Genomic DNA, 57,671 nt, shown 5'->3' on the forward strand with positions numbered 1-57,671 from the left:
TCTAATACCGCATATACATATTTATACAGCGAATCCTAATTTTAAAAATCAAAAGTTTTGGGCATACTGGTAAAGGGCAAATACATATTGATTGATTATTGTACTTATTTAACAACTCGGACGCGTGAGCATTTTTGTTACTAAACTTCCAAGAACATGATAAAATGCAAAACATACTAGGGATTTGGAATGCTTAACTAGAGGTGTGCCTAGTTTTTTTCAATTAAGATTGGGTACCGCTATGTACTAGAGTTGGAAGAGTATTTAAAGGGGTGAACGTACATGTTTAAATTTAATGATGAAAAAGGACAGTTGAAATGTTCTTTTTGCGGAAAAACACAAGAACAAGTCCGTAAACTGGTTGCTGGTCCAGGTGTATATATTTGTGACGAGTGTATCGAGCTTTGTACGGAAATCGTCGAGGAAGAACTTGGTACTGATGAAGAAGTGGAATTCAGAGATGTACCTAAACCTATGGAAATCCGGGAAATTCTTGATGAATACGTGATTGGACAAGAACAGGCGAAGAAATCTTTGGCTGTTGCGGTTTACAATCATTATAAGCGTATCAATTCCAATAGCAAAGTCGACGATGTCGAGCTTTCGAAAAGTAACATTGCCCTAATCGGACCGACAGGAAGCGGGAAAACCCTTCTTGCACAAACGCTGGCACGTCTATTGAATGTTCCTTTTGCCATTGCTGATGCGACTTCATTGACGGAAGCTGGATACGTAGGGGAAGATGTGGAAAATATCCTCCTTAAATTGATTCAAGCAGCCGATTATGACGTTGAAAAAGCGGAAAAAGGCATCATATATATTGATGAAATCGATAAAGTTGCCCGTAAATCGGAAAATCCTTCGATTACGCGTGACGTATCTGGAGAAGGCGTGCAACAAGCTTTATTGAAAATTCTTGAAGGAACGGTTGCAAGCGTGCCGCCTCAAGGTGGACGTAAACATCCGCATCAAGAATTCATTCAAATCGATACGACCAATATCCTGTTCATTTGTGGCGGTGCATTCGATGGCATCGAACCGATCATCAAACGCCGTCTTGGCCAAAAGGTCATTGGATTTGGCTCTGATGTGAAAAAGGATGATATTGCGGAAAAAGAATTGCTTTCCAAAGTACTTCCTGAAGACTTGCTTCGTTTCGGATTGATCCCGGAATTCATCGGACGACTGCCAGTAATTGCGACTCTTGAGCAATTGGATGAAGCCGCTTTGATTGAAATCCTGACTCAACCGAAAAATGCTCTTGTTAAACAATATCAAAAATTACTTGAGCTTGATGATGTCGAATTGGAATTCGAACCGGAAGCCTTAAGTGAAATTGCCAAAAAAGCGATTGAGCGTAAAACGGGTGCCCGTGGATTGCGTTCCATCATTGAAGGCATCATTCTAGAAGTGATGTTCGATCTGCCTTCACGTGATGATGTTGCAAAATGTGTGATCACAGGCAACACGATTTCCAAAAACGAATCTCCAAAGCTTGTCCTTAAAGATGGCACGACCATCAAGGGTCAAGAAAAGAAAACATCCGCTTAATGAATGTGAAAAGTAAGACGCCAGTACAACCTGGCTGTCTTCATGTATAGAAAAAGGGTTTCGGAGTGATTTCATTCCGAAACCCTTTTTTTTTTGCAAATTGCACGCTTGATCTTATCCTCTTGTCCGATGTTTCGGTGGCTAGGCGCGGTAGAAGAACTGTTTAAACAAGTCAAGACCCAAAATGTAGCTCACCCTTTTCCCGACCTCCTCTGGATAAGCGAGTGCCTGAAAAGTAAAGCAACGGTCAATGTCCATGTCCTCCAAACCTGTGATTAGGCAGGATTCGAAATACATTTTCACGTAAAGTGGAATGAAACGGAAGGTGGCGGCACTCCTGTGGGAATTGCGCGTCTACGTGAGACCCGCAGGCTGAAAGCTGAGGTGGCTCAAGGACCGGCCCGCGGAAAGGGAGCGCCTGCAGTGCAATGAAACGGTCCAAGTACAGATTCCCCCATACTGTGGGCAATGGAGATTTCCACTTCTTGTTCACACAAAGAGGAATGAAACGGAAGGCGGCGAGACTCCTGCGGGAATTGCGCGTCCACTTGAGACCAGCAGGCTGAAAGCCGAGGTGGCTCAAGGACCGGCCCGCGGAAAGGGAGCGCCTGCAGTGCAATGAAACGGTCCAAGTACAGATTCCCCCATACTGTGGGCAATGGAGATTTCCACTTCTTGTTCACATAAAGGGGAATGAAACGGAAGGCGGCGAGACTCCTGCGGGAAATGCGTGTCTTCGTGAGACACCGCAGGCGCACAAGCGCCGAGGAGGCTCAAGGACCGCCCGTGGAAAGGGGAGCGCCTGCAGTGCAATGAAACGGTCATTGTATAAACTCACCAAAACTTTAGACGATGAAAGTCTAACCTCAACCTGAACGGGAAAACGGGATTTTCCCCGCCAAAACCCCAAAAATTTACAACGTTGATTTCTTGGATAATTTCGCCCTTCCCAAGGAGATACTAACAGAAATGACAAACTAGGAGAGTGCAGGAGGGAATAGAATGAATTGGACAGGATTGGCGTTGTTTATTCAGCTGTTTTTTGGGATTATTATTGGATTGTATTTTTTGAACTTATTGAAAGGCCAGCGGACCCAAAAGGTTTCGATTGACCGAGATTCACGAAAGGAAATGGACCAATTAAGGAAGATGAGATCCATTTCATTAACGGAACCATTGGCGGAGAAGGTAAGGCCAAGCACATTCACCGAAATCATCGGGCAGGAAGATGGGATTAAATCATTAAAAGCTGCATTATGTGGACCGAATCCCCAGCATGTGATCGTTTACGGCCCTCCGGGGGTTGGGAAAACGGCAGCAGCCAGACTTGTTCTTGAAGAAGCTAAGAAAAATGGCAAGTCACCTTTTAAGAATTCAGCCGTTTTCGTTGAATTGGATGCGACTACAGCCAGATTCGACGAGCGGGGGATTGCCGATCCGCTGATTGGTTCGGTTCACGACCCGATCTATCAAGGGGCCGGGGCCATGGGACAGGCTGGCATTCCGCAGCCAAAGCAAGGCGCTGTCAGCAATGCTCATGGCGGGGTGTTGTTCATAGATGAAATAGGGGAGCTTCATCCCATCCAGATGAATAAACTTTTAAAGGTTTTGGAGGATCGGAAGGTCTTTCTGGAAAGTGCCTATTACCAAGAGGAAAATCAAAATATTCCCACTCATATCCATGATATTTTCAAGAATGGGCTTCCTGCCGACTTTCGCCTGATTGGAGCGACAACGAGGACGCCGAATGAAATTGCACCCGCGATCCGTTCAAGATGCATAGAGGTTTTTTTCCGCGAGCTGGACCGGGAAGAAATAATGAAAGTAGCCAAGAATGCCTCCGATAAAGTGGGGATCACGATAAGTGAAAAGGGATTGCAGTCGATTTCCGATTATGCCCGTAATGGCAGGGAAGCGGTCAATATGATCCAGACTCTTGCCGGAATCTCGATTAATGAAAACAGGAGCTTCATAAGAGAAGAAGATATTGATTGGATGGCGCATAGCAGTCAATTGACCCAACGCATGGACCGGAAAATAGAAACGAATTCAAAAATAGGTCTAGTCAACGGTCTTGCAGTATATGGTCCCAACTCAGGGGCATTACTGGAAATCGAAGTTACCGTCATGGCTGCATCGAATGAGAAAGGCTCGATAAATATCACCGGCATCGTGGAAGAAGAGAGCATTGGCGGCGGAAATGGCAAGTCGATCCGCCGCAAGAGCATGGCGAAAGGTTCGATCGAAAACGTGATCACGGTTCTCCGGTCGATGGGGGTGCCTGCCGATCAATTCGATATCCATGTGAACTTCCCAGGCGGAAGTCCCGTCGACGGACCTTCTGCAGGGATTGCTATGGCAACGGGCATATACTCGGCCATTTATAAAATCCCTGTTGACCACACAATAGCAATGACTGGGGAAATCAGCATCCATGGCGGAGTCAAGCCGATTGGCGGAGTCATACCGAAAATCAAGGCCGCGAAGCTAGCGGGGGCAAAGAAAGTGATCATCCCGGCCGATAACATGCAGCCGCTGCTATTGGAAATCAAGGATATCGAAATCATCCCCGTTACACATGTAAAAGAAGTGCTGGATCACGCACTGAAAAAGGAAATGATGTCAGAACAAATCCTTACGTCCTTGGACCTATCAAAAAAAGAAAGCGTATAAAGGAAATGCCCCGGCTTAATAGAACCGGGGCATTATAATGAAGTCCATTTGGGAAAAATAATCGCAAGTTCAGGCGTGCTTTTTTAATTAATATTGGAGATAATAAGAGCAGTAGAAACGTGTCAAGGTAAACGAATAGACACTTCTATATAAATAGGATAGAATTGTTAAAAGGTCGAGAACATGGGTAAATAGTTTACAACGACGATACTAAAAAGATGGAGGTGTCAGGAAATGACTGATAAAGAAATCATCGTCCCCCTCCTGCCGCTTAGAGGATTGCTTGTATATCCAACGATGGTACTTCATTTAGATGTAGGCCGAGACAAATCGGTACAAGCCCTTGAGAAAGCAATGGTGGAAGACCATCTTATATTTTTGACGACACAACAAGATGTTTCGTTGGACGAACCAGGTGAAGAAGATTTATTTAAAATGGGAACTTTAACAAAAGTAAAACAGATGCTGAAGCTTCCGAACGGGACAATCCGGGTATTGGTGGAAGGGTTGAACCGGGCAGAGGTCGTTGAATTTTACGATTATGAGACACATTATGGTGCCAAAATAAAAATATATGAAGACAGTGATGAAAAGGATGCGGAACATCAAGCATTGATGCGCACTCTTCTGGATTATTTTGAACAATACATAAAAATGTCCAAGAAAATAACCGGTGAAACATTCACATCCACTTCCGATATTGAAGAGCCAGGGAGATTGGCCGATATCATTGCCTCGCATCTGCCTCTGAAGTTGAAGGAGAAGCAGGAAGTGCTAGAGACCATCGATATGAAAAAGCGATTGAGCCGTGTAATCGAAATCATCAATAATGAAAAAGAGGTTCTTTTTCTCGAGAAAAAGATCGGCCAGCGCGTCAAGCGTTCAATGGAACGGACTCAAAAGGAATATTATCTGCGTGAACAAATGAAAGCCATACAAAAAGAATTGGGCGATAAAGAAGGAAAGACTGGCGAGATTGAAGTCCTTAACGAAAAGATTGAAGAAGCGGACATGCCTGAGCACATAAAGGCAGCGGCCTTAAAGGAATTGGACCGATATGAAAAAGTGCCTTCAAGCTCTGCTGAGAGCTCTGTCATCCGCAACTATATTGAATGGCTCATTTCGCTTCCTTGGTCGAATGCGACGAAAGATGATTTGAATATCCATAAAGCTGAAAGAATCCTGAATAGGGATCATCATGGTTTGGAAAAGGTGAAAGAGCGGGTGCTGGAGTATTTGGCGGTCCAGCAATTGACCAATTCCTTGAAGGGGCCGATCCTTTGCTTGGTTGGTCCTCCTGGTGTCGGGAAAACCAGTTTGGCTAAATCAATCGCAACATCCATGAATAGGAACTTTGTCCGGATCTCACTTGGTGGAGTGCGTGATGAATCAGAGATCCGCGGCCATCGCCGCACATACGTAGGGGCAATGCCAGGACGGATCATCCAGGGCATGAAAAAAGCGGGAACGATCAATCCCGTCTTTTTGCTGGACGAAGTGGATAAGATGTCCAATGACTTTAGGGGCGATCCATCCGCGGCGATGCTTGAGGTGCTCGATCCAGAGCAAAACCATAATTTCAGTGACCATTATATTGAAGAAACGTATGACCTATCCAAAGTCATGTTCATAGCGACGGCGAACAATTTGGGCTCCATTCCTGGCCCGCTTCGTGATCGTATGGAAATCATTTCGATTGCAGGTTATACTGAAATAGAGAAACTTCATATAGCCAAGGATCACCTTCTGCCTAGACAGTTGGAAAGCCATGGTTTATTGAAGACACAATTGCAAATCCGTGAGGAAGCTCTAACCAAAATCATTCGTTATTATACCCGGGAAGCCGGTGTCCGGAGTCTGGAGAGACAGCTTGCTGGCATCTGCCGGAAGACTGCGAAAATCATCGTGTCCGGGGAGAAAAAGCGGGTCGTCATTTCTGATAAGAATGTCGAGGAGTTTCTGGGGAAAACGATGTTCCACTATGGACAGGCAGAAGTCGAGAACCAAGTCGGAGTAGCCAATGGCTTGGCTTACACTTCGGTTGGCGGCGATACGCTGCAAATCGAGGTTTCCTTATCACCAGGTAAAGGAAAGCTTATATTGACTGGCAAGCTTGGCGATGTAATGAAAGAGTCTGCACAGGCGGCTTTCAGCTATGTCCGTTCAAAAACCGAGAAACTTCATATTGATGCGAACTTCCATGAAAAATATGATATTCATATTCATGTCCCGGAAGGTGCTGTCCCTAAGGATGGTCCTTCTGCAGGCATCACGATTGCAACAGCGTTAATATCGGCCCTTACCAACAGGCCGATCAGAAAAGAGGTAGGCATGACAGGCGAAATTACATTACGCGGACGGGTTCTTCCAATCGGCGGCCTTAAAGAAAAATCTTTAGCGGCTCACCGGGCAGGACTTACGAAAATCATCATCCCGCAAAATAACGAAAAGGATATTGATGATATCCCGGAGAGTGTCCGTAAAGCATTAACATTTGTTCCAGTTTCACACGTAGATGAAGTCCTTGAACATGCATTGGTAGGTGTGGACGAATGAAAGTGACAAGTTCAGATATTGTCATCAGTGCCGTAAAGCCTGATCAATATCCCAATACTCCAATCCCGGAGTTTGCCTTGGCTGGCCGCTCCAATGTAGGGAAATCGAGTTTCATCAACAAAATGATCAACCGGAAAAACCTGGCGAGAACATCGTCCAAACCGGGCAAGACGCAGACTTTGAATTTTTACATCATTAATGAAGCACTCCATTTTGTCGATGTTCCAGGCTATGGCTATGCAAAGGTATCCAAAACCGAACGTGATGCGTGGGGAAGAATGATCGAAACGTATTTCACTTCCCGTGATCAGCTCCGTGCTGCGCTTCTGATCGTCGATTTGCGTCATCCGCCGACAAAGGATGATATCGCGATGTATGAATTCCTGAAGCATTATGACCTTCCAAGGATCGTCATCGCCACAAAAGCGGATAAAATTCCGAAAGGCAAATGGCAGAAGCACTTGAAAGTCACACGCCAAACGTTAAATATGGAAAAAGAAGATGAATTGCTTCTTTTCTCTGGTGAAACGGGCGAAGGGAAAGAACAGGCTTGGGGTGTCCTCAAGAAATATATGTAAATGAAAAGGGTATTCCGCATCCGGAATACCCTTTTTCAATATGAATTTTGCCCCGATCACTTTTTACGAACTAAAAAATAGATGCCGATTGCCATCAAGGCAAATGGCCAAAACCTTTCGATATTCGCCGTGCTCGTTTCAACCAGCCCGAAAGAGGTTGTGATCTTATCATAGAATAAAAATAGAATCGAAATGATCAGCAGTATCAACCCATGAAACATTCCAGTATTTGTTTTGCGGGCCCGCAGTATAAAACCCAGTGAGATGATTAAAATAAAGATACCTATATTATCCGGCCAAATTTCCAGGTTTTTTACGATGTGAAAATGAGCACCGAAACCAAGCAAAATCACGCCTGGCAGGATCGACTCATACTCATTGCCGCCATAGGCCTGAATCAAGAAGGCTGCGCCCACTATACATAATAGGGTCGGCCAGCTATAAAAACCTGGGAAGATTTCCATGTGGGAATGCTCAAGAAAAAAATATAGGCCGAAACCAATTAAAACGATTCCAGGGAAAATGCGTTGCGTTTTCATGTGATCCTCCTATCCAATTCGATTACTTGAAGTTTTTTGCCATTTTTGATATGGTACTTTTGTACACTATGTCGAAATATGTATGTAACTTATAAATCCCGCCTAGACACCTTTTGGAGCAATCCTGGCGTTTTAGCCGTCTTTTCATGGTAGCATATGTTTTCATAAACTGTTCATATTATTTGCGTGAATCAATTTTTGTACATGGTATAATAAATTTACACGAAAAATTTTGGGGGTGCAAAACAAAAGGATGCATATTCTAGCGGTTGGTATTAATTACAAAACTGCCCCTGTTGAAATTCGGGAAAAACTATCGTTTAACGAAGCCGAACTTGCCGAGGCAATGAAAGCTCTTAAAAATAAAAAAAGCATCTTGGAAAATATCATTATTTCAACATGTAACAGAACGGAAATATATGTGGTCGGTGACCAGCTTCATACAAGCCGGTATTACATTAAGGAATTTCTTTCGGAATGGTTCCATATCGATAAAGAGGAATTTTCTAAATACCTGTTCATCTATGAAGGTGATGGGGCCGTCGAGCATTTATTTTCCGTTACGTGCGGCTTGAATTCCATGATACTTGGGGAAACTCAGATTTTGGGACAAGTACGCTCCAGCTATATGCTGGGACAGAAAGAAGATACGATTGGGACCGTTTTTAACCATCTCTTCAAGCAAGCCCTTACATTGGCGAAGAAAGCTCATTCAGAAACGGAAATCAACACGAATGCCGTTTCTGTCAGTTATGCTGCCGTCGAACTTGCCAAAAAAATCTTCGGCGGTCTGAACGGCAAGAACGTCTTGATTCTTGGTGCGGGTAAAATGGGAGAGTTGGCCATTCAAAACCTTCACAGCAATGGTGCAGACAGCGTTACGGTCATTAACCGCACTTTTCAGAAAGCGGTCGATTTGGCCGGCAGGTTCAATGGTAAGGCAAAACAGCTTCAGGAGCTGCAGTGCGCTTTAGTGGAAGCGGATATCCTGATTACTTCGACTGGGTCGAAAGATCTTCTCGTAACAAAAGAGATGATGACATTCGTAAATAAGCTTCGCAAGGGCCGTCCTATTTTCATGGTCGATATCGCCGTTCCGCGTGACCTCGACCCAACGCTGGCCGAGCTGGAAAATGTCTTCTTGTATGACATTGACGACCTTGAAGGGATCGTGCAAGCGAATATCGAAGAGCGCAGAAAAGCCGCCGAGAAAATAGAAATGATGATTGAATCCGAAATCGTCGACTTCAATCAGTGGATTAATTTGCTTGGCGTGGTTCCTGTCATTTCTTCCTTGCGGGAAAAATCGCTTTCGATTCAGAAGGAAACGATGGAAAGCATCGAAAGAAAGCTTCCGCATTTAAGCGAGCGTGACAAAAAGGTATTGAACAAGCATACGAAGAGCATCATCAACCAAATGTTAAAAGATCCGATCCTTTATGCAAAAGAGCTGGCGGATGAGCCGAATGCAAAAGAGCAATTGAATAACTTCGTGAAAATCTTCCATTTGGAGGAACTGATAGAAGACCACCTGGTAGCGGAGGATGATGAAAAAGAACGGAACGGCTCCAAGGCATCCCTGCTAAACCCAGTTCCTGTCCAGTAATGAGGTAGATATGGAATTACTAATGACAAGATTGCATGAAGTCACAGTATTGTTGTATGCCATCAGTATGCTTTTATATTTTATGGACTTCCTTAATAATGACCAGAAGGCGAACAAGGTCGCTTTCTGGTTGCTTTCTATTGTTTGGGTACTGCAAACAATTTTTTTGTTTCTGTATGTATGGAAAACGGGAAGGTTCCCGGTTTTGACGATTTTTGAAGGCTTATACTTTTATGCATGGGTCCTCGTATCTTTATCATTAATCATCAATCGATTGCTAAGAGTCGATTTTACGGTCTTTTTTACGAATGTCTTAGGCTTCATGGTCATGGCCATCCATACCTTTGCACCTGTACAGATAGAATCGCAAGTTCTTGCACAGCGTCTCGTTTCGGAACTGTTGCTCATACATATCACCTTCGCGATCCTTTCTTACGGGGCATTTACGCTTTCTTTCGTATTTTCCCTCCTCTACTTGATTCAATATGATTTATTGAAACGGAAGAAATGGGGCAAAAGGCTGCTTCGACTCGGCGATTTAACAAAGCTTGAGCATATGTCTTATGTCCTTGCGGCAATAGGAGTTCCCTTATTGGTGGTCTCGCTTATCCTGGGCATCCAATGGGCCTATATAAAAGTTCCGGGTGTATCGTGGCTGGATATGAAAATCATCGGTTCGTTTATATTGCTCATCGGCTACAGTGTGTTCTTATACTTAAAAATCCGGAAACAAATGTATGGAAGGACATTGGCCTTTCTGAATATTGGATCCTTCATGATCGTGTTAATCAACTTTTTCCTTTTCGGAAGCCTTTCAACATTCCACTTTTGGAATACTTAGGAGGAAATTATGAGAAAAATTATTGTCGGTTCTAGACGAAGTAAATTAGCGATCACCCAAACGAATTGGGTGATTGCCCAACTTAAAGAACTTGGGGCTCCATATGAGTTCGAGGTGAAGGAGATTGTGACAAAGGGTGACCAAATCCTCGATGTCACACTTTCCAAGGTAGGCGGTAAAGGCTTGTTCGTCAAAGAGATCGAACAAGCGATGCTCGATAAAGAAATCGATATGGCCGTACATAGCATGAAGGATATGCCGGCAGTGCTTCCCGAAGGCTTGACGATCGGGTGCATACCCCCACGTGAGGATCACCGGGATGCCTTGATATCAAAAAATCATGAAACCTTATCCGAATTGAAGCCAGGCTCCATCATCGGCACTAGCAGTCTGCGCCGTGGCGCCCAGATTTTAGCAAGAAGGCCGGACCTTGAAATCAAATGGATTCGCGGCAATATCGATACCCGCTTGAACAAGCTGAAAACGGAAGATTATGATGCCATCATCTTAGCGGCAGCCGGACTTTCAAGAATGGGCTGGGAGCGGGAGATCGTTACCGAATTTTTGGATGAAGATATTTGCATTCCAGCAGTCGGTCAAGGAGCGCTTTCAATTGAATGCCGTGAAGATGATAAAGAGTTGCTCGATGAACTTGCTAAATTAACATGTCAAAAAACGAAAAAGACCGTCGAAGCGGAGCGTGCCTATTTGGATAAAATGGAAGGCGGATGTCAGGTACCGATTGCCGGCTTCGCGGTGGCAAAGGATAATGGCTCCGTCGCCTTGACGGCATTGGTCGCTTCCCCGGATGGAAAGGTGATTTACAAGGAAATGGTCGAGGGTGAAGATCCCGAGGCAGTCGGACATGAAGCTGCCAAAAAAATAAGTGCAATGGGCGGTAAAGGATTGATCGATCGCGTAAAAGCGGAGCTCGATCAGTAATGTCTCCCTTTCAGCCTCTTAAGGATTATCAGGTATTGATCACCAGGGGGAAAGGACAGGCTGATGGCTTAAAGGCATCTATCGAGGAAAATGGCGGAACGCCGCTTCTTGTGCCATTGCTGGAGTTCACCCTGCCTGATCGTTTGGAGGAGGTCCGTCAATGCTTAGCGGCGATTCATACCTATGACTGGATCATCTTGACCAGTCAAAATGGGGTGGATTACTTCTTTCAGCTTCTTGGTAAACGGCCAAGGACTCTTCCGAAGATAGCGGTGATCGGTTCCAAAACGGAAGTCGCCCTGAAACGGTACGGATATGAGGCGGATTTCGTCCCCTCCGAATTTGTTGCCGAAGGGTTCGTTTCGGAGTTCATTACCATATTGGAACCTGGAACCCGTGTGCTGCTGGCGAAAGGGAATCTAGCCAGGTCCGTCATTGCGGAGGCAATCAATGAAGGTGGAGCATCATGTGATGAAGTGATCATCTATCGCACCGTACTTCCAGCAAGTAGCGAACAAGAACTCGTTCATCTTATAAAGAATCATGCCATTGACATCATAACCTTTACGAGTTCTTCGACGGTCAATCATTTCCTGCAGATCATGGAGCGCCATGAATTGGGTACATACATAGACCGGATCGTCATCGCATGCATCGGTCCCATCGCCGCCAAGACGGCTGTTAAACATGGATTATCAGTAGACGTGTGTCCTGATGTCTATACGACGGACGCCATGGTTGCCGATATCATTCACTTCATCATGAAACGAAATACTAAGGGAGGAACTTTACAATGAAAAATATTCCATTCAATCGCCACCGCCGTTTGCGTGCAAGTGCAGGCATGAGGGCTTTGGTCCGTGAAACACAATTGCATAAAGACGATTTGATTTATCCCATCTTCATCATTGATGGTGAACAGGTAAAAAATGAAATTAACTCTATGCCGGGTATCTATCAGCTATCCATGGATAACTTGGAGGCGGAAATGGATGAAGTGGTAAGTCTAGGGATTAAATCGGTCATTTTATTCGGTGTACCCTTTGATCATGATAAAGACGAACACGGCACCGGGGCGTTTCACCATAACGGACTTGTGCAGGAAGCAACCCGCCTAATAAAAAAACAATATCCAGAAGTCATCGTCATTGCTGACACCTGCCTTTGTGAGTATACAAGCCATGGCCATTGCGGAGTGGTTGAAGGGGAAAAAATCCTCAATGACGCTTCCCTGGACCTTCTTGCGAAAACGGCAATCAGCCAGGCAGAGGCTGGAGCTGATATCATCGCCCCTTCCAATATGATGGACGGGTTCGTGGCAGCCATCCGCGCAGGACTGGATGAAGCCGGATATGAAGATATACCGATCATGTCCTATGCCGTGAAATATGCTTCTGCTTTTTACGGACCCTTCCGTGATGCAGCGAATGGCGCGCCGCAATTCGGCGATAGGAAAACATATCAAATGGATCCAGCCAACCGTCTTGAAGCATTCCGTGAAGCGGAATCCGATGTCGCTGAAGGTGCGGATTTCCTAATCGTTAAACCGGCACTCGCTTATATGGACATCATCCGGGATGTTAAAAATAATTTTAATCTCCCTGTTGTTTCCTACAATGTCAGCGGTGAATATTCAATGGTCAAGGCAGCTGCCCAAAATGGCTGGATCGATGAAAAAGCGATCGTGACGGAAATGCTGACAGGATTGAAGCGTGCGGGTTCCGACTTGATCATCACGTACTTCTCAAAAGATGTTGCACGGTGGATGGACGAAGATCAACAAAGAAAATAAAAAACCGGTAATGGAAAAGGGGATTGAATCATGCGGTCATATGAAAAATCGAAAAAAGCGTTTGCCGAAGCAGTAAATTTGATGCCAGGCGGAGTGAACAGCCCGGTACGTGCCTTCAAGTCAGTGGACATGGACCCCATTTTCATGGAGCGTGGCAAAGGCTCAAAAATGTATGATATCGATGGCAATGAATATATCGACTATGTTCTTTCATGGGGACCGCTTATCCTCGGTCACACAAATGATCGTGTCGTCGAAGCATTGAAAAAGGTAGCCGAATCGGGCACTAGCTTTGGAACATCTACGGTAATCGAGAATGAACTCGCTAAGTTGGTCATAGACCGCGTGCCGTCGATTGAGATGATCAGGATGGTATCTTCCGGAACGGAAGCGACCATGAGTGCTCTCAGGTTGGCACGAGGCATTACAGGACGTGATAAAATCCTGAAATTCGAAGGCTCTTATCATGGACACGGAGATTCCTTGTTAATCAAAGCAGGTTCCGGCGTTGCCACGTTAGGATTGCCGGATAGCCCCGGTGTACCGGAAGGCATTGCCAAAAATACGATTACCGTGCCTTATAATGATCTTGCAGCAACCAAATATGCATTTGAACAATTTGGCGAAGATATCGCTTGTATCATCGTCGAGCCGGTTGCCGGGAATATGGGGGTCGTTGCGCCACAGCCAGGCTTCCTCGAAGGCTTACGGGAAGTGACGACCGAATATGGGGCCTTATTGATCTTTGATGAAGTCATGACAGGCTTCCGTGTCGGATATCATTGTGCCCAAGGGTATTTTGGCATCGCGCCGGATCTTACCTGCCTTGGCAAAGTGATTGGCGGTGGACTGCCGGTTGGAGCCTTCGGAGGCAAGCGTGAATTGATGGAACGAATTGCTCCTAGCGGAACGATTTATCAAGCGGGAACATTGTCAGGCAACCCGCTGGCCATGACGGCTGGTCTTGAAACACTGAGCCAATTGACGCCTGAATCTTATCAAGAATTCACTCGAAAAGGCGATATGCTTGAAAAAGGCATTGGTCAAGCAGCCAAAAAGTACGATGTTCCACATACATTCAATCGGGCAGGCTCGATGATCGGACTATTCTTCACGAATGAAGAAGTCATCAACTACGATACAGCCAAAACATCCGATCTTGAATTTTTCGCCTCTTACTATCGGGAAATGGCGGACCAAGGCATCTACCTGCCGCCGTCCCAGTTCGAGGGCTTATTCCTATCCACTGCACATAGTGATGAAGATATCGAAAAAACCATCTCAGCTGCAGAAAAGGCTTTTGCCAAATTAAAAAAATGATTCGAAAAAACGCTTAAGTCAGGCTCCCCTCCTCCAAATGCTTTTGGAGAAGGGGAGCCTGACTTTTTTGTATTTACGCGATTGTGGCCGGATTAAGTTGGGTGAAGGACGAATAAATGTGGGTGCAGGCCGGATCAAGGTAACAGTAAGCCGAACTATATGAAAAAGCAAAAAAATGCGTCATGAAATTTCTCCTTCTAAAGCTGCGGACAAAAATGTGGACTAGATAGGTTTAGATGAAAATAAGGAATAATTGATCGTTTTCCTTCATAGATTGTTATTGGTATATGTACCGTTTCTGAAGTTGAAAGGAGGAGTTGTTTTGTCGCAAGAAAATGAATCGCATTTACGATTTTCTTTAGAGGAATCCGTTTGGTTCCAGAAGGGACAGGAAGTGGCTGAGCTTTATTCGATCTCCCTGGATCCGAATGTGACGATTCAAGAGAGTGATCAATATGTTTTTATACGAGGCTCGTTAGACTTATGCGGTGAATACAAGGACTCGCAAAATGGTGAACAAGAGGAGTTTTCGCAAACCTTTTTGCCAAAAGCCGTGCAAAAGGTCGAGAGGCATCTCAATGGACTTAATGAGTTCACACACCGTTTTCCGGTTGATATAACGATTCCGACAAATCGGGTTGCTTCATTGGAGGAAATCGATGTCTCGATTCAGAGCTTTGACTATGCGTTGCCGGAACATAATCACTTGAAACTGCAGGCGGATTTATTGATAACTGGAATTTACAATGATTCATATGTGGAAGAGCGGTTCGATACGGAACAGGAAGCAGGGGAATTGGAGGAACAGGAAGAAACGGATGGAGAAAATGAGTCCTACATTCCTTATGCGGCTGGAATGCCGACCATTCCGGATTTTCAGCCTGTTTTCCGTGATGAGGAGGAAGATGAGTTATATTCGCCATTTTCTGCTGAGGCAAAACGGGTAGCCGAAGCTAACGAAGAGGAAGAAGAAGAGCCGATTTATTTAAGCGATCAGCACAGCGCTCCTGTTTTTGAAATGCCGGTGTCACCTTATCCTGAAGAGGAGGAATGGGAAGCGGAAGTAAGCAGGCAGGAAGACACGGATGCCAGTGAACAAGGGTCCGAAGAACCTGTATTATCCTTGCAAGAAGAGAGGCCTAGCAGGCAGGAAAAAACGTCAGAGAACGTGGAATTGCCAATGGAGTCCTTGAATGCGGGAGAAGGTCAGGGGCATGCTGGCAATCATCAGAGTGTTCCAATTGCCAGCGGTCCAGTGTCACGGTTCAAAACCGAGGGCGGCGCCCTTCAGGAAGAGGATGAAGTTGTGGCCGCAGGTCCAATACTCAACGAACAGGTGAAGGTGGAAAAGGAAGTTGAGCTTCCTTCATCGATAGGGGACCTGTTCAAAGAAAGGGAAAGACCGGCACCGCAAGCCAAAGATAAGGAAGTGAAAACTTATAAGGGCCGGAAGCAAGCAGCGGAACGGGATGAAAAAGAAACGACTGAGCATGGGGAAAAGCAGTCTTCCATCATGGATTTATTCGGCAGGAAGCAAGATGAAGAATTGGTAAGGATGAAGGTGTGCATCGTTCAGCAAGGAGAAACGCTTGAAGACTTGGCACAGCGTTATGATGTAACGGTCCAATCGATACTCTTCAGCAATGAATTGGAGTCGAATCAGAGTGTCGAGGAAGGTCAAGTCGTTTATATACCGAAGGCGGTTGCCTATAAAAATTAACCGTGACAGAGAGCAGAGCATCCATATGGCCTGCTCCTGTTTTTTACTAAGGTAACGGTTTTAGTTTTTTAGAGAAGGTGAGTGGGTCTCGTGAGGGAAAACGAGAATCAGCAGTCGGCTAATCGGGATCGGGACACGGAAGCCGTCTTAAGGGAATATGCCCTTTATGTACAATATATAGAGGATTTCGGACGGGTGAAGAAAGTATACAGTGATCGTGGTACGTTTGCCTTGAAATCGATTTTACCGAATAATGGCATAGATTTTATTAAAAATGTCCAAATGCTGTACCATCGCGGTTATAATCGGATCGTTCCCATCTATCAAACGATGGATCAACGTTATGCCGTCCTTCATAATGGCCGTTTGTATTACTTGATGCCGTGGTTGAACAACGAAGGGGACGGGGAGCGTGATGAAAAGCATAAGCAATTGTTCCGGGAGCTTGCCCGGATGCATACGCTGACCGTAAAAGAAACGCAAGTGGATATAGAAGAACGGGAAGCACATTATGAGCGGACGCTTGATGCCTGGAATAATGAGAAGGACTTTATGGATGAGTATATTGTCAGTTGTGAAAAAAAGTGGTATATGTCGCCATTCGAAATGTCGGTGTGCACGTTCTTCACTGATATTTCACAAGCCCTGAAGTACTCGATCAAGAAGTTTGAAACCTGGTATGAAAAGACGAAGGAAAGTGAGAAGGTTCGAACCGTCGTTACTCACGGAAAGATTTCCCTTAAGCACTTCGTTTATGATGAACGGGGATATGGCTATTTCATCAATTTTGAGAATTCGAATACGGCACCGCCTCATTTCGATTTATTGCCTTTTCTCGTTAAATCGGCGAGGACCTATCCGATCCAAAGTGATGATTGCGTCGATTGGCTATATAACTATATGCGATATTTTCCGCTGAAGGAAGAAGAATTGCTGCTCATGCAAAGCTATCTTGCTTTTCCCTCATCTGCTTTGGAGCTGGTGAAGGGATATTCGGAGGGCAGGTCGATGCGCTCGGAGATGGATCATGTCACCCAACTGCAGCGGCAATTCTGGTTATTGAAAAACATTGAGTATATGGTGATGAAAATCGAGGAAATCGAGCAGCAGAAAAAGGCGGCTGCCGAGGCTGCCAAAGAAGAGCAGTCACCCTCAAGCTAAATATACATGATTGGATCATCTCCAGTCATGTATATTTTTTTGCTGTAGGGGAATACTTAAATCCATTCGAAATATAAAGACATGGCCAGGAAAATGAATGCGACCAACAGGAGCATATCAAAGAAAGTCGGGAAAATCAGGGTCCGCAATCCTTGGAAAACGATGAAGGGAACGATGAACTGCTGGCAAACACCGCGGAATTTTTTCATCCAAGGCGGTAAAGTATAGGGAGTATATCTTCGTTTCATATTTATTACCTTCCTTTTTTGGACGTCTAATATTCTATGGGCGGCAGTGGAAAAGGTGAAAAAACCGTCACAATGACCCTTGGTGAAGGATACTATGAGATATGGATGGCCCTGCTTCGTTAAAAAAGTAAGCGAAAAGATGATTGACTCTAGCCCCTTTTTTTTTGTACTATATACTATATGCGTTTAATGATTTTACATATGAATAGAAATCAATGCTAAGACCGGAAATAGTAAGATGAAATGCACTTTTCAGAGAGGAAGCCGATTGGTGGGAGGCTTTCAGGCAGCAGCATCCGAAGTCGTCCGCGAGCAGTTTTCGTGAAAGATTTTTAGTAGCGAAGGCCGGTGAAGAGCCGTTATCCGATTTGAGAGCCGAAAGGGATTATTTTTCTTTTTCGGAAAAAAGGTGGCACCGCGAACAACTTCCTTCGTCCTTTTATGATGATGGAAGTTTTTTTTATGCCCAAAAAGGAGGAAATGATATGGAAGAGAACCAGATTTCAATGCCGACCAAATATGATCCGCAGGCAATAGAGAAAGGCCGCTACAAATGGTGGCTTGATGGGAAGTTTTTTGAAACGAAGAGTGATGATACAAAAGAACCTTATACGATTGTCATCCCGCCGCCGAACGTGACAGGCAAGTTGCATCTTGGCCACGCATGGGACACGACGCTTCAAGATATATTGACGCGCATGAAAAGAATGCAGGGCTATGATGTTTTATGGCTGCCGGGGATGGACCATGCCGGTATCGCGACGCAAGCGAAGGTGGAACAGAAACTACGTGCTGAAGGCGTAAGCCGCTATGACCTTGGACGTGAAAAGTTCGTTGAAGAAACATGGAAATGGAAGGAAGAATATGCGAGCCATATCCGCGAACAGTGGTCAAAGCTAGGTCTAGGGCTTGATTATACCCGAGAACGCTTCACTCTTGATGAGGGTCTTTCAAAAGCGGTCCGCGAAGTATTCGTCTCCCTTTATAATAAGGGCTTGATTTACCGCGGCGAATACATCATCAACTGGGACCCATCGACGAAAACGGCGCTGTCCGATATCGAGGTCATTTACAAAGATGTTCAGGGTGCGTTCTATCATATGAAATATCCGTTAGTGGACGGCTCGGGTGAAATCGAAATAGCCACAACCCGTCCGGAAACGATGCTTGGCGATACGGCGGTTGCCGTACATCCTGAAGATGACAGGTATAAGCACTTGATCGGCAAAATGGTTCGCCTGCCAATCACGGGCCGGGAAATCCCGATTGTCGGGGATGATTATGTCGATATGGAATTCGGTTCCGGCGCAGTGAAAATTACACCTGCACATGATCCGAATGACTTTGAAATCGGCAACCGTCATGACTTGGAGCGCATCCTCGTGATGCATGAAGATGGGTCGATGAATGAAAAGGCTGGTAAATATGAAGGCATGGATCGTTTTGAATGCCGTAAACAAATCGTCAAAGATCTTCAGGAAGAGGGTGTGCTCTTCAAAATCGAAGATCACCTGCACTCGGTCGGGCATTCAGAAAGAAGCGGAGCCGTTGTCGAGCCGTATCTTTCCACGCAATGGTTCGTTAAAATGCAGCCACTTGCTGATGCTTCGGTTGAGCTTCAAAAAGGGTCAGATGAAGAAAAAGTCCATTTCGTTCCAGACCGTTTCGAAAAAACGTATTTACACTGGATGGAAAATATTCGCGACTGGTGTATATCCCGTCAGCTATGGTGGGGCCACCGCATTCCAGCTTGGTACCATAAAGAAACAGGTGAAGTATACGTAGGACATGAAGAGCCTGCGGATGCGGAGAACTGGGAACAAGACACAGACGTTCTGGATACATGGTTCAGCTCCGCTTTATGGCCGTTCTCGACGATGGGCTGGCCTGATGCGGACAGTGTCGATTTCAAACGTTACTACCCAACCGGTGCACTTGTTACGGGCTATGACATCATCTTCTTCTGGGTTTCAAGGATGATTTTCCAGGCGCTTGAGTTTACGGGTGAACGTCCATTTGAAGATGTACTGATCCACGGCCTCGTTCGAGATGAACAAGGACGCAAGATGAGTAAATCGCTTGGCAATGGTGTCGATCCAATGGATGTCATTGATCAATACGGCGCCGACTCCCTGCGTTACTTCTTATCGACTGGCAGCTCACCAGGTCAGGACCTTCGTTACAGTACGGAAAAAGTCGAGGCGGTTTGGAACTTCTCCAATAAGATTTGGAACGCATCCCGATTCGCTTTAATGAACATGAATGGAATGACGTACGATGAAATCGATTTAAGCGGCGAGAAATCCGTAGCAGATAAATGGATTTTGACACGTTTGAATGAAACGATCACGAATGTGACAAGACTTGCGGACCGTTATGAATTCGGTGAAGTCGGCCGTGTGCTTTATAACTTCATCTGGGATGACTTCTGTGACTGGTATATCGAAATGGCGAAGCTTCCTTTATACGGTGAAGATGAAGCGGCAAAGAAAACGACACGTTCAATCTTGGCTTACGTGCTCGATAACACAATGAGGCTGCTGCATCCTTTCATGCCATTCATTACCGAAGAAATATGGCAAAACCTTCCTCATCAAGGGGAGTCCATCACTGTTGCCGCTTGGCCGGAAGTGAATGAAGAATTGACGGATTCGGCTGCAGCCGAGGAAATGAAGCTGCTTGTTGAAATCATCCGCTCCGTCCGTAACATCCGGGCTGAAGTGAACACGCCGCTAAGCAAAAAAATCAATTTGATTTTAAAAGCGAAGGACGAGTCCATCTTGACGACACTGCAGAAGAATAGCAGCTATATTGAGCGATTCTGTAATCCTGAACAATTGACGATCGGCATTGAAGTCGAAGAGCCAGCCCAAGCGATGACTGCTGTCGTAACCGGCGTGGAGTTGATCCTTCCGCTGACAGGACTGATCAATATTGATGAAGAAGTGAAACGTCTTGAGAAAGAGCTCGACAAACTCAATAAAGAAGTGGAACGTGTACAGAAAAAATTAGGCAACGAGGGCTTCGTCAAGAAGGCGCCGGCAAGCGTCATCGAAGAAGAACGGGCCAAAGAAAAAGACTATAGCGAGAAACGCGATTCCGTGATCCACAGAATCAATGAATTGAAACAACTGTAAACATGAAAGGAGGAACCAGCATATTGGCTGGTTCCTCCTTTTTTAATCGAAAATCTTAAACGTCCTGCAGGGTGTTGATCCTGTCCTTAATGAAAGTGAGATACTCCCTTACGATATTGATCTCGCTTAAAGCACTTAGCGTACGGCTCCCGACGACATCCTCGATTTCATTGAGCATCAGGCTGCCGTCTTCGGCAAAAATGAAATCGATGCCGACCAGGCCAAAATCAAACGCTTCGATGATTCTTTCAACCAGCGCTAAATCGTGTGGAGCTAGTTCATATAAGGAAGCTGTTCCGCCTAACGTATAATTGGCCTTGAAGCTCGAAGCTGATTCGCGGAGCACGGCGGCCTTCACTTGGTTGCCTATTACAAAAACACGGATATCCTGTCCGAATCGGCCGGGCTTTTGCACGATCCAGTTTCCTTCATTCAACTGGGCCAAATCAGCCTCATTCTCGATTAAATACACCTGCTTCCCGCCACGGCCTTTTGTTTCTTTAGCGATGAGAGGGAATGCCATATCAGTTGCCTTCGGCCGTCCGTTGCAATATACGGTATCAGTCATCGGAATTCCCATCGCTGTTAAATATTGATGGGTCTTGGCTTTGTCATTCGCCATTTCGGATACGAAAGAAGAATTGAAGCAAACAATCCCCATTTGCTCCAGCTGTCTCGTGAAAAAAGGGTCGATGGTCCGCACGATGGCAAAGGCTGGCATTGTGATTGGCTCCAGCACATGCTCGGCATATAACGCATTGCAGCGATGGCCGATCCGCAGGTCTTCACGATGGTAGAAATGCAAATCAAGATCAAGCTTGCTTGCCTCGTCCAGCATCCATTCTATGTAGCCCTTATTTTTTTCGGCATCCTCTCGATTATAAATCAGCCAGCCTGATTGTTTTCTCATCTGTCCTACTCCCTTTCCCTATATTGTTCAACATATGATCAAACATGCTGTCAGCGATGTTGATGCCGGTGCATTCATATATATTAAGCAAATGAGAATTCGAATTCACCTCGCACAAAAGCGGCCCATCTTCACCGAATAACAAATCGACGCCAGCAAATGCGGCGCCAAGAATCTCGGCACAACGGATCGATAGTGTTGCTTCCTCCTTCGTGGGTGTATAGGGCTGGGCCCTGCCGCCAGCTGTCATGTTGGCCCGGAAGTCACTCTCGGAATGGCGTTGCATCGCAGCTATGACTTGATCGCCGACGACATTGATGCGAATGTCACGTCCTTTGCTGTGCCTGATGAATTCCTGGATGATGAATGGTTTGTGGCCAAGATGACGGATCGCCTTGAGAAGTTCTTCTTCAGTTTGAATCAAATAAACTTGTTCCCCGAAAGAACCGTACGACTCCTTGAGAACAAGCGGGAATCCAAGTTCGCTCCCGATTTGTTTGAAAACATCCATATTAACCCTTTCGATCCCCTCGTATGTGAACGGAGGAAAGACGGTCTTCGGCATCGGTATGTTATGTCCCGCTAAGGCTTGATGCGTTTTCGCTTTGCTGTCGCAAATATCGATAGCAGAACTGCTGTTGTATACCGGGAGGCCAAGCAATTCCAAATGGCGCGCCAAATGGATATCTTTATCCATGAATAGGACAAAGTCAGGCAGCTTTCCAAACGTTCCTTTAAGCATTGGAACCCCATTTTCAATGACGGGAATAAGATCTGAATTACGGATGAGGGTTGCCTTGATTTTTTTTCTTTCAGCCGATTCTTTGATGAACAAAGCCAAGCTTGAAAATTTATCATGCTGTAAATAGCCATTCACGACAATCCAGCAATGGAGGTCAGAAGTTTTCATGAATTAACACTACCTTTCGTCTAGGTTAATCGTTCATATATTGATAAAATAATCTTAACGCATTAGAGCGGTATAAAGATAGAGGAGGCTCGATGATTAATGGCAACGACCATGAAAGATATCAATCATTTTTTTGAACGACGACAAGTTCGATTGGGCATGAATTTCGGCCTGTCCCGCATGGAAGCATTATTAAAGAAATTAGGCAACCCGCATGAAAGGTTAAAGTATATTCATATTGCCGGTTCGAATGGAAAAGGATCGACGCTGCAGTATATGAAAGGAATGTTGATGGAAGAAGGAGTCCGGGTCGCTTCGTTCACATCCCCGTATTTAATCCGCTTGAATGAACAGCTGAAGATAAATGCAGATGAAATCAGCGATAAGGATTTCATCGCTGTGTTCACGGAACTGTGGCCGTTCATCCAAGAGATGGATCATGCAGGGAATGGCCCCACCCAATTCGAAATATTGACGGCCATGGCGTTCTCTTATTTTAGCAAGAAAGAGGTAGATCTGGTCTTAATGGAAACCGGACTTGGAGGCAGGCTGGATACGACGAATGTCATCAAGCCGTTGCTTTCGATCATCACCTCGATTTCTTTGGAGCATACGAATATCCTCGGTGACACACTGGCGGAAATCGCTTCAGAGAAGGCAGGCATCATCAAAAGCGGGGCGCCGGTCATAAGCGGAGTGACGGCGAAAGAACCGGCAGACGTGATTGAAGAAAGGGCGCATGCAGTAGGTGCTCCGTATTACCAATTAGCCAGGGATTTTCAAATAAGGCATGTAAAGAAAAGAGAAGGCAGACAAAGCTTCTCGTTTACGCATGGGAATAGAACCATCGATCATATTGAAATGAACATGTTAGGCCAACATCAAATCGAGAACGCAGCATTGGCCATTGCTGCCGTCCTGATCGCCCTGGAACATATCGATGAAAAAAGCATCCGCAAGGGAATTGAGGAAGCGAAATGGGATGGCCGTTTTGAAAAAGTTTCCAAAGAGCGTTTGGTGATTTTGGATGGTGCTCATAATCCTGCGGGCATTCAGGTTCTTGTGGATACGCTGAAGTCACATTACCCTGAATATAACTACCGATTCGTTTTCAGCTCTTTTAAGGATAAAGATTATGCCAAGATGCTGCATGAACTTGAAAAAGATGCGCTTGAGATCATCATTACCGAATTCGGCCATGATCGGGCTGCGGATGCGCAGACGCTTTATGAAGCATCTCATCACGAGAATAAACAGCTAGTCAAGGATTGGCAGGCGGCCGTAACGGAAGGAAGACGGAAAATAGGGGATAAGGAGATTCTTATCATCACTGGTTCCCTGCATTTCCTTTCCCTTGTGAGGGCATTCCTTCAAGACTGACCAATTCGAATCGCGAGGGATCAAACATTGTTGGCGTGAAGGAGATATGGGGAGCAATGGAAAATAAAACGGGATATCCACTGCTTCCGTGAAGTTTTTTGTCAGCCAACTCCACGTATATTTGTTAAAATATGCTTATATATTGTTTCTAGATGCTAAATGAATCGTATCAAATCAAGAGGGAAAGGGAGATGTTTTGGAAGGGCAGACCTGAAGATGAAATACGGGGGGATGAATGACGATGAGGAACCGTAATGATTATCGTAAAAGAGATGTCCTGGCAAAGGCATGGGACATGCTGAAGAAGGATTTTATGCAGGTGGGGAAACAACCAATCTGGACGGTTCCCCTGTACATCTTACATAAATGATCGCTATCCATACTTATCTCCTCATAATAGGCTTGATTTTAGGCTCCTTTTTTAATGTCGTCGGTTTACATGTTCCAGTAGGTCACGCATTTGTAAACCGTCGCTCGGCCTGCCCATCCTGTGGGCGTACCTTGACACCCCTTGAGTTGATACCGGTCATTTCCTATATGCTGCAGGGCGGAAAATGCCGTGGCTGTAAAGCAAGGATTTCCCCCTTATATCCGGTCGTGGAAATGCTGACAGGCATATTATTTGCCTCAGCTCCGATATTCCTCGGCTGGTCGGGCGAGCTTCTTATTGGCTGGACATTGATTTCGTTATTCATGATCATTTTTGTCTCCGATGTGACCTATATGCTCATACCTGATAAAATACTGCTTTTCTTTATGTTGATTTTTATCATCCTGAGAGTGTCGTTCCCTTTGTCCCCGTGGTGGGATTCGATAGCCGGGTCGGCGATCGGCTTCAGTCTTCTGCTCCTGATCGCCGTGGTGAGCAAGGGGGGGATGGGCGGCGGTGATATCAAACTGTTTGCAGTGATCGGATTTGCATTGGGAACGAAGCTGGTCCTATTGTCCCTTCTTTTTGCTAGTTTTTATGGGGCGCTCTTTGGCATCATCGGGATGCTCAGCGGCGTACTAGACAAGAAAACCGTCATTCCTTTCGGTCCGTACATCGTTTTTGGAACATTGACGGCTTATTATTGGGGCGATTATATAGTGAGTTTGTATGCAAGCTTCCTAAGATGAGTGTAAAGGACCATTCTGGATAAGGGGGAATTTGTCAAAATACCCCTGGGTCAGCACAACTAGTGAATTTCCCCCATTTGCATACAGGGGAATATGGATGGCACGGAATTTGTAAGGCATGGGTATTGATGCGGCAATGAACCAGAAGTACCAGTGATCAAGAAGACCCTTGTAACCTAGTGGTCTGTAAAAGGGAAATTTGACGAAACCTATTAATGACAAGACGACAAAAGTCTTGTTATTTTTTTTGGGCACTATGATAGGATGGAAAAAATGATCAGGAGAGGAGGAATGAAAGTGGGCAAGTCAGGAAAAAGCAAAGGCGTCAAGATTAAAATAAATGGGGAAGAAAAAATATTTACCGATAAAGGCGGAATTGAAAGCGAAGAGGCAGCGAGCGAAGAGCAAGAGCAACAAGAAGAGAGTTTTGAATGGATCCTTCCTGATGAAACTAGCGAGAACAAGATCGTATTGGTCCCCACACCCCCAAAGAAAAAAATGCCGAAGCTTATAGGCTTTGGTGCCAGCTCGCGGAAAGGACCGGAAAGTAGGCCGCTTAAGACATTTTTGATTGCTGTCATTTGTGCGGTGTTTTTTGGTTCGATTCTTGGCTTGATTGCGGTTAAAACGATCACCAGGGAAAAAGCTGCGGTTCCATCAGTTGAAACCCCGATTTCAACGAAGGCCCCAGTGGAGGATAAAAAAGCGGCAGTGAAGGAAAATGGGACGCAGCTGAAGACATTCCTTGTGCAGGGCGGAGTGTTCAGCAGTGAGGATGCAGCCAGGCAGGTACAAAAGAAAATTTTGGGAAAACAGGTTCCCGCTGAAATTTTCAAACTGGAAGACAGCTATTATTTATTCCTGGGTTCGGCAGAGAGTTTAGCTTCAAGCAAGGAGCTGGCCTTATTCTTAAAGTCCTATGATGTCGATGTTTATTGGAAGGAAATCAATCTTGAAGCGGCTGGAAAAAGCGGGGAAGATGAAAAAAACCTCATCAAGATGAAGACGGTATATGCGTCACTAGCGGAAATATCCGCTGCCAAGCTTCGCGGTAAAGAAGCGACAGTTAACAGGGAAGTGCTGAAGAAAAACTTGAATGAATTGAAGGCGGCAAAAGTATCGGAAGAGTTAGCGAAAATGAATGCTGACCTATCTGCTGCGGCACAGTCGATTACCGAGTTCGAGAGTTCGAAAAAGGAAGACAAGCTGCTGCAGGCACAAGGAAGCCTTCTGGAATTTTTGTTGAATTACCAAAATACATCAAGTTAAGTGAAAAAAGGGAGCGATCCTACTGGACAAGCTCCCTGCCAAAAGCTGTCAGGTGACAGCTTTTTTATTTTCCGGGAAATACTTAACCGGATTTGTCGATTCGTAGTAAACAATAATTGTGGATTGGAAGATAATTTGATAGGATAGATATGTATCTCCCTATGTAAAGAAAGGTGACCTTTTAATTATGCAGCCATTGATTTTAGCTTCTTCATCACCACGTCGTAAAGAACTTCTGCAGTTTCTACAAATCCCCTTTGAAAGCATGAATTCCAATGTCGATGAAACGATTGATGATACCATGTGCCCGGATGCTGTTGTGAAAGAGCTTGCCTCGCGTAAGGCGAAAGCCATCGCAGCAAAATTTCAGGAACGCTGGGTAATCGGCTCGGACACGGTTGTCGTCCTTGATGGAAAGATATTAGGCAAGCCAACAAGCCGCGCGGATGGAAAGAGAATGCTGGAGATGCTATCAGGCCGGACACATGAGGTATATACGGGTGTTGCCATCTTATTCGGCAAGCATTGCAAAGTGTTCGCAGAAAAAACGGAAGTGACATTTTGGGAGCTGCCAGAAGCTGAAATCGAACGTTATCTGGATAGCGGGGAACCATTTGATAAAGCTGGCGGTTATGGGATACAAGGATACGGATCCCTGCTTGTCAAACAAATCAAAGGGGACTACTTCTCTGTCGTCGGGCTTCCGGTTTCAAGATTGGCCCGTGAGCTCAAAGCGTTTCAGGCGGACATGGGGTAAACGATTTCCGCTCTGGCATCTCCCTTTCGATGGGAGGAAGGATGTTTTGAGTGAAAAAATGTTAATACGGGATTACCCGAAAGAAGAGAGACCGCGCGAACGGTTTCTGCAAGACGGACCACAAAGCCTCTCCAACCAGGAGTTGCTCGCGCTGCTATTGAGGACGGGTACACGGGAAGAATCCGTACTTCAGCTAGCAGGCAGGCTCATCAATTCCGTCAAAGGCCTGCGTCCGTTAAAAGAAGCCTCTGTGGAAGAATTGACCGGGATCAAAGGAATAGGCGAAGCGAAGGCGATCCATATTCTTGCATCAGTTGAACTTGGCAGGAGAATGAACCAATTGAATGATCAAGACCGCTATGTGATTCGTTCTCCTGAAGATGGGGCTAATTACTGCATGGAAGAAATGCGGTTTTTGACCCAGGAACATTTCGTCTGCCTTTATTTGAATACGAAAAATCAAGTGCTCCAAAAAACAACAATCTTCATCGGCAGCCTCAATGCCTCGATCGTGCACCCGCGCGAGGTTTTTAAAGAAGCTTTCAGAAGGTCTGCCGCCTCTATCATCTGTCTTCATAACCACCCCTCCGGAGACCCCACTCCTAGCAGAGAAGATATTGAAGTGACGAAAAGATTAGCCGAATGTGGTAGAATTATCGGGATTGAAGTATTGGACCACATCATTATCGGGGAGCATAAATATGTTAGTTTGAAGGAAAAAGGTTATTTATGACACTATCAAAATTTTTGACGATACGATATAATATTGTTTATGATTTTTAAAAGAGGAAACTTTTTCAAAACTCTTATTGTCAAAAAACGACAAATTACATGTTGAACTTATAAAAAAAAGGCATTTTTGTTTACGAAAGGGAGATACCAATGTTTGGAATAGGCGCTAGAGATATAGGGATTGATTTAGGAACGGCTAACACGCTCGTATATGTTAAAGGAAAAGGGATCGCGGTTCGCGAACCATCCGTCGTAGCGGTGCAAACCGATACAAAGCAAATCGTTGCAGTCGGAAACGATGCGAAAAACATGATCGGCCGTACACCTGGAAACGTGGTTGCCCTCCGTCCGATGAAAGACGGCGTAATTGCCGATTATGAAACGACGGCTACCATGATGAAGTACTATATGAAAGAAGCTCAAAAGAAAGGTGTATTCGGCAACAAGCCATATGTCATGATTTGCGTTCCTTCTGGAATTACAGCTGTTGAGCAGCGTGCAGTGATTGATGCAGCCAGACAAGCGGGGGCACGTGATGCATATCCGATCGAAGAACCGTTTGCAGCAGCGATCGGTGCAGACCTTCCTGTTTGGGAGCCTACAGGCAGCATGGTCGTTGATATCGGCGGAGGAACGACGGAAGTGGCCATCATCTCCCTTGGGGGTATCGTAACAAGCCAATCCATCCGCATTGCTGGTGACGAAATGGATGATGCCATTATCGTTTACATACGCAAAAACTACAATTTGATGATCGGTGAGCGCACTGCAGAAGCGATTAAAATGGAAATTGGTTCTGCCGGTGACACAGAAGGCGTCGAAAACATGGAGATCCGCGGCCGTGACTTATTGACTGGTTTACCAAAGACGATCGAAATCACAGCTGATGAAATATCCAAAGCATTAAGCGATACAGTTTCTGCGATTGTGGATTCCGTGAAAAACACCCTGGAAAAAACACCGCCTGAATTGGCCGCAGACATCATGGACAGAGGCATCGTCCTGACCGGCGGAGGAGCTTTACTGCGCAATTTGGATAAAGTGATCAGTGAAGAGACGCAAATGCCGGTGATCATCGCCGAAAATCCGCTGGATTGTGTGGCAATCGGCACGGGGAAAGCGTTGGACCACATTCATTTATTCAAAACTAAATCAAGAGATTCCCGATAAGCATAACTTCTCAAATAGGAGCCGGCTCAACAAAAGGTTGCAATTTTGAGCCGGTTTTTCTTATGTTCAAGCTAGGTATGAACAGCACATGCAAGATTTATAAGATGAGTGAAGTGTAAAGATATTAAGATATGATATTAAGATATAGAGGTGCAATTACCATGCCACAGTTTTTTAATAAAAAGCTCCTTCTCTTGCTCGTTAGTATCATCGTTCTCGTGGCATTGATCGGTTTTTCCTTAAAGGAGAGAGAAGAGTTGACATGGCCGGAGCAATTCCTGAAAGATACGACAGGCTGGGTTGGGAATGTGTTTAATAAGCCAGTATCGGGTATAACAGGATTTGTAGGGGGCTTAAAGGACCTTCAGCATACATACGATGAAAACAAAAAATTGAAGGCCCGCCTGGATGAATACGTATTATTGAAAACCCAGGTACAGGATTTAAAAGAAGAAAATGATGAATTTCGCGATAACCTCAAAAAAGAAGATGACCTGCGGAAGTATTCATCGATTCAATCGACGGTCATCGGCCGTAATCCTGACCGTTGGAATGAAATGCTGACGATCAATAAAGGAAAGCGTAATGGGGTAGAAAAAAATATGGCCGTCATCAAGTCCAATGTGCTTGTAGGCAAGGTCAAATCCGCGACTGATTTCACGGCTTCGGTTCAGCTCTTAAGTTCGATCGATAAAGCCAACCGTGTTTCGGCCATCGTTCAAGGTGATGATAAAGCATACGGTTTGATTGAAGGATTCGATGATAAAAGGAACCTTTTGTTAATGAAACGGATTCCATATGATAAAAAAATCAAGAAGGATTCGACGGTCATCACTTCCGGTTATGGCGGGATCTTCCCAAAAGGCCTTTTGATCGGAAAAGTGGTTGATGTCAAAGTGGATCAATATGGATTGAACCAGACTGCCTATATTGAACCTGCCACGGATTTATACGATATAAATAATGTTATGGTCGTTCAGCGTGAAGATGGCGGGGTAGCGGATGAAAGTGATGGGGAGGATGAAGCTGAGTGAAACAATTCATCCTTTCTTTTATAGCCCTGATTTTTTTCGTTTTTGAAAGCATCTTCGCGCAGCTGTTTGCTGGAGATACCTTCGGGGACGATAAAATCCTCGTTCCCCATTTCATGATGATTTTTATCTTTTTCCTGACCATGTATGGTTCCAGGAAAATGGGCATGCTTTATGGAGCCATCCTTGGATTGACCTATGATGTCGTGTATACGGAAATCCTGGGAATCTATATGTTCCTGCTTCCTTTTCTTGCCTACTTGATTTCAAAATGCATGAAAATCCTGCAAAATAATATATTGATTGCCTGTCTGACGGCTTTTTTATTCACGGCCGTTTTGGAGCTGGTCATCTTTCAGATGAATACCATCCTTTCGTTCGCCGATATGCCATTCGGTGAATTCGCGGAGAGGAGATTGCTGCCGACCTTGTTATTGAATTTCGTATTCATTATCGTCAGCTGCTATCCTTTAAAGAGAATATTCGAAAAGCTTGATTTGCAAGGAGACGCGGAATAACGTTTCAATGTCCGAAGAGCAGGTCGGAATTGTCTTTTCTCTTTTCCGAGGACGTAGAAAAAGGAAAATTGTTTTCCTATGTCGAATTATATTTCATTGAGGTGAAACAAACGTCATGAATAAAAGAATTCAGCAAAATGTCATGATTAAGGGAACAAAAGACGGGTTTATGCTTCATCTCGATGATTCTTGCTCATTTTCCGAATTATTGAAAGAGTTAGAAGTGAAGCTTTCGGCAAACTATCAGTTTCAAGAAAATGACCCGTCCATTTCCGTTAAAGTACATACAGGGAACCGCTATCTTGATGAAAAACAAGAAGAAATGATTAAAGAGGTCATCCACAAAAAAAAGAAGCTTTTCGTAGATGAGATGATTTCGAATGTCCTGACAAAGGATGAAGCGAACCGCTGGAAAGACGAAAACCAAGTGACGACCGTGACCAAGGTGATAAGGTCTGGACAGGTTTTTGAAGTTCCCGGGGATTTACTCCTGATCGGGGATGTCAATCCTGATGGAACGGTACGTGCCGGTGGCAGCATATATGTAATGGGGCAGCTAAGGGGAATAGCCCATGCGGGTTACAAGGGGAATCATGAGGCCATAATAGCGGCCTCGGTCATGAAGCCTGCCCAGCTCCGCATTGCCGGACAAGTCAATTTATCTCCTGATGAATATACGAAATGGGGGCATGATCTGGAATGTGCCTTCATGGATGACGATGAAAATATCATTATTGACAAACTGCAAGTTTTAAAGAAATATAGACCTAATTTAAATAGATTAGAAGGGGGTCTCTAATCGTGGGAGAGGCAATAGTTATAACATCCGGTAAGGGTGGTGTCGGGAAAACGACCACCTCCGCCAACTTGGGAACATCTTTAGCTCTTCTAGGCAAAAAGGTTTGCTTGATTGATACGGATATCGGTCTGCGGAACTTGGATGTGATCATGGGGTTGGAAAACCGGATCATCTATGATTTGGTCGATGTGGTCGAAGGGCGCTGTAAGATACATCAAGCGCTTATAAAAGATAAACATTTCGAGGATTTGCTTTATTTGCTTCCGGCTCCGCAAAATAGTGATAAATCAGCGGTGAATGAAGAGCAGATGAAGAAACTCATCAGCGACTTGAAGCCGGACTACGATTATATCCTCATTGACTGCCCAGCAGGCATAGAGCAGGGCTTCAGGAATGCCATCGCCGGGGCAGACAAGGCGATCATCGTGACGACTGCCGAGAGACCCGCTGTCAGGGACGCAGACCGCATCATTGGTCTGCTGGAAAAAGAAGAGCAAATTGACCCGCCCCAATTGATCATCAACCGGATACGCGGCCATTTGCTTCATGAAGATGAAGAAATGGATATCGATGGCGTTACCAATTTTCTTAAAATCGATTTGATTGGCGTCATTCCTGACGATGACCAGGTCATTGTGGCAGCGAATAAAAAGGAACCAATTGCCTATAATCCAGACAATAGAGTCTCGCTTGCCTATCGGAACATAGCCCGCAGGATTCTTGGTGAATCCGTGCCTTTGTCGCCAATCGGCGGCGAACCGAAGGGATTCATGTCCAAATTGAAAAAGTTCTTTAGTGTGCGGTGAATTCTCTTTTCCGTGATTTGATTTGGATCGTCTGAAAAGTAATGGGCCAAGCCCTTGGAGTCAAACAAATTCAATGGAAGCGGGAGCATTTGATGCCCCGCTTTTTTTGCTTTTCGAATACATAAAAAAGGCAAGCCATAGTTTTTGGCTTGCCTTATCTATATGCAGATAGGTTATCCGCGTCTGCCGCCTCTGCCGCCGCGTTTCGATTCGGTGCTGCGTTTAAGAGTCGATAAATTTTCTTCACTAGTCTTTAAGAAGCGAACCATTTTATCTTCGAAATTTTCCTTTGGTTGGAAGTTCCCTTTTGAACGAAAATCTTTAGAACGGCTATCCCCTTGGCGTGGTGGGCGTTTGGTATAAGAAGAGGTTTGCCCTTCGGGTCTATCTATAGCCTTTTTGATGGACAAGGCAGTTTTTCCGTCTTTCTCACTAATCACTTTTACTTCGATTTGGTCGCCTACTTTAAGATGGTCATTGACGTCTTTTACATAGCTATCTGCTACCTCACTGATATGCACAAGACCTGTCGAGCCTCCTGGTAATTCTACAAATGCTCCAAAATTAGTGATACCTGTTACTTTACCTTGTACTTTGCTGCCTATTTCGATTGACATAAAAAAATGTTCCCCCTCAATAATGTTAAAACCACTTTATTATAACAAATTTCAGGGAACAATATCAATTGGATTTTTCCCTCATTTATCCGAATTCATCAATCGATGCGAAAATCCTTTGGATTTCATGGCTTTTCGCTCGATTTACAGGTGCGATATTTATTTTATTTCCAACATCTTTTCTCGGTCATAGTCTGGACAAGTTGCTCATACGCTGTAATATAGCGCTTTTTAGAGCAGGGGGGATCCTTTATGGATGATCGCAGGAAAGATATCCGCAATCGCATCGCCAAGAGACGTAAGGTTAATGAAAGTCCAGTTGGAAACGGCAGTTGGACGGAGATCAACAATGATGAATCGTATGGTGTTGATTCTTTTAACGGATATTCGGAAAAAGATCATCCGCTTTTCAGGAAAGAATATTTCTTCTTTAAAATACTTGTCAGTGTCTGCCTGTTCCTGATCATCGCGGTGATGTTCAAACATCCTTCGGCACGGCTGGATCCTGCCAGGAGCTTTGTCACGGAAAACATGAGCAAGGAATTCCAATTCGCTTCCATCTCCAATTGGTACGAAAATGCGTTTGGCAAACCGATCGCTTTTTTGCCGAAGGAAGCGGATAAGGAAACGGTTGACACGAAGGAAGGCTATGCGATGCCTGCCTCAGGCAAGATCACCCAAACTTTCGAGACGAACGGTGAGGGAATCATCCTGGAAACGAGCAAAGGCTCCAAGGTGGAGGCAGTCAATGAGGGCGTAGTCATTTTTGCCGGTGAAAAGGAGGGGATAGGGAAGACGGTCGTTATCCAGCATGCCAATCAAAGTGAATCCTGGTACGGACAGCTGAAAGAGATTGATGTGAAGCTGTACGAATTTGTTAAAAAGGGCAATGAAGTAGGACAGGTTACAGTCAGTGAAGACGGATCCAAGGGCAGGTTTTATTTAGCTATCAAAGAAAATGACGCTTTCGTCAATCCTAAAAAGGTGATTCAATTTGAGTGAATATGGGAAATTGCTGTTTAAGATCAGGGTGCATCCGACATTGTGGTTCGTGATTGGTGTTGCCATCCTCACTGCCCATTTCGTGGAAGTGCTGATGCTGCTGCTCATCGTCTTCATTCATGAAATGGGGCATGCCGTCTGTGCTCAGCGCTTTAAATGGCGGATAAAATCCATCCAGCTGCTTCCTTTCGGAGGGGCTGTCGAGACGGAGGAGTATGGCAATAAAAGCTTGAAGGAGGATTTGGCGGTTGTGCTTGCCGGTCCGCTTCAGCATGTTTGGCTTATTGGTGCAGCTTTTTTGCTCTATTTCTTTTCTTTTATTTCCCTTGAGCTGTATCAGCCCTTTTTGTATATGAACTTGATGCTGCTGGCGTTTAATTTGCTGCCGATTTGGCCCTTGGACGGGGGACGGCTGCTATTCATTGGTATTTCGCTTTATTGCACCTTTCTTGAAGCCCAGAAGCATACACTTCATTTTTCGGCAGCATTCGCTGTCGTGGCTTTTTTGACCTGGCTCATTCTTGATCCGCTCAATTTGAATATTTGGCTCATCGTCTTTTTCATCAGTCTCTCGCTCGTGATGGAATGGCGGCAGCGCTATTATGCATTTATCCGCTTCCTCCTGCAGCGCCATTACGGGCATACGAATGACTTGGCGAAATTGAAGCCCATTTTGGTGGATTCACAAGAACCGATTTATAAAGTGTTGGAGCTGTTTCAACGAGGGTGCAAACATCCCGTCATCATCATGAAAAACGGCAAGGAGAGCGGCTCATTGGATGAAACGGAAATCCTTCATGCTTATTTTTCCGAGAAAATGACCAATGGGAAAATCGGTGACCTATTATATTCTTATTAAATATGTTATCCTTTCTTCAAATTGAGGAGAGGATTTTTTTAATGAAAAAGATGATTGCCAACCTGGCTTCACGCGAAAAAAGAGTCGCCGTATTGGAGAATGAGGTACTACGCCAGCTTGTCATTACGCCTGATCACCACCGCAGTACGGTCGGTAACATTTATCTTGGGAAAGTGACGAAGGTATTGCCCGGTATGGATGCGGCCTTCATTGATTATGGGGCAGAGAAGAATGGCTTTTTGCATCGAGACGAGCTCCCTTCCTTCCAACTGACAAAAAACGGTGAAGGAAAAGCGGCCATCGGTCAATTTGTCCGTCAGGGAGAAAAGCTGCTCGTTCAGGTAAGCCGTGATGAGACAGGTACAAAAGGAGCTAAATTGACGGGGCTGATCGAGTTTTCCACAGAATCCCTCGTATACATACATGGAATCGATTATGTCGGCGTGTCCAAGAAATTCAAAAACGAGCACCTGCAAATGCAGTGGCGGGAAACAGCCCTGCAAAACAAAAATCCTGATGAGGGATTGATTGTACGCACCTCGATGGAGAACGAGAGTGAAACGGTCTTTCTGGAAAGGCTGACTTCATTGCGTGAGCGGTATCAAGGACTTGAAAGGAAGGCTGCCTCCCTCAAGGCTCCGGCACTGCTGCTTGCGAGGGATACGTTTTTGGAAATGATCATGAATGAAATGTCCCGAACGGCAGTCGGCCAGCTTGTCGTCGATGATTCAGCCGCCTGCCGCTCATTGAGTAAATGGGTACAGGAAAATGAGAAGGGATGGGAAATATCCCAGGCACCCGGTCCGCAAAATATTTTTTCCGAAGCGAATATGGAAGCGCAAGTGGAAAAATTGAGCAAGAAAATCGTTTGGCTTGATAATGGCGGTTATTTAATCTTTGAAGAAACGGAAGCATTCACGGTCATCGATGTCAATTCAGGCAAGTTCACCGGAAAAGTGGCCAAGGAGGCAACCTTGTTTGCCGTGAATCAGGCGGCGGCGAAAGAGATCGCCCGCCAGGTAAGGCTTAGGAATATCAGCGGAATCATTTTGATCGACTTCATCAATATGGCTCAATCGCGCCACGAGCAGGAAATCATCGATATCGTTAAAAAGGAGACGGCAAAGGATGAGAAGCGGGTACAGGTCATCGGCTTTACTGAACTGGGCATCCTCCAAGTGACAAGAAAGAGAACCTCGCCGTCTTTAAGCGAATTGATGACGGTTCCTTGCCCGGTTTGCAGTGGAAGCGGCAAAATCGAGAGCCCGGAAACCGTAGCCTTCCGGCTGGAGCGTGAACTGCTGGAGCACCGCAAGACCGATGATGAAGCGGTCTGGGTCGAGGCAAGTAAGGCGGTGGCGGACGTGCTGCTCGGTGAAAAAGAATCGTACAGGCAGACGTTGGAGGAATTGATCGGCAAAAGGGTATTCCTATCATTTATCCCCGGCTCCGTGAATGCCTATTCCATCAAGCGCTTCGGAAGCATGGAGGAAATCAGCGGCGCCATCGAATGACGGGAGAGAATTTCTACAAATATATTGACAGGCATTCCGGTTTCATGATAGGATTTTACTGTTATGTTTGTAGCACCCGTGCTACAACCGCTCAACAACAGGTCCCAAGCTTTTGCCTTTCAGGCAAGACGCCTGTGATTGGCGAGTCTGAGACATTCAAGGAGGTGCAAGTATGTACGCAATTATCGAAACTGGCGGTAAACAAATTAAAGTAGCAGCTGGCGAAGCGGTTTACATTGAAAAATTAAACGCAGAAGCAGGCGAAACTGTTACATTTGACAAAGTTTTATTCGTAGGTGGCGAAGACGTGAAAGTCGGTGCTCCACTAGTTGAAGGCGCTACTGTAACAGGTACTGTCGAAAAACAAGGGAAGCAAAAGAAAATCACTGTTTTCAAATACAAAGCGAAGAAAAACAATCGTAAAAAACAAGGTCATCGTCAACCATACACAAAAGTTGTTATCGAAGCAATCAACGCGTAAGGGCTGATTCTAGATGATTAAAGTTGTCTTTGATGCTCCGCAGGAACGAATCGCTTCGTTCACCTTAAGCGGACATGCTAATTTTGCTAAAAAAGGTTCCGATATCGTTTGTGCAGGTGTATCGGCTGTTTCCTTCGGGGCAGTCAATGCGATTATGTCCCTAACGGACGTGGAGCCTGAGATCGAGCAAGGCAAAGAAGGCGGCTATCTTCGCTGCACGATTCCGGGGAACCTTCCTCAGGAATCGGAGGAGAAGGTCCAGCTGCTTTTGAACGGCATGCTCGTATCGCTGCAAACCATCGAGCGTGATTATGGTAAATACATGAAAATTATCCTCAGCCAATAGGAGGTGGAACAAATGTTAAGATTAAATCTTCAGTTCTTCGCTTCGAAAAAAGGAGTAGGTTCTACAAAGAACGGACGTGACTCTCAATCTAAGCGTCTTGGCGCTAAACGTGCAGATGGTCAATTCGTATCTGGTGGTTCTATCCTTTACCGTCAACGCGGAACGAAAATCTATCCTGGTGAGAACGTAGGCCGTGGTGGAGACGATACTCTATACGCTAAAGTAGACGGTGTTGTTAAATTCGAACGTTTCGGACGTGACCGTAAAAAAGTAAGCGTATATCCAGTTGCACAAGAAGCATAATTGGCATCTTTGAACAGAGGCTGACTCAAAAGGGTCTGATTCCTTCTACGAGACACTATATACCGCGTCATTTTTAATAATGGTAGGGCGATATAGTGAAGAAGGGGTCCGGCCCTTTATTTATACTATGGTTCGATGAATAACCAGCTTTTGCAGGAGACTTTAGTCATCAGTATAAGGAAAACAACCTCTGACTTACAAAAGGCTCGCCAACCGGCGGGCTTTCTTACACTTTCAGGGGAACAACCGCATTACTCATTCACCCCGTTTGGTTCATCCGGATGGACAGTCTAATTCAACAATACCATCTCCGATTGGTGCTAAGATAAGGCCCATTCTCTTTTCTAGTTCAAATGGCTCTACCATCGTCCAAAGAACTCAGGGTGTGTGGCTGTATTTTTTGGACGGGGGCTTCATGTGAAGGCATGTGAATCGAGCTTCATTTCCTGTTTGTTGTTTTTTTGTTATACTGTAAAATGGAAGTATTCAACATGATAGAGCCGAAAAAAGTTTCTTTATCATAATTGAAGGTGTTAATAATGGATAAAAATTGGACGACTATTGAAACCCTGCGTCAAACCAGGCATGATTGGCTGAATAAAATTCAAATCATCAAAGGCAATCTTGAGCTGAACAGAATTGACCGTGTCAAGGGCATCATTGATGAAATCATTATTGAAACCCAGAATGAAGCACGTCTGTCCAGCTTGAATTTACCGAAATTCACCGAAATGCTGCTGACTTCCAATTGGAATAACGGATCATTTTGTTGCGAATATGAAATCATCGATGTTTTTGAAGGATCTGCCGAGGTGGATGAGCTGATGTATCGCTGGACGACCGATTACTTTTCCATATTGGATAAGAGTCTGGACCCGGCTTTTGAAAACGTACTGTCTGTTTCCATAGGTGAAAAAGAAATGAGCAACATGCGCTGTTCCTTTCATTTGCAAGGCAGGATCATTGACCAACCAGCAGTGATCGAGTTTTTGGAACGGTCGCTAACGGCTGGGCAAACGATCGAATTGTGCGAATGTAATGAGGATGAAATGTTTTTTAAGATGAATATTATTTTTTAGAGAAGTATACAGCAAGAATTGACTTGCAGAAAACAAGGAAGTGATAGCATGTTTGTCGATCAAACGAAAGTCTATATAAAAGGCGGAGACGGTGGTAACGGGATAGTTGCTTATCGTCGCGAGAAATTCATACCAAAAGGCGGACCTGCAGGCGGAGATGGCGGTAATGGCGCCAATGTCGTTTTTGAAGTGGAAGAGGGCTTGCGTACGTTAATGGATTTCCGCTATCAACGTCACTTTAAGGCTCCGCGGGGTGAGCATGGCATGTCCAAAAACATGCATGGAGCGGCCGCAAAAGATATGGTCATCAAGGTTCCGCCAGGCACGGTTGTCATTGATGAAAAAACGAAGGAAGTCATTGCTGATTTAGTTGAGCACGGGCAGCGCGCCATCATTGCCAAGGGTGGACGAGGAGGCAGGGGGAATTCCCGTTTTGCTACACCTGCCAACCCTGCTCCTGAAATCGCCGAGAACGGGGAACCTGGCCAGGAACGCGATATCATCATGGAGTTGAAGCTGTTGGCTGATGTCGGTTTGGTCGGTTTCCCTAGTGTGGGGAAATCCACTTTGCTTTCAGTCGTTTCCGCAGCAAGACCTAAAATTGCCGAATACCATTTCACCACGATCGTCCCTAACCTCGGAATGGTGGAAACGGAGGATCACCGCAGTTTCGTCATGGCCGATTTGCCTGGTCTGATTGAAGGGGCTTCCGAAGGAGTCGGCCTCGGCCATCAATTCCTGCGCCATATTGAAAGAACGAGGGTAATCGTTCATGTAATCGATATGTCCGGACTTGAAGGCAGGGATCCATATGAAGACTACCTAACGATCAATAAAGAACTGGAAGAATACAACCTGCGCTTGACCGAGCGTCCGCAAATCATCGTTGCAAGTAAAATGGATATGCCGGACTCTGCAGAAAATCTTGCGGCATTCAAGGAAAAGCTGGAAGAAGACTACCCTGTCTTCCCGATTTCTGCAGTGACGCGTGACGGTATTCGTGAGCTTCTTTATGCAATTGCCGATAAAATCGAAGAAACACCTGAGTTCCCTCTTGATCATGAAGAAGAAAATACGGGAATCCACCGTGTTCTTTATAAACATACATCACAGTCGGATGAGTTCAACATTGAACGCGAATCCGATGGCAGCTTTGCCGTATCAGGATTCAAGATCGAGCGTCTATTCAAAATGACGGACTTCACCCGTGAAGAGTCGATCCGTCGTTTCGCCAGGCAGCTTCGTTCATTTGGAGTCGACGAAGGCCTTCGTCAAAGAGGTGCCACAAACGGCGATATCGTCCGTATCCTTGAATATGAATTTGAATTTGTTGATTGATTAGATGCCATGATGGCAGGCAAAAGGAGGCGTGCAGAGTTTGAATAAGGCCGATCAGAAGTTTTTCCTCGTTCGAGAGGATGTCCTTCCCGAAGCGATGAAAAAAACGCTGGATGCAAAAGAAATGATTGAACGGGGAAAAGCGGAATCAGTATGGGAAGCCGTACAGAGGGTGGACCTAAGCAGGAGCGCTTTTTACAAATACCGGGACACGGTGTTTCCGTTTCATACCGTTGTCAAAGAAAAACTGATTACCCTGTTCTTCTATCTTGAAGATCGGTCCGGTACTCTATCGGAGCTATTACGGCTCGTCGCATCATCCGGCTGCAACATCATGACCATCCATCAAACGATTCCTTTGCAGGGCCGCGCAAATGTCACCCTGTCCCTCAACACGGGAGGAATGACGATGGATATCAATGAACTGCTTACAAAACTGCGTAAAATGGAGTTCGTCGAAAAAGTCGAAATCATTGGGAATGGCGCATGAAAAACAGCCTGTACATATTATATGTACAGGCTGTTTTTTTATAAGTGGCGATTAACTATTGTAAAAAATCTGAAAATGGCATAACATATACAATAGATTTTCCGTGAAAGGGAGTTTATAATATGACATCAAAAATCGCATTTCTAGGGCCAAAAGCAACGTTCACGGATTTAGCTGTTTCACGACTATTTCCTAATGACATAAAGATACCGATGAACACGATTCCCGACTGCCTTGATGCTGTCCGAGACGGCGAAGTGAATCACACGCTCGTCCCCATCGAGAATGCATTGGAGGGCTCGGTCAATATAACGATGGATTACCTGGTCCATGAAGTCACATTACCGATAAAGGGGGAAGTGACGATTCCGATCCAGCAGCATTATATGGTGCATCCGGATCATGCGTATCCCGGTTTCAAACCGGACATGGTATATTCGCATTCCCATGCCATTGCCCAATGCCGCAAATTTCTACATAAAGATTTGAGGGGCATTCCATATGAGTATGTGACGTCGACCGCAGCTGCCGCGAAGATGGTGATGGAGAACCCTGACATCAACATTGCTGCCATTGCCAATGATATGGCTGCAGCGGAGTATGGACTGACGATCGTGAAGCACAATATCCATGATTACGAACATAATCATACGAAGTTCGTCGTCGTATCGAACAGTGAAGTGGACTATGCCGGGCATTTGACGGTTGAAGGAGATGCGAAGACGACCTTGATGGTCCAGCTTCCTGCCGACCACTCGGGGCAACTGCATCAAGTGCTTTCCGCTTTCTCCTGGAGGAAGCTGAACCTCTCCAAGATCGAATCAAGACCGATGAAAACCGGCCTTGGCCATTACTTTTTCATCATTGACGTTGAAATGGCCCTTGACGAAGTCCTCATCCCGGGTGCCATATCCGAATTGGAGGCCCTTGGCTGCACGGTTTCGGTCATGGGAAGCTATTCATGCTTTAAAGTAAGAAGCGGTGTGGTGCAGCGTTGATTTCCTGTCGGAATGACTTGTTGCGAAGGGTGCATACCTTTTCCGCAGTAGCAAAAGGGTACAGCCTAGCGCGGCGGGTCATGGAATGAGGTAGGAATATAATGATCATGATTGAGACGGCGCCCCGGAGCTTATCCGGGGCTTTTTTTTTGTGGGAGGACGCCGGTTTGAAAAGGCTGAATGTACTCACCATTCTTGCTGAACTCGTATACAATGGGTAGGCGAACGGCAAAATCGATAAAAAAGAATACATACCTACAAGACGAAAGGAACAGCGGTACTTTTTCATGGCAGGGTGAGTATTAAAAATGCATGGAGCGGGTGGTGTTCAGTAGAGATGGATAATCAATTCAAGGAAACTTTCGGTTCTTGGACGCAAGCGATAGGGACGGTCATTTCTGCTGTTGGAGGAACACCATCGAAAGTGTTCGATGAGGATTTTCGCAAAAACCTGGACTTGATCGGCAATGAACTTCAAGCGACAGGAAATGCGATATTGGCGGATGCGGAAGAAACATGGTCACTAGATAAATTCGGCAATCAAATACAGGCAATCGGCAATTCGACTGTCATATTAGGCTTGGTCATTGACTTCGATGAGGTGACGAAGCAGGAATTGATCATCAAAGGCAACCTGATTCAGGCGTTAGGCGGGGGAACAGCGGTGGCGGGTGCATACGAAAATCCTGATGAACCTGAACAGGCCTTGAATGTCACCGGGAATATTTTGCAGGCGATCGGGAATTCGATGCAGGCGATTGGTGGAATTAGCGAACTAAGAAATAGCATCCTTGAAAAAGATCAGGAAAATGATGAAGGTGAAAAACAAGAAAACGATGAAGGCAAACAAGAAGAGAACGAGGAGGGAAAACAAAAATATCAATATCCTGATTTAGACGAAAAGCAGACAGATGCTGAATTAATACAGACGATGGGGGGCTGGATACAAGCGGTCGGTTCCGTCCTCAACCTCATCGGCCAATTGAGAAGCAACAATGAAAGCCAATCAGACCAAGACAGCTCCAATGAAAGCCATTCGGATCAGCAGCAAGTATAGATAGTCAGACAAGAAAAAACCCCTCCGGATAAGATGGGGTTCGTTCAGTCAATCAACCAATATGCCGGCGTCCTTTAGTGCCTCCTCCGCCTCGTCAAGCAGTTCCTCGGAAGATGCGCTCAGTGTATGGAGATGGATGCCGCTCGTTAGCTCCGATAAAAAGGAAGCATTCGTGGCAGATACCCTTGAGAGGAATTGCTGGACTTCCTTACGGCTGCTGACCATGATGGAAGCCGTAAGGTCACCGTATACAGGGTGCTCGATTTTGACATCCTTCACCGTGATGCCGATATCCACGAGCAGATATAGCTCTTCCTGCGTCCGGGAAGGATCGTGCTGGCAAGCGATGATCCTTTCGGGCTTTTTTGTGCTTTCGGTTGGTAAGAACATATAGCCTTGGCTCGTGGCAATGATCGGTTCATTCCGTGCTTTCAGAAGCGTTATATCGCCAACGATGACTTGGCGGCTTACATTCGTCATTTGCGAAAGTTCGCTGCCAGTAACGGGCTCTGGGCTTGTTTGCAATATATGTAAAAGTTTCGTCCGTCTTTCTTCCCCGAGTAATTTCTTTCTTTCCATCATTCATTCACCTCTTTATGATAAACATTCTACCATAGAATGGCCGATCTTATCGAATGGCAGCCACTCCTTCGAGGCAGTCTGCCAATTTGTGAATATCATCTGCAGTGGTATGTTTTCCAAAGGAAAGGCGGACGAATTGATGGGCTTCTTCTTCGCTTTTCCCGATTGCCATCATGGTTTTGGATGGCTCCTGTTTACCGATCTGACAGGCGCTCCCCGTCGATACCGCGAAGCCCTTCCTGTTTAATTCGAGCATGATGTACTGCCCTTGCAAACCCGCGAAGGTCAGAGCGAGGATGTGCGGCAATTGCTCAGTTTTCGCTTCGATGATTTGAAAGTCGACCTTTCTTTCCGTTAGTTGCTGAATCAATTGAATCCTAAGCATGAAAATCCGCCTATGCTCATTTTTGATGATATCTCCTAAATTTTTGGCAGCTGTCACGAAGGAGGCTATACTTGGGACATCCACCGTACCAGGACGGAATCCAGATTCATGCGTGACATTCGGAATCAAAGCCTTTAAATGCTCGATGGCTGGGAAAATCGCGGCCCCGATCCCTTTTGGTCCATAAACTTTATGGCTGGAAATGGACATTCCATCACATAAAGCGGATAACCCATCCAGTGGCAACTTTGCAAATGATTGAACACAATCGACATGCAAAAAGGCTTGATGTTCCCGAACGATTCTGCTTATTTGCTCAATTGGCTGAATGACACCTATTTCAGAATTCACATGCTGGACAATGACCATGCAGGTTTTCTCCGACAGAGCCCCCCTCAGGTGTTCGATATCGATGAGGCCATCTTCCAAATGCCGTAAATACGTCACCTCGTATCCGGATTGTTCAAGCTTGCAGATATAGTTGACAATCGATGCATGCTCGGTCCGGCTTACAATCAAATGGTTCTGCCAAGCTGGTTTTGAAGCGATAAATGTATCGATTACAAGCATATTGCTTTCCGAACCGCCGCTCGTGAAGATGATGCCTTCTTTTTTTATATTCAGCATGTCTGCCAGTTGCTGTCGTGACATATCCAATAAACGTGCACTATCAGAGCCAATATCATGCAAACTGCTTGCGTTCCCGAAAAACCTCCGGGAGGCTTGGCTGAACACGTCGATCGCTTCTTCATCCATCGGCGTAGTGGCCGCATAGTCCAAATAGATCACAAAATCACTTCCATCCTTCATTCTAAAAAACTCTTGATAATAGTTTAATAATATGTAAATATAGTTGTCAAGACACCTGTCGTAAACAGGAGGTATATAATCATGGTTAGAACGGAAGTCATCGTGATAGGCAGTGGTATTGCAGCCTTGAAAACGGTATTGGAAGCAAGTGACCAAAAATATGTGATACTCATCACAAAATCAGAGCTTCGTCATAGTAATTCCTACTTGGCGCAAGGAGGAATTGCCGCGGCACTATCCGATCAGGATGGGGTATCCTTACATAAAAAAGATACGCTGGCTGCCGGCCAGCACCATAACAAAGTGAAGGCAGTGGAAAAACTTGTCGAGGAAGCCCCTTTGGCGATCTCTGAACTTATCCAGTCCGGTATGCAATTTGACCGAAATCATGACGGCAGCCTGATGTTTGGCATGGAGGGTGCCCATAGTGAAAGGAGAATCCTTCATTGTCACGGCGATGGTACAGGAAAGTACATGATGGAACACCTAATAGAATGCTTGAAACGCTCGAAGGTTCAGGTAATCGAGAATGAGGCCGCGGTGGAGTTGATCATCGGTGAAGATGAATCTTGCATCGGCGTCAAGACCCTTGATAGGTCAGGGAAACTGGCTGTCTATCATTCTGAGCAGACGGTTCTGGCAACGGGTGGATGCGGTTCGCTATACCGTTTTACCTCTAATTCACAAACGGTTTCAGGTGATGGAATCGCGCTTGCGTTCAAGGCGGGGGCGAAGGTTCGTGATATGGAATTCATCCAGTTCCATCCGACTCTGCTTTTTGTGAATAACAAAGCCGAGGGTCTTATTTCGGAAGCGGTCCGTGGTGACGGCGCCATATTAGTGAATGAAGATGGAATGCCGATCATGCAGGGTGTACATCGGTTGAAGGATCTTGCCCCGAGGCATATTGTCGCACAGACGATCTTTTCTTATTTACAGCGCGGTGAAAAGGTATTTTTGGATATTTCGATGATCAAGGATTTTAAAAAGCGATTCCCGACGGTGAGCTCATTATGTGAGAAAAGCGGGGTGAATCTCCAGTTCGGAAAGATCCCGGTTGCACCTGGGAACCACTTTTTAATGGGAGGAATCGAAGTGGATGAGTGGGGGAGAACCTCTGTCCCTTCTTTATTTGCAGTCGGTGAGGTGGCCTGCACAGGTGTGCATGGTGCGAACCGACTGGCAAGCAATTCTCTTCTCGAAGGGCTGGTTTTTGGCAAGAGCCTTGGTGATATGCTCGCTCATACGCAAGCAAGGGAGCTGCCAAAAGAAAAAGAGCGGTCCCAATGTTCCTGCCATGTTGCTTCTTTACCTGGTTTACGGGCATTGAAGGAAAAATTGATGAATGAAGCGGGCATCGTCCGGACGGAAGCGGGGTTAATTCGTTTGAAGCATTATCTCGAGGCTTTTCACATCGAAAACCTTCTCCATATGAAAGTTACCGGACGATCACTAACAGAAATCACCAAAGCTAACGCCATTATCGTAGCTTGGCTGATTGCCGAATCGGCGTTGACTAGAACGGAAAGCAGGGGCGGTCATTACCGCAGTGATTATCCAAGCGAAGATGACTCCCTATGGCTTGGAAAATCGGTCATCCTTGCATGCCAAGACGTGAAAAACAGAGTGAAGGGGAGACGACAGTATGAACATATTGAAGCTTAAGCGAATGCTGGAGCATTTTTTGATCGAGGACATCGGGGAATGTGATGTAACGAGTGATACGATTTTCGGTCAGTCAAAGCAGGGGGCGTTGACATTCATTGCAAAAGAGGGCGGGGTTTTTAGCGGAAGCGACGTCATCAGGACAGGGTTTGCCTTGTTGGATAACCAAATCGAGGTGACCCTCCATGTCCGGGATGGTGAAGTGTTTGAAACGGGTCAAAAGCTTGCACGGATGACAGGCAATATGGCTTTGCTGTTAAAAGGGGAACGGGTTGTTTTGAACTTGGTGCAGCGCATGTCGGGAATAGCCACGCTTGCTCATGAAGCGACGATGATCTTGGCGGGGACGAAGACAAGGGCATGTGATACAAGGAAAACCACCCCTGGCCTGCGGATGCTTGAAAAATACGCGGTCCGCTCAGGCGGTGCCTTCAATCATCGAAATGGTTTGTATGACGCCGTCATGATCAAAGATAATCATATTGCTTTCGCAGGTTCGATTACCGAAGCGGTTCAGGCGGTCAAAGCAAAACTGGGGCATACATGTAAGGTGGAGGTGGAAACGGAATCATTGGAACAGGTCCTTGAGGCTGTGGAAGCCGGTGCGGATATCATCATGTTCGATAACAGGAGTCCTGACGAAATCAAGCAATGGATCAAATCGGTTCCTGACCATATCATAACGGAAGCTTCAGGAGGAATTACGCTGGGCAAGTTAGCGACATATCGCGAAACGGGAGTGGATTACATTTCGTTGGGCTGTCTGACGCACAGCGTCCGGGCTCTTGATATCAGTGCAAAAGTTACAGAACGTGAGGGGGTATTGAAATGAATATACTGGAGATGGCTGGCACGGCAAGGAATGTCCTGCCTGAAAAGTACAAAACGATGACAGTGGAGGATATGGAAAAAACGGTACTAGGCATAAAAAGGCGCTTAGGTAACCGTCTTTATATACCTGGTCATCATTATCAACGGGAGGAAGTGATCCGGTTTTCCGATGTAACGGGAGATTCACTTCAGTTGGCCCAGCTTTCCGCCCAAAATCGTGAAGCGGATTATATCGTGTTTTGCGGTGTGCATTTCATGGCCGAAACGGCCGATATTTTGACAGAAGAAGGGCAGACCGTCATTCTGCCTGACATGCGTGCAGGCTGTTCGATGGCAGATATGGCTGATATCGATCAAACGGAACGGGCCTGGACAAAGCTTCAGGAATTATTTGGAGATTCTATCCTTCCGCTTACTTACGTTAATTCGACAGCGGCCATCAAAGCATTTGTGGGGAAGAATGGCGGAGCTACGGTCACATCTTCCAATGCACAAGAGATGGTCTCATGGGCCCTTAAGCAAAAAGAACGGATCCTGTTTCTCCCCGATCAGCACCTTGGCCGGAATACAGCCTTTGATATTGGCATTCCGTTGGAGGAAATGGCTGTTTGGGATCCTCACAAGGAGGAACTGATCCATGAAGGTGAACGAAAGGATCTGAAGGTGCTGCTATGGAAAGGGCATTGTTCGGTCCATGAAAATTTCACGACGGCGAATATTGAAGCACTTAGGAAAGAGCAGCCTGCCATGAATATCATCGTCCATCCGGAATGCCGCCGGGAAGTGGTTGCCATGTCGGATTATGCCGGTTCCACATCTTATATCATTGATATGATTGAAAAGGCACAAGCGGGAAGCTCTTGGGCAATCGGCACGGAAATGAACCTTGTCAAGCGACTAATCGCCAATAATCCAGACAAGCAAATCATCTCCCTAAATCCGAATATGTGCCCATGCCTTACGATGAACCGGATAGATTTACCGCATCTGCTATGGGCTCTTGAATCAATCGAAGCAGATCAAATCATCAACCCGATAAAAGTGGAAAAGAAAATTGCGGCTGATGCGATCCTTGCTTTAAATCGAATGCTTGAACGGGCCTGAAATCGCCTGTCTATCTCCAGGCTTATTGGACATTGGAAAAAGGGGGCCCTTGAAGCCCCCTTTTTATGTATTGCCTTTATTTGATTGCCACTAAAGATTTTTCGCTTCAAATGTATTGCCTTCATTCATATTTCCGGATTCGAACCCCTTATTGAACCAACGTTTTCGCTGTTCGGACGTACCGTGTGTGAAGCTGTCGGGAACTGCGTAGCCTTGTGCTTTTTTCTGGATGGAGTCATCCCCGACGCCGCTGGCTGCATTCAAAGCCTCATCAAGATCGCCTTTCTCAAGTAAATTCTCCCCCTGGACATGATGCGCCCACACCCCAGCTAAATAATCGGCCTGCAATTCAAGGCGGACAGAATATTTATTATATTCGGTTTCACTAACCTTGGAACGATCCGGCATAACCTTTTCCGTTGTTCCCAATAATGTCTGGACGTGGTGCCCGACTTCATGAGCAATCACATAGGCCATGGCAAAATCCCCTGGTGCCTGGAATTCTTCCTTTAACTCCTGATAAAAACTGAGATCGATATATAGCTTCTTATCGCCTGGACAATAAAACGGTCCCACTGATGAACCTGCGATCCCGCATGCCGATTGCACACTTCCTGAGTACAGGACAAGAGTCGGTTCTTCATAATTCAGGCCGTTTTCCCGGAATTCCTCAGTCCAGACCCGCTCCGTATCTGCCAGGACGACCGACACAAACTGTGCAAGTTCCTTTTCTTCATCACTTTCCACATAAGTGCCGCCGCTTTCAGGATCAGGTGAAGTCAAGCCGCCCAGTAAATCGCTTGGGTTGCCTCCAAGTAGCGTAACGATCAAGACGATGATTAAGCCGACCCCGCCACCGATGCCTGCCATCCCTTTGCCGCTCATTCCCCTTTTGTCCTCGACATTCGAACTGCCCTGACGTCCCTTCCATTTCATTAACATTCCTCCCAGTAAAAATATAAGTGCCAGGTATAGCTTAAGCCATCTACTTTCTTATACCCGGAATTACTTGAATTTAGACTGGACCTTAAAGAAAGACGGCTTAGGAAGAAGGGGTGAACTGTTTTTCGTGCTTATTTCTTCGCCGAGAAAGTGGGCATCGGTGCGCCTAAATCATTGATCCAATCATAAAAGGCCATTTTGAAGCATAAGTTTTCATGATAAAAATAATAGCAATTCACCCACTACATCATAGTATATATGGACATATGCACAGGAGGGGTTATCAGCGTGAAAATTCATATAGTCCAAAAAGGCGATACACTTTGGAAACTCGCCAAAAAATACGGCGTCAGTTTTGAAGAACTTAAAAAAGTGAACGCTCAATTAAGCAACCCGGACATGATGATGCCGGGAATGAAAATTAAAATACCAGGGACAACCGGAGCAGTAATAAAAGAAACGATCAAACCCAACATTCATATGGGAGTGAAAGAATCCCAGATTCAACAGTATCCAGCTCAGCCGGCACCTATGAAAGAGCAGCAAATGATGCAACCGCCAGTCAAAGAACAGCAGAAGTATCAGCCACCGATGAAAGAACAGCCAAAGTACCAGCCACCGATGAAGGAACAGCCAAAGTATCAGCCACCAATGAAAGAACAGCCAAAGTACCAGCCACCGATGAAGGAACAGCCAAAGTACCAGCCACCGATGAAAGAACAGCCAAAGTACCAGCCACCGATGAAGGAACAGCCAAAGTATCAACCACCGATGAAAGAACAGCCAAAGCCAATCGTGAAAGAAAAGCAAATAATCGTTCCAAAAGAAGTCCAGGTACCGACACCAGTGATTCCTGAGGTCGATATCAATAATTATTATATGGTCAACATGACCAATATGAGTGTGCAAAAGCCCCCTGCACCGCCGCCATTACCGAAGAAAGAAGAGCCGGTCGCTAAAAAGAAAAAGAAGAAGAAGCCAGACGTATCGCCAAGTCAGGAATATTGTGAGCCTGTGGATGATTGCATTCCAATGACGCCAATCATGCCAGGAACCGGCTATAACATGCAGCCTCCGCCATGGGCGCATATGCCGATGCAGGGGATGCAAGCCCCTTATCATGGCGGCTATGGGAACCAGGAAACACAAGGCTATCAAATGATGGATGAAAGCTCCGAGATCTGGGGGGAATCTCCTGACATGCAATCGATGGGGCCGCAAGGGTATGTTCAAGGTGCAAGCATGAATCCATACAATCAGCAACAACACTATCCATATCAAGCATCTGCGCCGATGCCGCACCATTTTTATGGAGGGATGGGCCAGCAGCATCAAGTAGCGGGCTCATATATGCAACAAGACCATGAGTCACCAAGCGAATCGCCATACAATCATCATAATCACCCGCAACAGTCTGAAGATGAAGAAGATTGTGGCTGTAATAAGGGGTTGCTTGGAACGTATGGGCCGGAAGTGAAGGGGCAGTATCAACCTGGTCAATCAATGAACGCCTATGAGCATCACCATCCTGATTATCATCAATATCAATCCGATCAATCACAGCCCCATTACCATGATCCGAATTTAGGGGCCTATCCACAGATGGGCAATCCGATGCAATATCAATATGAAACAGAGTCAGCTGAATCAGATCAAGCCCAACAATATCAACCCTTCGTAATGCCAGGCCAAAACGGAGGCCAGCCCGGCATGATGATGGGAGGTCAAAATGGAGGTCAGCCCGGCATGATGATGGGAGGCCAAAACGGAGGTCAGCCCGGCATGATGATGGGAGGCCAAAATGGAGGCCAGCCTGGCATGATGATGGGAGGCCAAAACGGAGGCCAACCTGGCATGATGATGGGAGGCCAAAATGGAGGCCAGCCTGGCATGATGATGGGAGGCCAAAATGGAGGTCAGCCCGGCATGATGGGAGGCCAAAATGGAGGTCAGCCTGGCATGATGATGGGGGGCCAAAATGGAGGCCAGCCTGGCATGGTGATGGGAGGCCAAAATGGAGGCCAGCCTGGCATGATGGGAGGCCAAAACGGAGGCCAGCCTGGCATGATGGGAGGCCAAAACGGAGGTCAGCCTGGCATGATGGGAGGCCAAAATGGAGGTCAGCCTGGCATGATGGGAGGCCAAAACGGAGGCCAGCCTGGCATGATGGGAGGCCAAAACGGAGGCCAGCCTGGCATGATGGGAGGCCAAAATGGAGGTCAGCCTGGCATGATGGGAGGCCAAAATGGAGGCCAGCCTGGCATGATGGGAGGCCAAAACGGAGGCCAGCCCTGGATGATGGGAGGCCAAAACGGAGGTCAGCCTGGCATGATGGGAGGCCAAAATGGAGGTCAGCCCGGCATGATGGGAGGCCAAAATGGAGGTCAGCCTGGCATGATGGGAGGCCAAAATGGAGGTCAGCCTGGCATGATGGGCGGTCAAAACGGAGGCCAGCCTGGCATGATGGGAGGCCAAAATGGAGGTCAGCCCTGGATGATGGGCGGCCAAAACGGAGGTCAGCCCGGCATGATGATGGGAGGCCAAAATGGAGGTCGGCCCGGCATGATGCGCGGTCAGCTTGGCGGACATCCGGAAGCAATGTTACCTGGACAAATGGGTGGCCAACCAGGCCAATTCGGGGGCGTTCGTGCGCCTGAAACATTTGGGATCCCGACATATGTAGATGAAAGCGATGACTACTAATTATCATGGAGACAGTGTTTTTAACACTCGTCTCCTCTCTTATTTAAATCGTAAGCCAAAGAGTGTCCATCATCTTCAAAGCAGTGTTTATTTAATTACTTTTGGAAAGGGCGATCCATTGATCCTTAAAGGATTCGACAGTTTTGAAAAGTGGGATCGGCAACGAGAATTGACAACTTTGTTAAGGCAAAAGGGATTTGATCAAACGTATTATATCCACCAGAATTTAATGCCTTTTCAATTCAAAGGGAAATGGTATGGCAGTATGGACTATTTTCCACCTAACAAGAAGAAATTTCGCTTTTCCCATCATAAGGACCGCTTGGAGGGGATAAAGTTATTGGAAAGTTTCCATGATGTATCTGAAAACCTTTCAGTAAAAGCTCCTATATTCGATCAAGCAAAAAAATGGAGGGAACGGCTATCTCTATTTAAAAAGAATTTTACTTATGTTCGTCAATATGTTTCAGAAGATATCGTCAAGGAATGGATAAGATGGGGGGAGTGGGCATTAGAGGGATTCGAAAAAAACCAGTCTTTATGGAATCAAGAGAAAAAAGTCATCATCCATGGAGATTGTGCCCACCATAATTTCTTGCGCAAAGCAGACGGCACATTGACTTTGATTGATTTTGACTTGATGGCGATTGCTCCGCGGTGCATTGATTATTTACAATACGCAAACCGGATATCCCATCATTTAGGTGATGCGGCAACGGACCTGTGGCAAGTGCCGCAGCTGCAAAAATATGAGTCAGACCTCGCCTTTTTATTTGCTTTAACCTATCCGACGGATATTTTCCGAGAGTGGAACCGCCTTAATAAAAGCTCATCCCAGTTACATTCCGTCTGGAAACTGACTGTAGAAGGTTTTTCGGAGCGGATGGAAATGAATGAAAAGTTGGCGAAGAAGATTTCTTCCCTGAATAGGAAATAACCCGGTTTTTTGGCCATAACTAACTGAGTACAAACGCCGACAGACACCCATGCTAACTATGAGCGAATGATAGCTCATTAATTACCATGGGAGGGTCATAGGTGCGGAAATTGAAATGGGCAGTGCCGCTTTATACTGTATTGGCCGCCGTTGGTCTGGTTGGATGCGCCAATAATGATACAGCGGAGAACGAGAACTTCACGGATGAAACAGGATACCATTCCACTGAAAAAGATCAGTTAGTACGGAACATAAATTATCAGCATATGACGCAAGGACTGTATGATAAAGATGATGCATACAGTAAGCGTGATCGAAATTATCATGGTCATGAAAGTAAGCCGCTTCGGGCCAAATCATCCTATTATAATGCGTATGAAGGCAATTTGGCAGACCGAGTCAATCGGGTTGCAAATAGCGTGGATCCGGTCGTTGATGCCAGGGCTGTCATCATGAAAAATGAAATGCTTGTTGCACTGTTGCTTGATGACTACAGCCAAGCTGGGGAAATCAAAGAAACAGTGAAACAAAAAATCGGACCGTTATCTCAAGGAAGGACCTTATATGTAACCACCGATGAAGGGGTCTATTACCGGACGATGACACTTGATAACAATCTTCGTGATGGCGATACAAGGGACTTGATCATTCAGGATGCGAATGATATGTTCGATAATCTTAATATTCATGAAAATCACTTGAAATGATGCATGGGCTGACCGCGATTGTGGGGTCAGTCTTTTTGATTTTTTCTGGTTAATAAACGTTGTTTGGGGTCAAACTACTTAAAAAGTAAACGCCTTAAGAGGTGAGTATATTGACTAAACAACTAAGGATTCAATTATTCCTGACCCTATTAATCATGCCATTTTGCTTAACTGTTTTTGCGGAAGAATCTGTGCAAAAGGAAAATGACCCGATCGAAAGGAAGGTCATTTTGCAGCGTATGTACTTGGATGGTGAACTGAGCGAGGAGAAATTGACCGAAACAATTTGGTCGATGGAGGATTTTTGGTCCAAATATGAAGGATGGAAAGTGGTCGACCAAAATGAAGAACAGATCGTTCTTAAGAAAATTGAAAATGATATCTCTCCGCTATTGAAAGCGAATGGTTATCTCGGGATGCGGGAGGATGGGACGTTGTCCATTTTTATCGGAAGGCCTGAGCATGCCAAAATCATTCATACTTTTTACCAATTGGATGTTGGGAAACTTGAAGTATATAAGCAGGAGGAATTGCAAAAGGGGATTCCAATCATGAATAAAGACCAATATAAACAGCTGATAAAAGAATACGAACCTTATTCGTTAAACTAGGCTGGGATTCCCCGCCTTCAGACAGTAGGCAACCTCGATAATAGTTTATGGAGGTTGCCTACTGTCTTTTTTTAGTTTTGACAATATTATTTCAATCAACTCAGCGTGAACCCGGACCGAATTCGATGCAAGGCCGAAATTGGCGGGACCAGCCCCAACCACTTTGCACATCAGTTTCAACATATAAAAAGAACGCCTTCAGGTGTTTGCAGCCTCCGCCAAATGCTTTCACTCGACTTTGTTTTAAAGGGTGGTCGCAGCATTCGTAGATCTTGTGAAAGACTTTGCTGTTTATGAAATAACTTTCTATGAACAACCATCCGTTTTATGATAAAATGAGAGGTACAGCAAAATCAGGGAGAGAATTAATTTGTATGATTATATAAAAGGCAGGGTCGATTATATCGGACCTGAATACATAGTCGTGGAAAATGGGGGGATCGGATATCAAGTGATGACGCCGAATCCTTTTATTTTTTCCGCCCAATATCAGAAAGAGCTCCAAGTTTTTTTGTATCACTATGTGCGTGAAGATTTGGTTGCCTTATATGGCTTTCAGAATCGTCAAGAAAAGGCTTTATTCACGAAGCTGTTGAATGTAACCGGAATCGGGCCGAAGGGGGCGCTTGCCATACTGGCGTCAGGTCAGGTCGATCAGGTGGTGCAGGCGATCGAAAATGAAGATGAATCGTTTTTGGTGAAATTCCCGGGAGTCGGTAAGAAAACGGCAAGACAGATGATTCTGGATTTAAAAGGGAAATTGGAGAACATCATTCCGGATGCGTTTCCAAGCTTGTTCAACGAAGGCGTCACGGCTGCATCCGCCCCAAATGGTTACACGGAGGAATTGGATGAAGCGATGCTTGCCTTGAAGGCACTTGGTTATTCGGAAAAGGAAATTCAAAAGGTTGCCAAGAAATTGCAGACGGAAGATATGACGACCGAGCAATATATTAAGAAAGCATTGCAATTGATGCTAAGATAAGGAGTGGCGCAATGGAGGAGAGAATATTCAATCAGGAAGCCGATTTGAACGAACTGTCCTTTGAACAAAGCCTGCGGCCGCAAAACTTAAAGCAATATATTGGACAGGATAAAGTGAAAGCTAACTTGGGTGTATATATCGAAGCGGCAAGGATGCGGGAAGAAACGCTCGACCATGTCCTTTTATACGGGCCGCCTGGCCTGGGGAAAACGACGCTTGCGGTCATCATCGCCAACGAAATGGGTGTCAACATCCGCACGACTTCCGGACCCGCCATCGAGCGGCCGGGAGATTTGGCGGCCATTTTGAGTGCGCTTGAACCCGGTGATGTGCTATTCATAGATGAGATTCACCGTCTGCCCCGTGTGGTCGAGGAAGTGCTGTATCCGGCGATGGAGGATTTCTGTCTCGATATCGTTGTCGGCAAAGGCCCGGAGGCACGCTCGATCAGGATCGACCTGCCGCCGTTCACACTCGTGGGGGCAACGACTCGCGCCGGTTCATTGTCTGCACCGCTTAGGGACCGTTTTGGTGTTTTGAGCCGACTTGAATATTATACGGAAAACCATCTGACGGATATCATCATTCGGACAGCCAGAATCATGGATACGGAAATGGATGATCAAGCAGCAGCAGAGCTTGCGAGAAGATCGCGGGGCACCCCGAGGATTGCCAACCGGCTTTTACGGAGGGTCAGGGATTTCGCCCAGGTTCGCGGAGATGGCACGATAACGGCAGGGCTTGCCGATTATGCACTCGAATTAATGCAGGTGGACCGTTTAGGACTCGATCATATTGACCATAAATTACTTAAAGGGATCATTGAAAAATTCCGCGGCGGGCCCGTTGGTCTGGAGACGATTGCCGCCACGATTGGCGAGGAAGCACATACGATCGAAGATGTGTATGAGCCATATCTGCTGCAGGTCGGTTTTCTTCAGCGTACCCCAAGGGGGCGTATCGCCACACAGCTCGTTTACGAGCACTTCGGGATTGTGATGCCTGAATGATGAATATACCTAAAATGGTGATGATACTCGGCGTAATCATATTCGTGATCGGTTTTGCGATGAAGTATATCCACCTTGGCAGGCTGCCGGGAGATATCTTCCTCAAAAAAGGCAATACGACGTTTTATTTTCCGATCGTGACATCGATCATCGTCAGTATCGTGTTGTCCGCTATATTTTATTTGATTGGCCGTTTTAAATAATGATTACAACTTGATAGACAGGTAAGGAAGTGGAACAGATGAAATTGGATATGTTTGATTTTCATTTACCGGAGGAACTGATTGCCCAAGTTCCTTTGGAAGATAGGGAAGCTAGTCGATTGATGGTGCTGGACAAGGAATCGGGCAAGATCGAGCATGATGTCTTCAGCCATATCACTGAATATATCAAACCGGGAGATTGCCTTGTGTTGAATGATACGAGGGTGCTGCCGGCACGACTATATGGAAGCAAGGAAGAAACGGGTGCTAAGGTAGAAGTTTTACTGCTCAAGCAAGAGCATGATGATGTTTGGGAAACCCTTGTAAAGCCCGCCAAACGTATAAAAGAAGGTTCGACAATCGTCTTTGGTGATGGTAAGCTAAGTGCCGTTTGTACAGGCGTACTTGAGCATGGAGGCCGTATCCTGGAGTTTCAATATGAAGGTATTTTTTATGAAATACTGGATAAGCTCGGGGAAATGCCGCTGCCTCCATATATTAAGGAGCAGCTTGACGATCAGGATCGATATCAAACGGTCTATGCGCGTGAACGTGGATCGGCGGCCGCCCCGACGGCCGGGCTGCACTTTACCGAGCAGTTGCTCGAGAAGCTGAAAGCAATGGGTGTTCATATCGCCTTCATCACGCTTCATGTCGGGCTTGGCACGTTCCGTCCCGTCAGTGTGGACGATATCGACAGCCATGAAATGCATTCCGAATTTTATCAAATGACGGAAGGCACTGCGCGTTTGCTTAATGAAGTGAAAGAAAACGGCGGGAGAATCATCACGGTTGGTACAACGTCGACAAGGACATTGGAGACGATCGCGTCCGGTAATGATGGGGTCTTCAAGGAGGCTAGTGGCTGGACGAGCATCTTCATTTACCCTGGTTATGAGTTTAAGGGGATCGATGCGATGATTACGAACTTCCATTTACCGAAATCAACTTTAATCATGCTTATTTCTGCATTGGCTGGCAGGGAGCATGTTCTTCATGCCTATGAAACGGCAGTGGAAGAAAAATACAGGTTCTTTAGTTTTGGAGATGCAATGTTAATTAAGTAATATAAGAGTGATAAGCTCTTGAAGGGAGTTATTGCGTTGACAGCAATACGATATGAGTTAATCAAAACATGTAAACAAACAGGGGCACGGCTGGGCCGGGTCCATACGCCGCATGGATCATTTGAAACGCCGGCGTTCATGCCGGTAGGGACGCTTGCTACTGTCAAAACGATGTCCCCGGAAGATCTGAAACAGATGGGGGCAGGCATCATCCTCAGCAATACGTACCATCTATGGCTGCGTCCTGGGCATGAGATCATCAAGGAAGCCGGTGGATTGCATAAGTTCATGAACTGGGATCGCGCGATTTTGACGGATTCCGGTGGCTTCCAAGTCTTCAGTTTGAGCGAGTTCCGCAAAATTGAGGAAGAGGGCGTACATTTCAGGAACCATCTCAATGGCGATAAACTATTTTTATCTCCTGAAAAAGCGATGGAAATCCAAAATGCACTTGGCTCCGATATCATGATGGCATTTGATGAATGTCCGCCATTCCCGGCAACCGAGGAGTATATGAAGAAGTCGGTGGAACGGACATCACGCTGGGCTGAACGCTGCTTGAATGCCCATGAGCGTCCGAACGACCAAGGGCTGTTCGGGATCGTTCAAGGCGGGGAATTCGAAAACCTTCGTAAACAAAGTGCAAAAGACCTTGTTTCACTCGATTTTCCGGGTTATGCTATTGGAGGGCTATCCGTCGGGGAACCGAAGGATATCATGAACCGCGTACTGGAGTTTACAAGTCCGTTGCTGCCAACCAATAAACCGCGTTACCTGATGGGCGTAGGCTCGCCGGATTCCTTGATCGATGGGGCCATCCGCGGTGTCGACATGTTTGACTGTGTATTGCCGACGCGAATCGCGCGTAACGGTACATTGATGACAAGCAATGGCCGCCTAGTCGTGAAAAATGCAAAGTATGCACGTGACTTTGGACCTATCGACGAAAATTGCGATTGTCATGTCTGCAAGAATTATAG

Annotated in this window: 55 protein-coding genes, 1 pseudogene and 2 other annotated features (1 of these 58 running past the window's edge); of the genes and pseudogenes, 47 read left to right on the top strand and 9 right to left on the bottom strand. The window is 45.8% G+C overall.

All coding sequences use genetic code 11. From position 1 onward, the window contains the following. Nucleotides 1-282 precede the first annotated feature (282 nt). Entirely contained in the window at nt 283-1,551 is a 1,269-nt protein-coding gene (gene clpX, locus CVN76_RS25815; RefSeq protein WP_061143503.1) for an ATP-dependent protease ATP-binding subunit ClpX, read from the top strand. A 389-nt stretch (nt 1,552-1,940) separates the two neighbouring features. Here the strand turns inward: clpX and CVN76_RS31270 are convergent, their stop codons facing one another. Continuing rightward, entirely contained in the window at nt 1,941-2,183 is a 243-nt protein-coding gene (locus CVN76_RS31270; RefSeq protein ID WP_157805441.1) for a hypothetical protein, read from the bottom strand. A 370-nt stretch (nt 2,184-2,553) separates the two neighbouring features. Between CVN76_RS31270 and lonB the strand changes: the two genes are divergently transcribed. From lonB to yihA, 3 genes are all read left to right on the top strand, one after another. Beyond that, on the top strand, nt 2,554-4,224 hold the full coding sequence (gene lonB, locus CVN76_RS25825; RefSeq protein WP_100533591.1) for an ATP-dependent protease LonB: 1,671 nt from the start codon (nt 2,554-2,556) through the stop codon (nt 4,222-4,224). Nucleotides 4,225-4,458: 234 nt separating this feature from the next. Continuing rightward, nucleotides 4,459-6,780, top strand: coding sequence for an endopeptidase La (gene lon, locus CVN76_RS25830; protein WP_100533592.1), 2,322 nt, complete (start codon nt 4,459-4,461; stop codon nt 6,778-6,780). Next, entirely contained in the window at nt 6,777-7,358 is a 582-nt protein-coding gene (gene yihA / locus CVN76_RS25835; protein WP_061143500.1) for a ribosome biogenesis GTP-binding protein YihA/YsxC, read from the top strand. The genes lon and yihA overlap by 4 nt, the downstream gene beginning before the upstream one ends. A gap of 56 nt (nt 7,359-7,414) precedes the next feature. Here yihA and CVN76_RS25840 read toward each other — a convergent pair whose 3' ends face one another. After that, nucleotides 7,415-7,897: a LiaI-LiaF-like domain-containing protein gene (locus CVN76_RS25840; RefSeq protein ID WP_100533593.1), complete on the bottom strand. Its 483-nt coding sequence runs from the start codon at nt 7,895-7,897 to the stop codon at nt 7,415-7,417. 253 nt (nt 7,898-8,150) lie between these two features. Here CVN76_RS25840 and hemA point away from each other — a divergent pair, with 253 nt between their 5' ends. From hemA to ysxE, 8 genes are all read left to right on the top strand, one after another. Then, on the top strand, nt 8,151-9,503 hold the full coding sequence (gene hemA, locus CVN76_RS25845) for a glutamyl-tRNA reductase (RefSeq protein WP_100533594.1): 1,353 nt from the start codon (nt 8,151-8,153) through the stop codon (nt 9,501-9,503). Between the two features lie 10 nt (nt 9,504-9,513). Continuing rightward, complete coding sequence (locus CVN76_RS25850) at nt 9,514-10,344, top strand: cytochrome C assembly family protein (protein ID WP_061143497.1); 831 nt, start codon at nt 9,514-9,516, stop codon at nt 10,342-10,344. A 9-nt stretch (nt 10,345-10,353) separates the two neighbouring features. Next, entirely contained in the window at nt 10,354-11,286 is a 933-nt protein-coding gene (gene hemC / locus CVN76_RS25855; RefSeq protein WP_100533595.1) for a hydroxymethylbilane synthase, read from the top strand. Continuing rightward, on the top strand, nt 11,286-12,083 hold the full coding sequence (locus CVN76_RS25860) for a uroporphyrinogen-III synthase (RefSeq protein ID WP_100533596.1): 798 nt from the start codon (nt 11,286-11,288) through the stop codon (nt 12,081-12,083). Before hemC ends, CVN76_RS25860 begins: the two co-directional genes overlap by 1 nt. Continuing rightward, nucleotides 12,080-13,078, top strand: a complete 999-nt coding sequence (gene hemB / locus CVN76_RS25865; protein ID WP_100533597.1) for a porphobilinogen synthase — start codon at nt 12,080-12,082, stop codon at nt 13,076-13,078. The genes CVN76_RS25860 and hemB overlap by 4 nt, the downstream gene beginning before the upstream one ends. 30 nt (nt 13,079-13,108) lie before the next feature. Then, nucleotides 13,109-14,398: a glutamate-1-semialdehyde 2,1-aminomutase gene (hemL, locus tag CVN76_RS25870; protein ID WP_100533598.1), complete on the top strand. Its 1,290-nt coding sequence runs from the start codon at nt 13,109-13,111 to the stop codon at nt 14,396-14,398. A gap of 322 nt (nt 14,399-14,720) precedes the next feature. Then, nucleotides 14,721-16,118 (top strand): stage VI sporulation protein D, encoded by a 1,398-nt coding sequence (spoVID, locus tag CVN76_RS25875; RefSeq protein WP_100533599.1) that lies wholly within the window; start codon nt 14,721-14,723, stop codon nt 16,116-16,118. Nucleotides 16,119-16,208: 90 nt separating this feature from the next. Continuing rightward, nucleotides 16,209-17,279 (top strand): spore coat protein YsxE, encoded by a 1,071-nt coding sequence (gene ysxE / locus CVN76_RS25880; RefSeq protein WP_100533600.1) that lies wholly within the window; start codon nt 16,209-16,211, stop codon nt 17,277-17,279. A gap of 56 nt (nt 17,280-17,335) precedes the next feature. Here ysxE and CVN76_RS25885 read toward each other — a convergent pair whose 3' ends face one another. Continuing rightward, nucleotides 17,336-17,527, bottom strand: coding sequence for a hypothetical protein (locus CVN76_RS25885; RefSeq protein ID WP_061143490.1), 192 nt, complete (start codon nt 17,525-17,527; stop codon nt 17,336-17,338). A 211-nt stretch (nt 17,528-17,738) separates the two neighbouring features. Beyond that, nucleotides 17,739-17,969, top strand: a binding site (T-box leader). A gap of 43 nt (nt 17,970-18,012) precedes the next feature. Between CVN76_RS25885 and CVN76_RS25890 the strand changes: the two genes are divergently transcribed. Further along, nucleotides 18,013-20,664, top strand: a complete 2,652-nt coding sequence (locus tag CVN76_RS25890; protein ID WP_100533640.1) for a valine--tRNA ligase — start codon at nt 18,013-18,015, stop codon at nt 20,662-20,664. 55 nt (nt 20,665-20,719) lie between these two features. On the opposite strand, the gene CVN76_RS25895 is transcribed toward CVN76_RS25890, so the two are convergent. Then, nucleotides 20,720-21,574, bottom strand: coding sequence for an ATP-grasp domain-containing protein (locus CVN76_RS25895; protein WP_100533601.1), 855 nt, complete (start codon nt 21,572-21,574; stop codon nt 20,720-20,722). Then, nucleotides 21,543-22,484 carry an ATP-grasp domain-containing protein gene (locus CVN76_RS25900; RefSeq protein ID WP_100533602.1) on the bottom strand — a complete coding sequence of 314 codons (942 nt, stop codon included), beginning with the start codon at nt 22,482-22,484 and terminating at the stop codon, nt 21,543-21,545. The genes CVN76_RS25895 and CVN76_RS25900 overlap by 32 nt, the downstream gene beginning before the upstream one ends. Before the next feature lie 99 nt (nt 22,485-22,583). Here CVN76_RS25900 and CVN76_RS25905 point away from each other — a divergent pair, with 99 nt between their 5' ends. The 11 genes from CVN76_RS25905 to minD all read left to right on the top strand — a co-directional run bounded on the left by CVN76_RS25905 (nt 22,584) and on the right by minD (nt 32,065). Beyond that, nucleotides 22,584-23,864: a bifunctional folylpolyglutamate synthase/dihydrofolate synthase gene (locus CVN76_RS25905; RefSeq protein ID WP_100533603.1), complete on the top strand. Its 1,281-nt coding sequence runs from the start codon at nt 22,584-22,586 to the stop codon at nt 23,862-23,864. A gap of 241 nt (nt 23,865-24,105) precedes the next feature. Continuing rightward, nucleotides 24,106-24,234 (top strand): hypothetical protein, encoded by a 129-nt coding sequence (locus tag CVN76_RS32195; protein WP_269800079.1) that lies wholly within the window; start codon nt 24,106-24,108, stop codon nt 24,232-24,234. Then, nucleotides 24,231-24,983, top strand: a complete 753-nt coding sequence (locus tag CVN76_RS25910; RefSeq protein WP_100533604.1) for a prepilin peptidase — start codon at nt 24,231-24,233, stop codon at nt 24,981-24,983. Before CVN76_RS32195 ends, CVN76_RS25910 begins: the two co-directional genes overlap by 4 nt. A 291-nt stretch (nt 24,984-25,274) precedes the next feature. Further along, nucleotides 25,275-26,252, top strand: coding sequence for a hypothetical protein (locus CVN76_RS25915; protein ID WP_100533605.1), 978 nt, complete (start codon nt 25,275-25,277; stop codon nt 26,250-26,252). Nucleotides 26,253-26,439: 187 nt separating this feature from the next. Continuing rightward, nucleotides 26,440-27,009 (top strand): Maf family protein, encoded by a 570-nt coding sequence (locus CVN76_RS25920; protein WP_100533606.1) that lies wholly within the window; start codon nt 26,440-26,442, stop codon nt 27,007-27,009. Between the two features lie 58 nt (nt 27,010-27,067). Further along, entirely contained in the window at nt 27,068-27,742 is a 675-nt protein-coding gene (radC, locus tag CVN76_RS25925) for a RadC family protein (protein ID WP_100533641.1), read from the top strand. Nucleotides 27,743-27,891: 149 nt separating this feature from the next. Continuing rightward, complete coding sequence (locus tag CVN76_RS25930; RefSeq protein ID WP_061143484.1) at nt 27,892-28,911, top strand: rod shape-determining protein; 1,020 nt, start codon at nt 27,892-27,894, stop codon at nt 28,909-28,911. Between the two features lie 161 nt (nt 28,912-29,072). Beyond that, nucleotides 29,073-29,945 carry a rod shape-determining protein MreC gene (mreC, locus tag CVN76_RS25935; protein WP_100533607.1) on the top strand — a complete coding sequence of 291 codons (873 nt, stop codon included), beginning with the start codon at nt 29,073-29,075 and terminating at the stop codon, nt 29,943-29,945. Beyond that, a complete protein-coding gene (gene mreD / locus CVN76_RS25940; RefSeq protein ID WP_100533608.1) occupies nt 29,942-30,460 on the top strand; it encodes a rod shape-determining protein MreD in 519 nt (172 codons plus the stop codon). The genes mreC and mreD overlap by 4 nt, the downstream gene beginning before the upstream one ends. Nucleotides 30,461-30,575: 115 nt before the next feature. Further along, nucleotides 30,576-31,259, top strand: a complete 684-nt coding sequence (minC, locus tag CVN76_RS25945) for a septum site-determining protein MinC (RefSeq protein ID WP_100533609.1) — start codon at nt 30,576-30,578, stop codon at nt 31,257-31,259. 2 nt (nt 31,260-31,261) lie between these two features. Beyond that, nucleotides 31,262-32,065, top strand: coding sequence for a septum site-determining protein MinD (gene minD / locus CVN76_RS25950; protein ID WP_100533610.1), 804 nt, complete (start codon nt 31,262-31,264; stop codon nt 32,063-32,065). A gap of 173 nt (nt 32,066-32,238) precedes the next feature. On the opposite strand, the gene CVN76_RS25955 is transcribed toward minD, so the two are convergent. Then, nucleotides 32,239-32,682: a S1 domain-containing RNA-binding protein gene (locus CVN76_RS25955; RefSeq protein ID WP_034308861.1), complete on the bottom strand. Its 444-nt coding sequence runs from the start codon at nt 32,680-32,682 to the stop codon at nt 32,239-32,241. 252 nt (nt 32,683-32,934) lie between these two features. On the opposite strand from CVN76_RS25955, the gene CVN76_RS25960 reads away from it, so the two are divergent. The 11 genes from CVN76_RS25960 (at nt 32,935) to CVN76_RS26010 (ending at nt 42,149) form a co-directional block, all read left to right on the top strand. Beyond that, a complete protein-coding gene (locus CVN76_RS25960; protein WP_100533611.1) occupies nt 32,935-33,684 on the top strand; it encodes a M23 family metallopeptidase in 750 nt (249 codons plus the stop codon). Next, a complete protein-coding gene (locus tag CVN76_RS25965) occupies nt 33,677-34,543 on the top strand; it encodes a M50 family metallopeptidase (RefSeq protein ID WP_100533612.1) in 867 nt (288 codons plus the stop codon). Before CVN76_RS25960 ends, CVN76_RS25965 begins: the two co-directional genes overlap by 8 nt. A 41-nt stretch (nt 34,544-34,584) precedes the next feature. Further along, on the top strand, nt 34,585-36,057 hold the full coding sequence (locus CVN76_RS25970) for an Rne/Rng family ribonuclease (RefSeq protein ID WP_157805804.1): 1,473 nt from the start codon (nt 34,585-34,587) through the stop codon (nt 36,055-36,057). A 75-nt stretch (nt 36,058-36,132) separates the two neighbouring features. Further along, nucleotides 36,133-36,216 (top strand) — a sequence feature (ribosomal protein L21 leader region). 13 nt (nt 36,217-36,229) lie between these two features. Further along, entirely contained in the window at nt 36,230-36,538 is a 309-nt protein-coding gene (gene rplU / locus CVN76_RS25975) for a 50S ribosomal protein L21 (protein WP_034308849.1), read from the top strand. Between the two features lie 13 nt (nt 36,539-36,551). Then, nucleotides 36,552-36,884, top strand: a complete 333-nt coding sequence (locus tag CVN76_RS25980; RefSeq protein WP_100533614.1) for a ribosomal-processing cysteine protease Prp — start codon at nt 36,552-36,554, stop codon at nt 36,882-36,884. 12 nt (nt 36,885-36,896) lie between these two features. Further along, the gene (gene rpmA, locus CVN76_RS25985) at nt 36,897-37,187 is read left to right on the top strand and encodes a 50S ribosomal protein L27 (protein ID WP_034308845.1); all 291 of its coding nucleotides are present in this window, start codon (nt 36,897-36,899) and stop codon (nt 37,185-37,187) included. 539 nt (nt 37,188-37,726) lie between these two features. Next, nucleotides 37,727-38,266 (top strand): Spo0B domain-containing protein, encoded by a 540-nt coding sequence (locus tag CVN76_RS25990; RefSeq protein ID WP_100533615.1) that lies wholly within the window; start codon nt 37,727-37,729, stop codon nt 38,264-38,266. Nucleotides 38,267-38,314: 48 nt separating this feature from the next. Next, entirely contained in the window at nt 38,315-39,604 is a 1,290-nt protein-coding gene (obgE, locus tag CVN76_RS25995; protein ID WP_061143472.1) for a GTPase ObgE, read from the top strand. Between the two features lie 40 nt (nt 39,605-39,644). After that, the gene (locus CVN76_RS26000) at nt 39,645-40,094 is read left to right on the top strand and encodes an ACT domain-containing protein (protein ID WP_061143471.1); all 450 of its coding nucleotides are present in this window, start codon (nt 39,645-39,647) and stop codon (nt 40,092-40,094) included. A 122-nt stretch (nt 40,095-40,216) separates the two neighbouring features. Continuing rightward, nucleotides 40,217-41,092: a prephenate dehydratase gene (gene pheA / locus CVN76_RS26005; RefSeq protein WP_100533616.1), complete on the top strand. Its 876-nt coding sequence runs from the start codon at nt 40,217-40,219 to the stop codon at nt 41,090-41,092. A gap of 337 nt (nt 41,093-41,429) precedes the next feature. Beyond that, entirely contained in the window at nt 41,430-42,149 is a 720-nt protein-coding gene (locus CVN76_RS26010) for a DUF6944 family repetitive protein (protein WP_100533617.1), read from the top strand. A gap of 48 nt (nt 42,150-42,197) precedes the next feature. On the opposite strand, the gene CVN76_RS26015 is transcribed toward CVN76_RS26010, so the two are convergent. Continuing rightward, nucleotides 42,198-42,731 (bottom strand): transcription repressor NadR, encoded by a 534-nt coding sequence (locus CVN76_RS26015; RefSeq protein ID WP_100533618.1) that lies wholly within the window; start codon nt 42,729-42,731, stop codon nt 42,198-42,200. Between the two features lie 46 nt (nt 42,732-42,777). Then, nucleotides 42,778-43,926 (bottom strand): IscS subfamily cysteine desulfurase, encoded by a 1,149-nt coding sequence (locus tag CVN76_RS26020; protein ID WP_232732477.1) that lies wholly within the window; start codon nt 43,924-43,926, stop codon nt 42,778-42,780. Between the two features lie 81 nt (nt 43,927-44,007). Here CVN76_RS26020 and nadB point away from each other — a divergent pair, with 81 nt between their 5' ends. Genes nadB through nadA form a run of 3 tightly spaced genes read left to right on the top strand, consistent with a single transcriptional unit; the run spans nt 44,008 to nt 47,526 of the window. Continuing rightward, the gene (gene nadB, locus CVN76_RS26025) at nt 44,008-45,591 is read left to right on the top strand and encodes an L-aspartate oxidase (RefSeq protein ID WP_100533619.1); all 1,584 of its coding nucleotides are present in this window, start codon (nt 44,008-44,010) and stop codon (nt 45,589-45,591) included. Further along, complete coding sequence (gene nadC, locus CVN76_RS26030) at nt 45,572-46,423, top strand: carboxylating nicotinate-nucleotide diphosphorylase (protein ID WP_100533620.1); 852 nt, start codon at nt 45,572-45,574, stop codon at nt 46,421-46,423. The genes nadB and nadC overlap by 20 nt, the downstream gene beginning before the upstream one ends. After that, nucleotides 46,420-47,526, top strand: a complete 1,107-nt coding sequence (nadA, locus tag CVN76_RS26035; protein ID WP_100533621.1) for a quinolinate synthase NadA — start codon at nt 46,420-46,422, stop codon at nt 47,524-47,526. The genes nadC and nadA overlap by 4 nt, the downstream gene beginning before the upstream one ends. A 90-nt stretch (nt 47,527-47,616) precedes the next feature. On the opposite strand, the gene ypfJ is transcribed toward nadA, so the two are convergent. Next, a complete protein-coding gene (gene ypfJ, locus CVN76_RS26040) occupies nt 47,617-48,462 on the bottom strand; it encodes a KPN_02809 family neutral zinc metallopeptidase (RefSeq protein ID WP_100533622.1) in 846 nt (281 codons plus the stop codon). Between the two features lie 294 nt (nt 48,463-48,756). On the opposite strand from ypfJ, the pseudogene safA reads away from it, so the two are divergent. The 9 genes and pseudogenes from safA to tgt all read left to right on the top strand — a co-directional run. Beyond that, nucleotides 48,757-48,901: pseudogene (gene safA, locus CVN76_RS32490) on the top strand (SafA/ExsA family spore coat assembly protein); the annotation flags it as partial. Nucleotides 48,902-51,160: 2,259 nt separating this feature from the next. Continuing rightward, a complete protein-coding gene (locus CVN76_RS26055) occupies nt 51,161-52,108 on the top strand; it encodes a phosphotransferase (protein WP_157805805.1) in 948 nt (315 codons plus the stop codon). A 101-nt stretch (nt 52,109-52,209) separates the two neighbouring features. Next, nucleotides 52,210-52,815 carry a YhcN/YlaJ family sporulation lipoprotein gene (locus CVN76_RS26060; protein ID WP_100533624.1) on the top strand — a complete coding sequence of 202 codons (606 nt, stop codon included), beginning with the start codon at nt 52,210-52,212 and terminating at the stop codon, nt 52,813-52,815. A gap of 110 nt (nt 52,816-52,925) precedes the next feature. Further along, nucleotides 52,926-53,426 (top strand): intercompartmental signaling factor BofC, encoded by a 501-nt coding sequence (locus CVN76_RS26065; RefSeq protein WP_061143726.1) that lies wholly within the window; start codon nt 52,926-52,928, stop codon nt 53,424-53,426. 370 nt (nt 53,427-53,796) lie between these two features. Then, entirely contained in the window at nt 53,797-54,411 is a 615-nt protein-coding gene (gene ruvA / locus CVN76_RS26070) for a Holliday junction branch migration protein RuvA (RefSeq protein ID WP_100533625.1), read from the top strand. Nucleotides 54,412-54,422: 11 nt separating this feature from the next. Continuing rightward, entirely contained in the window at nt 54,423-55,421 is a 999-nt protein-coding gene (gene ruvB / locus CVN76_RS26075) for a Holliday junction branch migration DNA helicase RuvB (protein WP_100533626.1), read from the top strand. Beyond that, nucleotides 55,418-55,624 carry a DUF2905 domain-containing protein gene (locus CVN76_RS26080; protein ID WP_100533627.1) on the top strand — a complete coding sequence of 69 codons (207 nt, stop codon included), beginning with the start codon at nt 55,418-55,420 and terminating at the stop codon, nt 55,622-55,624. Before ruvB ends, CVN76_RS26080 begins: the two co-directional genes overlap by 4 nt. Before the next feature lie 38 nt (nt 55,625-55,662). After that, complete coding sequence (gene queA / locus CVN76_RS26085) at nt 55,663-56,691, top strand: tRNA preQ1(34) S-adenosylmethionine ribosyltransferase-isomerase QueA (RefSeq protein WP_100533628.1); 1,029 nt, start codon at nt 55,663-55,665, stop codon at nt 56,689-56,691. A 30-nt stretch (nt 56,692-56,721) separates the two neighbouring features. Beyond that, on the top strand, nt 56,722-57,671 hold the 5' portion of the coding sequence (gene tgt, locus CVN76_RS26090) for a tRNA guanosine(34) transglycosylase Tgt (RefSeq protein WP_198512655.1). It continues 196 nt past the right edge of the window; 950 of the gene's 1,146 nt are visible here — the first part of the coding sequence; it begins with the start codon at nt 56,722-56,724; its stop codon lies beyond the right edge, outside the window.

The organism is Bacillus sp. mrc49, from assembly GCF_002803435.1.

Coding starts and splice junctions, on each gene's coding strand:
- CVN76_RS26015 (WP_100533618.1), bottom strand. CDS start 42,731: ATGATGGAAAGAAAGAAATTACTCGGGGAAGAAAGACGGACGAAACTT.
- ruvB (WP_100533626.1), top strand. CDS start 54,423: ATGGAGGAGAGAATATTCAATCAGGAAGCCGATTTGAACGAACTGTCC.
- CVN76_RS25905 (WP_100533603.1), top strand. CDS start 22,584: ATGGCAACGACCATGAAAGATATCAATCATTTTTTTGAACGACGACAA.
- CVN76_RS25915 (WP_100533605.1), top strand. CDS start 25,275: ATGAAAGTGGGCAAGTCAGGAAAAAGCAAAGGCGTCAAGATTAAAATA.
- clpX (WP_061143503.1), top strand. CDS start 283: ATGTTTAAATTTAATGATGAAAAAGGACAGTTGAAATGTTCTTTTTGC.
- CVN76_RS25840 (WP_100533593.1), bottom strand. CDS start 7,897: ATGAAAACGCAACGCATTTTCCCTGGAATCGTTTTAATTGGTTTCGGC.
- hemL (WP_100533598.1), top strand. CDS start 13,109: ATGCGGTCATATGAAAAATCGAAAAAAGCGTTTGCCGAAGCAGTAAAT.
- CVN76_RS26055 (WP_157805805.1), top strand. CDS start 51,161: ATGACTACTAATTATCATGGAGACAGTGTTTTTAACACTCGTCTCCTC.
- CVN76_RS25860 (WP_100533596.1), top strand. CDS start 11,286: ATGTCTCCCTTTCAGCCTCTTAAGGATTATCAGGTATTGATCACCAGG.
- CVN76_RS32195 (WP_269800079.1), top strand. CDS start 24,106: ATGAGGAACCGTAATGATTATCGTAAAAGAGATGTCCTGGCAAAGGCA.
- CVN76_RS25900 (WP_100533602.1), bottom strand. CDS start 22,484: ATGAAAACTTCTGACCTCCATTGCTGGATTGTCGTGAATGGCTATTTA.
- CVN76_RS25970 (WP_157805804.1), top strand. CDS start 34,585: ATGAAAAAGATGATTGCCAACCTGGCTTCACGCGAAAAAAGAGTCGCC.
- pheA (WP_100533616.1), top strand. CDS start 40,217: ATGACATCAAAAATCGCATTTCTAGGGCCAAAAGCAACGTTCACGGAT.
- nadA (WP_100533621.1), top strand. CDS start 46,420: ATGAATATACTGGAGATGGCTGGCACGGCAAGGAATGTCCTGCCTGAA.
- ypfJ (WP_100533622.1), bottom strand. CDS start 48,462: ATGAAATGGAAGGGACGTCAGGGCAGTTCGAATGTCGAGGACAAAAGG.
- CVN76_RS26020 (WP_232732477.1), bottom strand. CDS start 43,926: ATGAAGGATGGAAGTGATTTTGTGATCTATTTGGACTATGCGGCCACT.
- queA (WP_100533628.1), top strand. CDS start 55,663: ATGAAATTGGATATGTTTGATTTTCATTTACCGGAGGAACTGATTGCC.
- CVN76_RS26080 (WP_100533627.1), top strand. CDS start 55,418: ATGATGAATATACCTAAAATGGTGATGATACTCGGCGTAATCATATTC.
- CVN76_RS25920 (WP_100533606.1), top strand. CDS start 26,440: ATGCAGCCATTGATTTTAGCTTCTTCATCACCACGTCGTAAAGAACTT.
- CVN76_RS25895 (WP_100533601.1), bottom strand. CDS start 21,574: ATGAGAAAACAATCAGGCTGGCTGATTTATAATCGAGAGGATGCCGAA.
- CVN76_RS25980 (WP_100533614.1), top strand. CDS start 36,552: ATGATTAAAGTTGTCTTTGATGCTCCGCAGGAACGAATCGCTTCGTTC.
- radC (WP_100533641.1), top strand. CDS start 27,068: ATGTTAATACGGGATTACCCGAAAGAAGAGAGACCGCGCGAACGGTTT.
- CVN76_RS25955 (WP_034308861.1), bottom strand. CDS start 32,682: ATGTCAATCGAAATAGGCAGCAAAGTACAAGGTAAAGTAACAGGTATC.
- CVN76_RS25990 (WP_100533615.1), top strand. CDS start 37,727: ATGGATAAAAATTGGACGACTATTGAAACCCTGCGTCAAACCAGGCAT.
- CVN76_RS25890 (WP_100533640.1), top strand. CDS start 18,013: ATGGAAGAGAACCAGATTTCAATGCCGACCAAATATGATCCGCAGGCA.
- mreC (WP_100533607.1), top strand. CDS start 29,073: ATGCCACAGTTTTTTAATAAAAAGCTCCTTCTCTTGCTCGTTAGTATC.
- obgE (WP_061143472.1), top strand. CDS start 38,315: ATGTTTGTCGATCAAACGAAAGTCTATATAAAAGGCGGAGACGGTGGT.
- CVN76_RS26010 (WP_100533617.1), top strand. CDS start 41,430: ATGGATAATCAATTCAAGGAAACTTTCGGTTCTTGGACGCAAGCGATA.
- nadC (WP_100533620.1), top strand. CDS start 45,572: ATGAACATATTGAAGCTTAAGCGAATGCTGGAGCATTTTTTGATCGAG.
- hemB (WP_100533597.1), top strand. CDS start 12,080: ATGAAAAATATTCCATTCAATCGCCACCGCCGTTTGCGTGCAAGTGCA.
- lonB (WP_100533591.1), top strand. CDS start 2,554: ATGAATTGGACAGGATTGGCGTTGTTTATTCAGCTGTTTTTTGGGATT.
- minC (WP_100533609.1), top strand. CDS start 30,576: ATGAATAAAAGAATTCAGCAAAATGTCATGATTAAGGGAACAAAAGAC.
- CVN76_RS25960 (WP_100533611.1), top strand. CDS start 32,935: ATGGATGATCGCAGGAAAGATATCCGCAATCGCATCGCCAAGAGACGT.
- CVN76_RS25850 (WP_061143497.1), top strand. CDS start 9,514: ATGGAATTACTAATGACAAGATTGCATGAAGTCACAGTATTGTTGTAT.
- CVN76_RS25930 (WP_061143484.1), top strand. CDS start 27,892: ATGTTTGGAATAGGCGCTAGAGATATAGGGATTGATTTAGGAACGGCT.
- lon (WP_100533592.1), top strand. CDS start 4,459: ATGACTGATAAAGAAATCATCGTCCCCCTCCTGCCGCTTAGAGGATTG.
- nadB (WP_100533619.1), top strand. CDS start 44,008: ATGGTTAGAACGGAAGTCATCGTGATAGGCAGTGGTATTGCAGCCTTG.
- yihA (WP_061143500.1), top strand. CDS start 6,777: ATGAAAGTGACAAGTTCAGATATTGTCATCAGTGCCGTAAAGCCTGAT.
- CVN76_RS25910 (WP_100533604.1), top strand. CDS start 24,231: ATGATCGCTATCCATACTTATCTCCTCATAATAGGCTTGATTTTAGGC.
- rpmA (WP_034308845.1), top strand. CDS start 36,897: ATGTTAAGATTAAATCTTCAGTTCTTCGCTTCGAAAAAAGGAGTAGGT.
- hemC (WP_100533595.1), top strand. CDS start 10,354: ATGAGAAAAATTATTGTCGGTTCTAGACGAAGTAAATTAGCGATCACC.
- rplU (WP_034308849.1), top strand. CDS start 36,230: ATGTACGCAATTATCGAAACTGGCGGTAAACAAATTAAAGTAGCAGCT.
- CVN76_RS25885 (WP_061143490.1), bottom strand. CDS start 17,527: ATGAAACGAAGATATACTCCCTATACTTTACCGCCTTGGATGAAAAAA.
- hemA (WP_100533594.1), top strand. CDS start 8,151: ATGCATATTCTAGCGGTTGGTATTAATTACAAAACTGCCCCTGTTGAA.